At 37.2% G+C, this 57671-nt stretch carries 44 protein-coding genes and 1 other RNA gene (2 of these 45 running past the window's edge); 44 read left to right on the plus strand and 1 reads right to left on the minus strand.

Going from position 1 to position 57671, the window contains the following annotated elements:
- The 43 genes from rlmB to trmFO all read left to right on the plus strand — a co-directional run.
- Positions 1-203, plus strand: the 3' portion of a protein-coding gene (gene rlmB / locus ACLRYO_RS01895; protein ID WP_278618116.1) for a 23S rRNA (guanosine(2251)-2'-O)-methyltransferase RlmB. The gene continues 529 nt to the left of window position 1, outside the view; 203 of the gene's 732 nt are visible here — the last part of the coding sequence; its start codon lies beyond the left edge, outside the window; it ends in the stop codon at positions 201-203.
- 2 nt (positions 204-205) lie between these two features.
- A complete protein-coding gene (locus ACLRYO_RS01900; protein WP_004695995.1) occupies positions 206-739 on the plus strand; it encodes an NYN domain-containing protein in 534 nt (177 codons plus the stop codon).
- A 73-nt stretch (positions 740-812) separates the two neighbouring features.
- Positions 813-1487, plus strand: a complete 675-nt coding sequence (gene sigH / locus ACLRYO_RS01905; RefSeq protein WP_004695993.1) for an RNA polymerase sporulation sigma factor SigH — start codon at positions 813-815, stop codon at positions 1485-1487.
- Positions 1488-1492: 5 nt separating this feature from the next.
- The gene (gene secG / locus ACLRYO_RS01910) at positions 1493-1729 is read left to right on the plus strand and encodes a preprotein translocase subunit SecG (RefSeq protein ID WP_004695991.1); all 237 of its coding nucleotides are present in this window, start codon (positions 1493-1495) and stop codon (positions 1727-1729) included.
- Between the two features lie 58 nt (positions 1730-1787).
- Positions 1788-4151 (plus strand): ribonuclease R, encoded by a 2364-nt coding sequence (gene rnr, locus ACLRYO_RS01915; RefSeq protein WP_278618113.1) that lies wholly within the window; start codon positions 1788-1790, stop codon positions 4149-4151.
- An 8-nt stretch (positions 4152-4159) separates the two neighbouring features.
- Positions 4160-4630 carry an SsrA-binding protein SmpB gene (gene smpB, locus ACLRYO_RS01920; protein ID WP_004695987.1) on the plus strand — a complete coding sequence of 157 codons (471 nt, stop codon included), beginning with the start codon at positions 4160-4162 and terminating at the stop codon, positions 4628-4630.
- A gap of 154 nt (positions 4631-4784) precedes the next feature.
- Positions 4785-5285, plus strand: coding sequence for a hypothetical protein (locus ACLRYO_RS01925; RefSeq protein WP_004695986.1), 501 nt, complete (start codon positions 4785-4787; stop codon positions 5283-5285).
- Positions 5285-6013: a 6-carboxyhexanoate--CoA ligase gene (locus tag ACLRYO_RS01930; protein WP_004695984.1), complete on the plus strand. Its 729-nt coding sequence runs from the start codon at positions 5285-5287 to the stop codon at positions 6011-6013. The genes ACLRYO_RS01925 and ACLRYO_RS01930 overlap by 1 nt, the downstream gene beginning before the upstream one ends.
- Before the next feature lie 4 nt (positions 6014-6017).
- The gene (gene bioF / locus ACLRYO_RS01935; RefSeq protein WP_004695982.1) at positions 6018-7175 is read left to right on the plus strand and encodes an 8-amino-7-oxononanoate synthase; all 1158 of its coding nucleotides are present in this window, start codon (positions 6018-6020) and stop codon (positions 7173-7175) included.
- Between the two features lie 137 nt (positions 7176-7312).
- Positions 7313-7654, plus strand: a transfer-messenger RNA (tmRNA) gene (ssrA, locus tag ACLRYO_RS01940).
- 192 nt (positions 7655-7846) lie between these two features.
- The gene (locus ACLRYO_RS01945; protein ID WP_008714022.1) at positions 7847-8464 is read left to right on the plus strand and encodes a Type 1 glutamine amidotransferase-like domain-containing protein; all 618 of its coding nucleotides are present in this window, start codon (positions 7847-7849) and stop codon (positions 8462-8464) included.
- A gap of 245 nt (positions 8465-8709) precedes the next feature.
- The gene (locus tag ACLRYO_RS01950; RefSeq protein ID WP_227065293.1) at positions 8710-9837 is read left to right on the plus strand and encodes an efflux RND transporter periplasmic adaptor subunit; all 1128 of its coding nucleotides are present in this window, start codon (positions 8710-8712) and stop codon (positions 9835-9837) included.
- A 14-nt stretch (positions 9838-9851) separates the two neighbouring features.
- Positions 9852-13034 carry an efflux RND transporter permease subunit gene (locus tag ACLRYO_RS01955; protein WP_278618111.1) on the plus strand — a complete coding sequence of 1061 codons (3183 nt, stop codon included), beginning with the start codon at positions 9852-9854 and terminating at the stop codon, positions 13032-13034.
- A gap of 157 nt (positions 13035-13191) precedes the next feature.
- Positions 13192-14133: a manganese-dependent inorganic pyrophosphatase gene (locus ACLRYO_RS01960; protein ID WP_278618109.1), complete on the plus strand. Its 942-nt coding sequence runs from the start codon at positions 13192-13194 to the stop codon at positions 14131-14133.
- Between the two features lie 219 nt (positions 14134-14352).
- Positions 14353-16542, plus strand: a complete 2190-nt coding sequence (pcrA, locus tag ACLRYO_RS01965; RefSeq protein ID WP_004695971.1) for a DNA helicase PcrA — start codon at positions 14353-14355, stop codon at positions 16540-16542.
- Between the two features lie 91 nt (positions 16543-16633).
- Positions 16634-18637, plus strand: a complete 2004-nt coding sequence (ligA, locus tag ACLRYO_RS01970) for an NAD-dependent DNA ligase LigA (protein WP_278618108.1) — start codon at positions 16634-16636, stop codon at positions 18635-18637.
- A gap of 75 nt (positions 18638-18712) precedes the next feature.
- The gene (gene gatC / locus ACLRYO_RS01975; protein ID WP_004695967.1) at positions 18713-19003 is read left to right on the plus strand and encodes an Asp-tRNA(Asn)/Glu-tRNA(Gln) amidotransferase subunit GatC; all 291 of its coding nucleotides are present in this window, start codon (positions 18713-18715) and stop codon (positions 19001-19003) included.
- Positions 19004-19014: 11 nt separating this feature from the next.
- Positions 19015-20475 carry an Asp-tRNA(Asn)/Glu-tRNA(Gln) amidotransferase subunit GatA gene (gatA, locus tag ACLRYO_RS01980; RefSeq protein WP_278618107.1) on the plus strand — a complete coding sequence of 487 codons (1461 nt, stop codon included), beginning with the start codon at positions 19015-19017 and terminating at the stop codon, positions 20473-20475.
- On the plus strand, positions 20472-21920 hold the full coding sequence (gatB, locus tag ACLRYO_RS01985) for an Asp-tRNA(Asn)/Glu-tRNA(Gln) amidotransferase subunit GatB (protein WP_101928315.1): 1449 nt from the start codon (positions 20472-20474) through the stop codon (positions 21918-21920). Before gatA ends, gatB begins: the two co-directional genes overlap by 4 nt.
- Positions 21921-22086: 166 nt before the next feature.
- On the plus strand, positions 22087-22503 hold the full coding sequence (locus tag ACLRYO_RS01990; protein ID WP_012864422.1) for a hypothetical protein: 417 nt from the start codon (positions 22087-22089) through the stop codon (positions 22501-22503).
- A gap of 63 nt (positions 22504-22566) precedes the next feature.
- Entirely contained in the window at positions 22567-24405 is a 1839-nt protein-coding gene (locus ACLRYO_RS01995) for a B12-binding domain-containing radical SAM protein (protein WP_012864421.1), read from the plus strand.
- A 108-nt stretch (positions 24406-24513) separates the two neighbouring features.
- Complete coding sequence (locus ACLRYO_RS02000; protein WP_187002445.1) at positions 24514-25479, plus strand: TIGR01212 family radical SAM protein; 966 nt, start codon at positions 24514-24516, stop codon at positions 25477-25479.
- Positions 25480-25487: 8 nt separating this feature from the next.
- Entirely contained in the window at positions 25488-26501 is a 1014-nt protein-coding gene (locus tag ACLRYO_RS02005) for a PhoH family protein (protein WP_120054817.1), read from the plus strand.
- A gap of 2 nt (positions 26502-26503) precedes the next feature.
- Positions 26504-26980, plus strand: a complete 477-nt coding sequence (ybeY, locus tag ACLRYO_RS02010) for an rRNA maturation RNase YbeY (protein ID WP_008714003.1) — start codon at positions 26504-26506, stop codon at positions 26978-26980.
- Positions 26973-27872, plus strand: coding sequence for a GTPase Era (era, locus tag ACLRYO_RS02015; RefSeq protein ID WP_004695950.1), 900 nt, complete (start codon positions 26973-26975; stop codon positions 27870-27872). The genes ybeY and era overlap by 8 nt, the downstream gene beginning before the upstream one ends.
- A 54-nt stretch (positions 27873-27926) precedes the next feature.
- Positions 27927-29258 (plus strand): hemolysin family protein, encoded by a 1332-nt coding sequence (locus tag ACLRYO_RS02020; protein WP_004695947.1) that lies wholly within the window; start codon positions 27927-27929, stop codon positions 29256-29258.
- A complete protein-coding gene (gene recO / locus ACLRYO_RS02025) occupies positions 29245-29949 on the plus strand; it encodes a DNA repair protein RecO (protein WP_008713997.1) in 705 nt (234 codons plus the stop codon). Before ACLRYO_RS02020 ends, recO begins: the two co-directional genes overlap by 14 nt.
- Before the next feature lie 163 nt (positions 29950-30112).
- Positions 30113-30916 carry a DUF3100 domain-containing protein gene (locus tag ACLRYO_RS02030; protein WP_039964965.1) on the plus strand — a complete coding sequence of 268 codons (804 nt, stop codon included), beginning with the start codon at positions 30113-30115 and terminating at the stop codon, positions 30914-30916.
- Entirely contained in the window at positions 30909-31370 is a 462-nt protein-coding gene (locus ACLRYO_RS02035; protein WP_038125372.1) for a hypothetical protein, read from the plus strand. The genes ACLRYO_RS02030 and ACLRYO_RS02035 overlap by 8 nt, the downstream gene beginning before the upstream one ends.
- A 124-nt stretch (positions 31371-31494) precedes the next feature.
- A complete protein-coding gene (locus ACLRYO_RS02040) occupies positions 31495-32814 on the plus strand; it encodes an amidohydrolase (protein ID WP_120054816.1) in 1320 nt (439 codons plus the stop codon).
- A 133-nt stretch (positions 32815-32947) separates the two neighbouring features.
- Positions 32948-34813 (plus strand): ShlB/FhaC/HecB family hemolysin secretion/activation protein, encoded by a 1866-nt coding sequence (locus ACLRYO_RS02045; protein ID WP_187002446.1) that lies wholly within the window; start codon positions 32948-32950, stop codon positions 34811-34813.
- Between the two features lie 31 nt (positions 34814-34844).
- Entirely contained in the window at positions 34845-41483 is a 6639-nt protein-coding gene (locus ACLRYO_RS02050; protein WP_024062584.1) for a hemagglutinin repeat-containing protein, read from the plus strand.
- Positions 41484-42193: 710 nt separating this feature from the next.
- The gene (gene glyQ / locus ACLRYO_RS02055) at positions 42194-43069 is read left to right on the plus strand and encodes a glycine--tRNA ligase subunit alpha (RefSeq protein ID WP_021148183.1); all 876 of its coding nucleotides are present in this window, start codon (positions 42194-42196) and stop codon (positions 43067-43069) included.
- A 1-nt stretch (position 43070) separates the two neighbouring features.
- The gene (gene glyS, locus ACLRYO_RS02060) at positions 43071-45122 is read left to right on the plus strand and encodes a glycine--tRNA ligase subunit beta (protein WP_077708450.1); all 2052 of its coding nucleotides are present in this window, start codon (positions 43071-43073) and stop codon (positions 45120-45122) included.
- A 166-nt stretch (positions 45123-45288) separates the two neighbouring features.
- Positions 45289-45675: a MarR family winged helix-turn-helix transcriptional regulator gene (locus ACLRYO_RS02065; protein ID WP_077708654.1), complete on the plus strand. Its 387-nt coding sequence runs from the start codon at positions 45289-45291 to the stop codon at positions 45673-45675.
- 142 nt (positions 45676-45817) lie between these two features.
- Positions 45818-46159: a 50S ribosomal protein L19 gene (gene rplS, locus ACLRYO_RS02070; RefSeq protein WP_004695921.1), complete on the plus strand. Its 342-nt coding sequence runs from the start codon at positions 45818-45820 to the stop codon at positions 46157-46159.
- 184 nt (positions 46160-46343) lie between these two features.
- A complete protein-coding gene (ylqF, locus tag ACLRYO_RS02075) occupies positions 46344-47249 on the plus strand; it encodes a ribosome biogenesis GTPase YlqF (RefSeq protein ID WP_060919830.1) in 906 nt (301 codons plus the stop codon).
- On the plus strand, positions 47242-48039 hold the full coding sequence (locus ACLRYO_RS02080; protein WP_077708449.1) for a ribonuclease HII: 798 nt from the start codon (positions 47242-47244) through the stop codon (positions 48037-48039). Before ylqF ends, ACLRYO_RS02080 begins: the two co-directional genes overlap by 8 nt.
- Positions 48040-48332: 293 nt before the next feature.
- The gene (locus ACLRYO_RS02085) at positions 48333-48731 is read left to right on the plus strand and encodes a YraN family protein (RefSeq protein ID WP_004696986.1); all 399 of its coding nucleotides are present in this window, start codon (positions 48333-48335) and stop codon (positions 48729-48731) included.
- A 12-nt stretch (positions 48732-48743) separates the two neighbouring features.
- Positions 48744-50450: a YifB family Mg chelatase-like AAA ATPase gene (locus ACLRYO_RS02090; RefSeq protein WP_077708448.1), complete on the plus strand. Its 1707-nt coding sequence runs from the start codon at positions 48744-48746 to the stop codon at positions 50448-50450.
- Between the two features lie 106 nt (positions 50451-50556).
- Positions 50557-51783, plus strand: a complete 1227-nt coding sequence (dprA, locus tag ACLRYO_RS02095; protein WP_077708447.1) for a DNA-processing protein DprA — start codon at positions 50557-50559, stop codon at positions 51781-51783.
- On the plus strand, positions 51773-54145 hold the full coding sequence (gene topA, locus ACLRYO_RS02100; RefSeq protein ID WP_278451628.1) for a type I DNA topoisomerase: 2373 nt from the start codon (positions 51773-51775) through the stop codon (positions 54143-54145). The genes dprA and topA overlap by 11 nt, the downstream gene beginning before the upstream one ends.
- Positions 54138-55454, plus strand: a complete 1317-nt coding sequence (gene trmFO, locus ACLRYO_RS02105) for a methylenetetrahydrofolate--tRNA-(uracil(54)-C(5))-methyltransferase (FADH(2)-oxidizing) TrmFO (protein ID WP_413084649.1) — start codon at positions 54138-54140, stop codon at positions 55452-55454. Before topA ends, trmFO begins: the two co-directional genes overlap by 8 nt.
- A gap of 108 nt (positions 55455-55562) precedes the next feature.
- Here trmFO and lgt read toward each other — a convergent pair whose 3' ends face one another.
- Positions 55563-56387 (minus strand): prolipoprotein diacylglyceryl transferase, encoded by an 825-nt coding sequence (gene lgt / locus ACLRYO_RS02110; RefSeq protein ID WP_008713970.1) that lies wholly within the window; start codon positions 56385-56387, stop codon positions 55563-55565.
- Between the two features lie 157 nt (positions 56388-56544).
- On the opposite strand from lgt, the gene ACLRYO_RS02115 reads away from it, so the two are divergent.
- Positions 56545-57671: the 5' portion of a glycosyl hydrolase family 18 protein gene (locus ACLRYO_RS02115; protein ID WP_060919823.1), read on the plus strand. 556 nt of this gene lie beyond the right edge of the window; the window shows 1127 of its 1683 coding nt (coding positions 1-1127); its start codon is at positions 56545-56547; its stop codon lies off the right edge, out of view.

Consider the following 57671-nt stretch of genomic DNA (forward strand, 5'->3'; position numbering starts at 1 on the left):
ATCGTACCTTGTATGAAGCTGATATGAAAATCCCTACGGTTATAGTCATTGGTAATGAAGGTAAGGGGATTAGTCGCGTTGTAAAAGAAGCTTGTGATTTCCTTGTAACAATTCCTATGTATGGAAATTTGAATTCTTTGAATGCATCTGTTGCAGCTGCAGTTCTTATGTATGAGGCGGTACGTCAACGCCAGGCGAAATAATCATGCTAAAAGATATCTTAATTGTAGACGGCTATAATGTTATTTTTGCTTGGACTCATTTGAAAAAATTGGCTCATGAGTCTTTAGAACATGCGAGAATGGAGCTTCGAGATAGATTGTTGAACTATGGTAAATTTAAGGGTTACGAAGTAATCCTTGTATTTGATGGTAAGTATACAAAATCTGGAGGTTCCATTGAATCCATTACAAGTGGATTTATCGAAGTGTATACTGAGGATGGAGAAACGGCGGATTCCTTTATTGAACGAGAGGTATTTTTACGTAAAGGTAAATATACTAATGTATATGTTGTGACCTCCGATGGAGCAGAGCAAAATCAAATTCTAGGCTCTGGCGGGTTGCGTATTCCTGCTCGTGAGTTGCAAAATATGATTCGTATAGCTAAGGAAGAAGAACGACTTCAATATGCTCATGAACATAGACGTGATCAATTTTCAGTGCGTCGTAATGAAGTGGGAGGTTTATTATCTCCTGAAGTTGCTGAAAAGCTTGAGAAATTGCGTCGAGGTCATTGATAGTTGAAAATCATATACCGTTCCAGTATAATAAATATATTGGTTTTTCTCGCTCAATTGTAAGGAGGAGCTTATGAAAATGATTCATACACGCAAGTCCGATTACAATTTCAAGGAAATGACCGATGAGCAAGTTGTGGTCATAGCTCAGGAAGAGCAAAATGAGTTTGCAATCGATTATATTGTTAATAAATATAAGAACTTTGTAAGAGCTAAGGCTCGCTCCTATTTTTTGGTAGGTGCCGACCGAGAGGATATCATCCAAGAAGGGATGATTGGACTCTATAAGGCGACGCGAGATTTTAAACATGATAAATTAGCGTCTTTTAGAGCTTTTGCAGAACTTTGTATAACTAGACAAATTATTACAGCTATTAAATCGGCTACAAGACAAAAACATGCGCCTTTGAACTCCTATATATCCTTAAATAAACCGGTGTATACAGAGGACTCTGAGCGTACATTGATTGAAATGCTATCTTCAACAAAGATTACAAATCCTGAAGACCTCATTATCAGTCAAGAGGAACTAGATGATATTGAGCACAATATTGGTCATATTTTAAGTGATCTTGAATGGGAAGTCTTGGAAGGATACCTTGATGGACGTTCCTATCAAGAAATGGCTGAGGTCACAGATCGTAGTGTTAAATCTATTGATAATGCGCTACAAAGGGTAAAACGTAAATTAGAGAAGTATTTAGAACATCGTGTATTGGGCTCGCATCGAGCATCACAGGAAGGATGACAGTCGTGACAAATTTCTTAATGATTGTAGAAGTAATCGTATCTATTTTATTAATTGTAGTAGTTGTTGCACAAAATAGCAAAAATGCAGGCATGGGCGGTGCTGTTTCTGGTGCGGCAGACTCTTCTTTTGGTGGTAAGCAACGCGGTTTAGATGCTTTCTTATCTAAATGTACGATTATATTGGGGATTATCTTTGCTGTGTTGAGCTTAGTGTTAGGGGCAATGATTAATCAATTCTAATGATGAAAGCCTGCTTTGCAGGCTTTTTCTTTTTTCATCCTAATAAGGGGGTGCAGACTTGAAGAAGAAGGTATTGGACTTTTATAAATCTATACAACCACATGCATACCATATTGAGGATGCAGCAATGGATAATCGTATTCGAGGTGGCAAAGATCTTGAAATGTTTATTCGATCTGCGAAAATGCTCGCCCGTGAAGGCGTATTAACTTCATCTCGACCAGATGTATACCGATATGAAGATCAACAGCATGAAGAATATGAAGGTATCTACAAAGGATATCGTAAATCTTATGGATTTGTTATTATGCTGGATGATGAAGATATTTATGTAGCAGAACAAAATAAAGGAACTGCTATGCATAATGATAAGGTACGTGTTCGTATTGTACCATCAGATTATACAAAGCATAAACGTGAAGGCATCATCGTTGATGTTATTGAGCGTGCTAATGAAACCATAGTTGGTACTTACGACAGACAACAACACTTCGGCTTTGTTGTACCAGATGATGAACGTATTGGAACAGATATTTTTGTAGATTTAAAAGATACTTTAGATGCTCGGAGTGGAGCTAAGGTACTAGTAAAAATTACAAAATGGCCTGAAGGCAATAAAAAACCTGAAGGAATTATAACAGAAATTTTAGGTTATAAGGGGGATGTAGGCCTAGACATTAACTGTATTATGGCTAATCATAAGATTCCTTTTGCATTCCCTAAAGAGGTAATTGAGGCAAGTGAGAAGATAGATACTATTGTTCATGAAGATCCGAAGCGGTGGGATCTTAGAGACTTACAAATGGTAACTATCGATGGAGAAGATGCAAAAGATCTTGACGATGCTGTAAGTGGTCGTAAATTACCAAATGGTAATTATGAGCTAGGCGTACACATTGCGGATGTTAGTCATTATGTTACTTCAGGCCAGCCTATTGATAATGAAGCATACAAGCGGGGGACTTCAGTTTACTTAGTGGACCGCGTAGTACCAATGTTACCAGAGGTATTATCGAATGGTATTTGTAGTTTAAATGCCCATGAAGATCGCTATGCTATGACGTGTATGATGGAAATTGATGATTCAGGTACAGTTGTTAATTATCGTATTCGTCCGTCTATTATCCATGTAGGACGTCGTTGCAGCTATAAAGAAGTTTATAAAGCGTTAGAGGAAAACATTATTCCTGACGATTTAGTAGATTTTATTCCTATGCTTCGTGACTTAGCAGAAATTTCTAAGATTTTAAATCGTATGCGTCGTCGTAGAGGGGCATTAGACTTTGATTTTCCGGAATATAAGGTATTACTTGATCTCGATGGTACACCGTTGCGTATCGTAAAACGCGATCGAACTATGGCAGAGCGGCTTATCGAAGAATGTATGCTCATTGCTAATGAGACGGTAGCTACGCATTTAAAGGATACTCAACGTACATCGGTATATCGTATTCATGAACATCCTAGTGAAGAAAAATTGGATTTATTCCAAAAGGTATTACATTATTTAGGTCAAACTCTTGTCCTTAGTGCTGATGGTGTAACACCACGAGATTTCCAAAAAATCCTTGATGTAGTGAAGGGACAAGATATCGAGCAAGTGGCTCAAATTATGACCTTACGTTCTATGCAGCAAGCGAAATATAGCATTGAAAACGTCGGCCATTTTGGGTTAGCATCCACTTGCTATACGCATTTTACATCTCCCATTAGACGTTATCCGGATTTGATGGTACATCGACTTTTAAAAGCGGATATGCACTGGAAGGGTGGATACTCTAAACGAGATGTAGATGAAGCTTTCTTAGCTGGTGCTGTGGAACATTCTTCCATACAAGAACAAGTGGCAACCGAGGCAGAACGAGAAACTACTGATCTAAAGAAGACTCAATACATGGTTCCATTTGTAGGCGAAGTTTTTGAAGGCACTATTGCGAGCATAACCTCCTTTGGCATGTTCGTAGAGTTAGAGAATGGTATCGACGGTCTCGTGCATATTAGCATGATGAACGACGATTATTATTTCTTTGACGAAGAACATTTTGTTCTTGTTGGTAAGCGGACAGGTAAAACCTATCACTTAGGTGAAAAGGTTACTGTTACACTTGTAAAAGCCGATGTAGAAAAGAAACAAATCGATTTTGTTCTTGGTGAAGTAGATAATCTGATGGCTATCCAAGAACAATTGAGTAGTGGCTCTGACTATGCTACTAGTCGTGATGGTTTTGGAAATCTAAAGGGGCGAAAGTCATCCCGAAAAAACGGTAGAAAAACTTCTAAACGAGATGATTCAAAAGCTGGGCGTTCTAGATATGATGCTTTCAGTAAAAAATCTAAAAAAGGTAAATCGAGTCGCAAGAAGTCAAATAAAGCTACAAAACGTAGTCAATCTAAAAAATCTAAAAGTAAACGTAAACGATAGAGGAGAATATGGCAAAGAAATCTAGCCCATCGCTTATTGCTGACAATCGTAAGGCGCGTCATGATTTTCATATTCATGAAACCTATGAAGCTGGTATTGCTTTAACAGGAACTGAAATAAAGTCTATTCGTCAAGGTAAGCTTAATCTTAAGGACAGCTTTTGTCGTATAGATAAAGGGGAAATTTTATTGTATGGTGTACATATCAGTCCGTATGAACAAGGTAATCGTTTTAACCATGAACCGGAGCGGACACGCAAGTTATTGATGCATAAATCTGAAATCAATAAGTTACATGCTCAAGTTAAGGAAAAAGGATTTTCTTTAGTGCCGCTAAACTTTCATTTTAGTCACGGTTATGTAAAGGTTACTGTGGGTCTAGTAACTGGTAAGAAACTTTATGACAAGCGTCAAGATATGGCGGAACGTGATGCCAAGCGCGATATTGCTAAGCGAATTAAAGAGCAACAAAAATATTAAGAATTATAAGGAATCAAGTCGATATGGCTTGGTTCTTTTTGTATATTTGTTAACTATGTTATTTTTAGTGGTTGATAAAAATACAGTGAGAATTTATAATGTAAACAATAAGAGATGTTTGTAGTTGACATTTTCTAAGTAGAGGAGATACATTATGAATCAGAACATTCGGTACATTACAGAGGTTGCTATTTTAACTGCCATGATTACTGTATTAGGGGCTATTAAAATACCTAATGTCATTCCAGGTATAGAGTTTCAATTATCAGCCCCGTTGGCGGTAGCGATATGTGCCGTATTCGGATTTAAAAAGTATATTATAAGTGGTTGTTTATCTAGTCTAATAGGCTTAGCATTAGGTACTCAAACCATTTTAAATGTTATGATTGCTATGCAATTCCGGCTCATTGTGGGACTAATCCTTTGGATCTGCCATAATCACATGATAGGTATTATGGTTTCTGGTCCAATTGCATCTGCTTTAGCGCGATTATCTTTGTCTTTATACGTTGGTAAGGCTGCATTACCGATGATAGCTCTCGCAGTTCCAGGTATGATCTTTACAGTAATTATGGCACCAGTATTTGTGAAAGTATTCTATAAAATTCACAACCAAGTACCTCAAAGTAATGTAGTTAAAGGTAAGGTATCATAATGGACGAATTATATAGTGTGCGTATGCGCGCGGCTCAAGGTGGTCCCCATGAAAACGGGGGCCACCATATTTCTGGCGCAGAACGCATTGTGACCTTAAATCAAGTTGGATCTATTGCCCAGTCTTTAGCCGAACGAGCGCTGCATCATAGTAAGGGGACAGCTGATTTTATTAATATTACAGTGGACTTAATTCCTGCAGAAACAATTACATATATAGAATGTTTAAAGGTAAATGAACATTTGGCGAATACTGTTGCCGAGGCACATCAATTAGCTGTTGAACTTTTACAGGGCGCTGATATTAGTGAAACTGCTGTTAAACATGCTATTTTTCTATTAGAAGGTTTAGATTCATCTATGCGAGGTGCTATGTTGGTTGATGCAATTTCTGGTGAGCGCATAGATTCTGGTAACCGTGGTGTTCGCGTGAGTCATATGGACTCCTTTGACTCTGAAAAACTAGGGGAAAATGAACATATGAGAGAGGCCTTAGTATTGGCTTCTAAAGTGCAATCTGCAGAGGGGATTGTAGGTGAATTATGTTGGTCTGATGATCCTGATTACACAGTAGGCTATGTTGCTTGCAATGATATTTACCATCGAATTCCTAGCATGAAAGAATTTGGATCTAATCTAGGAGGGCGTGTATTTTTTGTTAAACCAAATACTGATGTGGACTGTGTAATCAAGTATTTGGAAAAAGCACCAGTACTTGTTCAGCGGTGATTGTATGTATAAATTCTTCCAAGAGCAATTAAATAATAAAATCAATAACCTAAATTTGCGTACATTAACGGAATATTGCCCTATAGACGCAGTACGTGTTAAAAGAAATGATAAAGAATATTTGATGATGGCGTCAAATAATTATTTAGGTCTTACTTTTGATGAACGTGTAATAGAGGGGGCCATTAAGGGAGCTCAACAATATGGTACTGGATCAGGTGGATCGCGTCTGGTATCCGGTACATTTCCCTTGTTTACAGATCTTGAAAGAGAACTAGCAAAATTTAAGAATACAGAAAAAGCTCTCGTCTTTAATACGGGTTACATGGCAAATGTAGGTACTATTTCTGCCATAGCAGATAAAAATATGACCATTTTTAGCGATGAATTAAACCATGCTAGTATTATTGATGGTTGTAGATTGAGTAAGGCTACTGTAAAAGCCTATAGTCACTGTGATGTAGAGGAGTTAAAGTTTTTACTTAAACAAGTAGATCGTAATGCACGTAAGCTCATTGTCACAGATGGGGTCTTTAGCATGGATGGCGATATAGCCCCATTAGATAAGCTTTACGAGGTTAGCCGTGAGTATAATGCTTTACTTATGGTAGACGATGCTCATGCGACGGGGACCATTGGTAGCGGTCATGGAACGGCTGCTTATTATGGTCTCGAGAAAGAAGTGGATATTCAGCTAGGTACATTGAGTAAATCGTTAGGTTCTGTTGGCGGCTATGTAGCTGCTAATAGCACCATCATTGATTATCTTGTGAATATGAGTCGTAGCTTTATATTCTCCACTGCATTATCTCCTGCTGACATAGGGGCAGCCCTGGCTGCGTTGCATATTCTTGAGTCTGATACATCTGTATTAGGACGTTTACAAGAGAACGTAAACTATATGGCTCTTCAATTGATTGCCATGGGAATTGAAGCGACCAATGAAACTCCAATTTTCCCAATATTAATCGGAAGTAATGAAGATACACTAGCAGTATCTGATTATCTATACAATGCTGGAATTATAGGTACAGCGATACGTCCGCCTACAGTTCCTGTTGGTGAAAGTAGAATTCGTTTAACCGTTACAGCTGCTCATAATAAAGAACAAATTGATTATGTGTGCCGGACATTGGATAAAGCTATCAAAGAATTGAATTAATTTTATGATTCTATATAATAGCTTCATTTGTAGTAGTGGATAAAGTAATCTAGAAGTTATAGATTTAACTGAATTATAAAGGCTCTATATAATTGACAGCTGTATTAAATGGGCTTATAATTATGAGACCGACGCACGGGGATGTAAAGGTTTCGACAGGGGTGCGTGTGGTATAGATAGCGAGTCGGCGTTCCATGAGGCCGTTAAACGGTGGGAAAACATTTAAACGCAGAAGAAAATTTTGCATTAGCTGCATAAGCTACGTCCCTCATACTTGTGCCTACCAAGTGTGAATGGACGTCAAACAGTAGGCTGGTCTAATTTAGTTGTTCATATGAATTAGGCGAGACAATATGAACTGGGGTTGTGTAGCTTGTCTGTGAGCGATAGCAACCCGAGATCTCAATCATAGACTGTGCTCGGAGAAGTCTATATGGCAACACTCTTGGACAGGGGTTCGACTCCCCTCATCTCCACCAAATAAGAAGCGTACATTTTAAGAAATAAGTTTGCGCTTACAGATAAATTTGTGATTATTCGGCTATAATAGATAAAGGAAAGCAGATTAAGTGGTTTTAAAACCATCTAGGTAGATTCTTAGGCGGTTTTTTGTATATTAATAATAAAATTTTCAAATTAATTTAAATAAAGAGTCTTTGAGGTGATAAAGCATGGAAATTTTACTTATGTCATATTTAGCAGGAACAAAAAATATAACAAAAAAGTATCTTTCAAAAATGATTTCGAATAAAATAGTTTTTATTCCTACTGCTGGAAATGTTGAACCATATACTGGATATATTGATGAAGGTGTTGAGATGTTAAAGTCTTTAGGATATGAATTGGAAATTATTGATATTTCTAAATATGATGAAGATTATTTAAAGAATAAACTTTCAAAGACTGAATGTATCTGTATATCTGGTGGTAACACATTTTATCTATTACAAGAGCTGAAAAAGAAAAATCTTATAGGCCTACTTTATGAAAGAATCAAAGAAGGCTTATTATATATTGGTGAATCTGCTGGCGCAATTATTATGTCTGAAAATATTGAATATAATCAGATAATGGATGATAAAAGTATAGCATCTGAATTAGATGATTATATGGGTGTAAATGTATTTAATCATTATGTTGTGCCTCATTTAGGAGAGTATCCATTTGAAGAGACTGCTCAGAAAACATTAGATACTTATCAAAATAAGATACCATTAGTGCCGATAAACAATAATGAAGTAATCTTAGTTGAGGATCATGGTTATACGGTATTAACTGAAAAAAAGTAAACTAGTAATATATAGTTTTATAATTCTAAAACTATTTAAGTTCATATTGAATATAAAATGTCAATAGTTTTTAACATTTTTGTTGTATACAATATATGTGGGTTTAATCAGATTTTATCTATGTTCTACAAAGGTAGAGGGGTATCGGAAAAATTGACTTTATCTATAGAATCCTGTAAAATATATAAAGATATTTATGAAATTATGTGACATGAATGATTCGTTTCTGAAAAGGAGTACAGATAATGAAGTATCGTTATTCCCGTATGTTAGCAGCTCTCGTAATGTCTGCTGTGATGATTGCAGGGTGTGGCAACAATCAACAGCAAGCTGGTGAGATTAATGTTAATACATATAAACTTACAGCAAGTGATACACAAGTTGATCAAACATTTGCTGGCACTGTAGTTGCGGAGAACTCTGTAGCTGTACATGCTCGTGTAAGTGGTTATATTGTTGAGAAGTTTGTAAAAGGTGGGGAACAAGTAGTAGCGGGACAACCATTATATCGAATTGATTCTCGTCAATATGAAGCGAGTCTTGCTAATGCAGAAGCACAAGCCGCTCAAGCTAATGCAAACTTGAAAAATGCTGAAGTAGATCTTCAACGTTATGAAACTTTGGCATCACAAGATGCGATTGCTCAACAACGTGTAGATACGCAACGTAGTGCTACAGAGCAAGCTAAGGCTACTTATGAAGCGTATGAAGCATCCGTGAAAATTGCTCAAGATAATATGGGGGATACCATGGTATATGCACCATATTCTGGTACATTACGCATGGATGACGTAGATACAGGCACTTATGTTCAGGCTGGCTCTACTACATTGGTTACAATCGATTCTATTGATCCAATCTTCGTTGAGTTTAGTATGACTGAGCAAGAATATCTTGATTTTATGAAGAATCCTACAACGGATGATTCTAATGGTCCAAATATTCAATTAAAACTTGCTGATGGCGAAACATATAATGAACTTGGTTCTATCGTGCAAGCGGCTAAGAGTTTAGATCAATCTACGGGTAAGCTTGTATTGAAAGCGTCCTTCCCAAATCCTAATCATTTATTATTACCTAATATGTATGCTACTGTTGTTTCTCCTGGTGAAAAGCTTAAAAATGCAATCCTTGTACCAAGTCGTGCAATTTTACAAATCATGGACAAAAACTTTGTTTATGTTGTAAATGCAGCTGGTGTAGTAGAACAAAAGACAGTAGAGATTGGTGGTACTAAAGGTAATGAAACGATCATTAAATCTGGTTTGGCTGCTGGTGATACAATCATCGTTGACGGCTTAACTAAGGTGAAAAATGGCGTAAAAGTAAATGGCAAACTACTAACTAAAGAACAGTTGAAAGCTACAAAATAAAAGGAGGATAGATCGTGTCGAAATTCTTTATTAATCGACCTATCTTTGCCATCGTAATAGCCATTGTTATCACGTTGGTAGGGCTTATCTCTATGATGAACCTTCCGGTAGCTCGATATCCACAAATTTCTCCACCTACAGTTCAAGTTAATACTGCTTATACTGGTGCAACTGCTCAAGTTGTTAATGATACAGTAGCCAGTGTTATTGAAACGCAGATTGTAGGCGTACAAGATATGGACTATATGACATCTAATAGTTCCAGTAACGGTAGCTATTCGTTGACTGTTCAGTTCAATCAAGGTACAGATGCTGATATGGATGCGGTTAATACGCAAAACCGTGTTCAAGCAGCACTTGCACAATTGCCTTCAGAGGTACAGGCTGTAGGTGTTACAACTACTAAATCTTCTGGTGATATGGCACTTATATTCTCTTTGAGTTCACCAAATGGCACATATGATGCAACATTCTTAAAGAACTATGGTACCAATTATATGATGGATACAATCAAATCCATTAAGGGTGTTGGTTCTGTACAGGAGTTCGGCTCTGATTATTCTATGCGCATTTGGTTGGATCCTGCGAAGATGCAAAAACTTGGTGTTACTATCTCTGAAGTTACGGCGGCTATAAAAGGTCAAAACTTACAAGCCGCAGCAGGTACAGTAGGGAAAAACCCTACAAATGGTGAACAAGCCTTTCAATATCCTATCAAAATTGATGGACGTCTCGTAACACCTGAACAATTTGGCAATATTGCTATTAAAAGCACTAATGGTAAGGTATTACATCTAAAAGATGTCTCCCGTATTCAAATTGGGGCTGAAGGGTATGACTTCATCGCAAAATCTGCTCATAAAGAGGTTGCCGGTTTTGCTATTTCCCTACAAAATGATGCTAATGCATTAGAAACAATTGCTAATGTTAAGAAGGTTCTAGATGAGCAATCTAAATCCTTCCCACCAGATATGCAATATAACGTAGTTGTAGATAATACTAAATTCGTAAGTGCATCTATTAATGAGGTTGAGCATACATTTGTAGAGGCATTGCTCCTTGTTTTAGTTGTAGTATATGTCTTCTTACAATCTTGGCGATCCACAATCATTCCTATGATTGCTGTGCCAGTATCTTTGCTTGGCACATTTGGTGCTTTTGTTTTATTAGATTTCTCTATTAACACTTTGACGCTTTTTGCCATGGTTTTGGCTATCGGCCTTGTTGTTGATGATGCTATCGTAGTGGTAGAGGCTGTTGAATATGAGTTAAAATATAATGGTTTACCTCCAAAAGAGGCGGCTATTAAAGCAATGGAAAATGTGCAAGGACCAGTAATTGGTATTGCCTTTGTATTGACTGCTGTATTTGTACCAGTTGCTTTCATGGGTGGTATGACAGGCATCCTTTACAAACAGTTCGCATTAACGATTGCTGTTTCCGTTGTAATTTCAGCTATTATTGCACTTGTGTTGACACCAGCATTATGTGCTACCATGTTGAAACCACATATATCTAAAAATCGTGAAGATTGGTTACATCGCCAATTAAATAAGTTTAATGTTGCTTTAGAACGATTCAGTAATTGGTATGGCATCCAATTAGCGCGTTTAAGCCATCGTTTAAGTTTAATTGTTATTACATTGCTAGTATTTGCAGGTGGTACAGCCTTAGTATTCCACTTCTTACCAACTTCTTTCGTACCAGCTGAAGATAGTGGTTACTACATGATTGCTATTAATGAGCCACCTGGTGCTACATCTGAACGGACTATGGCTACACTTGAAAAAATTGCATCTTTCTTGGAAGAAAAAAATGATCCTGAAAAACCTAAGGATGAACAATTATTCCAAGAAGTATTTACTGTCGCTGGTTTTGACCTTTTAGGTGGTGGTCAAAAGTCTAGTGCTGGTGTAATTTTTGCTACTATGTCTGACTGGAAATATCGTACTACTGCTGCAACTTCTATTAATGCAATGGTTGGTCAAACCTTTGGTTTTGCCGCTCAAGGTGTACCAGAAGCAACTGTAATTGCTATGAATCCACCATCCATTCCTGGTTTGGGTAAAACTGGTGGTTTTAGTATGTACATCATCAATAAAGCTGGCGATAGTCCACAAGTTATGGCTGATCGTACTAATGAATTTATTGCGGAAGCTCGTAAGAGCCCAGCAATTCAATCCATTTATACTACTTTTGATACATCTACGCCGACATTACAATTTGATGTAAATCGTGAAAAAGCGGCTCAAGATGGTGTAGCATTAGCTGATATCTTTACCACTTTGCAAGGGTTCTACGGTAGTATTCAAGTTAACGACTTTACTACTTATGGTAAAAACTATAAGGTTGTAGTCCAAGCGGAAGACGCATATCGTCAAAATGCAGATCAGCTTAATATGTTAGCTGTTAGAAATAGTAATGGCCAAATGGTACCTGTTTCTAACTATATTACAAAGGAACAAACGGGTACACCATCTAGCATTACTCGCTTTGATAATGCGATGGCCGTACAAATTGGTGGTTCTCAAGCTAGAGGATATTCCTCTGGTGATGCTATCAATGCATTAAAAGAGGCCGCCGCTAAAACATTACCTGCTGGTTATACATATGATTGGGCAGGGCAATCTCGTGAAGAGTTAAAAGCCGGTTCTCAAACTATGTTGATTCTAGGTTTAGGGCTTGTCTTTGTATTCTTAATCTTGGCTGCCTTATATGAGTCTTGGAAGGTTCCATTTGCCGTATTGTTCTCCGTACCATCTGGTATGATTGGTGCTTCTTTAGTACCATTCTTATTGAACTTTACAGGCAGATATTTCTTAGCAAATGATATTTATATGCAGATCGGTCTCTTAACCTTGGTTGGCTTGGCTGCGAAAAATGCGATTTTGATTATCGAGTATGCTAAGATTCGCGTTGACGAGCGTGGTATGAATGTTGTTGATGCTGCTATCGAAGCTGCAAAAATTCGTTTGCGTCCAATTTTGATGACATCCTTTGCATTTATCCTTGGTGTATTACCATTGGCAGTATCTAGTGGTGCTGGTTCTGGTGCACGTACTTCTATGGGTATTACTGTAGTAGCAGGGATGACAACAGCTACATTGTTTGGTATCTTTATCATCCCAATGTTGTTTATCATCATTGAAAAACTTGGTCCTGGTTTGTTGACAAATCGCAAGAAAAATCATGAATAACTTTCTGTATTAGTACTTAATATAGATAGATAAAAAACACGTTATTACTAAGTAGTGGCGTGTTTTTTTGTATGATTTATGATATAATAATATAGTTAAAAATCGAATTGACGTAAGTCAATATAAAGTATGAAACTAAACATTAAAGAGGTATATTATGAGTGATGTAAAAACATATGTAGCAGGTCATAAAAGCCCTGATACAGATTCTATTTGTTCTGCTATTTCCTTTGCTAATTTATTAACACAAATGGGCACACCAGCAACTCCAGTATGTGCAGGTGAAGCTAATAAAGAAACAACATATATCTTGAACCATTTTGGTTTTGAACACCCTCAAATCGTTAAGAACTGGGAGGAGTTTGCTCCAGAAGGTGGCAATTTGTATTTAACTGACCATAATGAATCTAAACAGATCATTGATGGTTACAAATCTATGAACATGTGTGGCGTTGTAGATCATCATCGTATCGGTGATTTTGAAACTGATGGTCCTGTATTCATGCGTTTAGAACCAGTAGGTTGCTCCAATACCATCATTACTAAATTATATATGGAAAATAACCAAGAGATTCCTAAAGCAATTGCAGGGTTGATGTTATCTGCCATTATTTCTGATACTGTATTATTTCGTTCTCCAACGTGCACAGAAACAGATAAAGCAATGGCTCATAAATTAGCCGAAATTGCTGGTGTAGATATTGAGTCTTATGGTCTTGATATGTTAAAAGCTGGTGCCGACATTTCTGATTTGACTAATGATGATATCGTTCGTACAGATATGAAAGAGTTCTCCGAAGCAGGTAAAACTATTTCCATTGGACAAATTTCCGTTATGGATACTACAGATGTGTTGGCTAAACAAGGCGAACTTGTACAAGCTTTAGAGGCTCTTCGCAGTGCCAATAACTACGATGCATCTTACATCATGATTACAAATATTCTCGATGAGAGTACAACATTGTTGTTTAGTGGCGATGTAGAAGCTGTAGTTACTAAAGCATTTGAAAAAGAAATAAAAGATAATGGTGTATTCTTACCTAATACTATGTCTCGTAAAAAACAAATTGTACCACCAATTCTTGGTGCTATGAAATAGTATACAAACTAAAAAAGAACGTTGCTCGCAACGTTCTTCTTCTCTATTTATAGGGCTTCAAGTATATTGCATGAATATGTTAATTGCTATTATAAATGTGTTTATTTGCATATAATAATTTAGCTTTTAACTATACATACTTATTTCACAGATTTATAAAGATCATTTATGTATATTTGGAGTTTGTATTGCATAAGTAAGGGCAATAGGTGTGTTTCGATGAATTCATTATTAACAGGTTTAAATAAAGAACAACAACAAGCAGTCCAGCATACGGAAGGCCCTTTATTGATTTTAGCTGGTGCTGGATCTGGTAAAACAAAGGTCTTAACAGTTCGTATTGCACATTTATTGGCACAAGGTGTTAATCCTTATGAAATCTTGGCCATTACTTTCACCAATAAAGCGGCGAAAGAAATGAAAAGCCGTGTAGAAGGTCTTGTAGGCGATGTGGCAAATCGTATTTGGCTCAGTACATTCCACAGCTTTTGTGCTAAGTTTTTACGTTTTGAAATAGATAGTTTCTTAGGGTATAACAGCAATTTTACTATCTATGACACATCTGACTCTCAAGCTGTTATTAAGGCCGCATTGAAAGCGTTAAATTTGGATGATAAATACTATCCTGTAGGGGCTATGATTGCTGCCATATCAGATGCTAAGAATAAATTACTTTTTGCTTCTGATTTTAGAAAACAAGCACGAGACTTTTACCAACAAAAGGTAGCTGATGTTTATGAGTATTATGAGCGGGAGTTGCGCAAGAATAATGCATTAGATTTTGATGATCTATTATTAGTAGCCGTTAAATTATTACAGTCTAATGCAACTGTTCTTGATAAATATAGTCATCGTTTCCGTTATGTCATGATTGACGAGTATCAAGATACAAACCATGCACAATATTTATTGGCGAAATTATTAGCTTCACATTGGAAGAATATCGCCGTCGTGGGTGATGCTGATCAAAGTATTTATGCTTGGCGTGGCGCTGATATTCAAAATATCTTAGATTTTGAAAAGGACTATCCTAATTGTACATCTATTAAATTAGAGCAAAACTATCGTTCTACTAAGATTATTCTCGATGCAGCCAATGCTGTTATCGATAATAATGAAGGTCGCCCAGAGAAAAATCTTTGGACCGATAAAATAGAAGGCGCAAAAATTCAGCATTTTACGGCTCAATCCGAACATGAGGAAGCAGCTTTTATCGGTGACACAATCGCTAAAAAACATGATATTCACGATGTTCCATATGGGGATATGGCCATTTTATATCGTACAAACGCCCAGTCTCGTGTCCTTGAAGAAGCACTTATTAAGCGGGCCTTACCCTATACGATGGTAGGGGGCACAAAGTTCTATGATCGTAAAGAAATCAAAGACGTTTTAGCTTATTTACGCGTATTATACAATCCCTTTGATGATTTGAGCTTATTGCGCATCATTAATGTGCCAAAACGGAGTATTGGGGCCACTACAGTTGCTAAACTACAAGACTATGCTCGTGAAAAAGGAACGTCTTTGTTTATGACGCTTACGCAGTTACACTTAATTGATTCTATCAAGGGAAAAACTAAAGAAAAGTTAGAAGAATTCGGTATTCTCATCTTTACTCTTGTTTCTGAAATGGAAGATAAAACTGTACTCGATATCTTAGAGTCTATTCTAGATAGAACAGGTTATTTGGCACAATTAGAAGAGAGTACAGACCCACAAGATCAAGCTCGTGCTGAGAATATTGGTGAGCTTTTATCTGTGGCAAAAGACTTCCAAGATACAAATCCATCTGGTACTGTAGAGGACTTTTTAGAGCAAGTAGCACTTGTTAACGATGTAGACTCCTTCGAACAAGAAGAGGCTAAAGTGACATTGATGACATTACATGCTGCAAAGGGTTTGGAATTTCCTATCGTATTCTTATGTGGGTTGGAAGAAGGTTTATTCCCTCATAGTCGTACCTTGATGAACCCTGAAGAAATTGAAGAGGAACGTCGTCTTGCTTATGTAGGTATTACGCGTGCTGAAAAGGAATTATATATTTCTAATGCCACTACTAGAACCGTATTTGGCCGTACTAGTAGTTATTTACCATCTCGATTTATCGATGAAATTCCCGAAGAATTAGTAGATGGCTTACGTGCTAAGCGTAAAGTGCCTGACGATATTAAACGTCATGTACCCCAACATATGAGTGTTACTAGCCGCCCTGTGACAAAGCCAATTGTTCGTAATGAAGTAATTGCCGACTGGAAGGTGGGCGATACGGCTATTCATAGTAAATGGGGTAATGGTAAAGTAATCAACGTAACTGGTGAAGGGGCGGGTATGAAATTGACTATCGAGTTCCCTACACAAGGTGTACGTGTCGTAATGGCAAAATTTGCGCCTGTTAAAAAGGGATGATTCGTCTAATTACGTTTATATTTAAATAGAAAACACATACAATCATATAACTAAATATATTTGTGTATAAAAGGGTATAAAAGGGTATAAAATGAATCCGAAAGATAGAATTAAAGAGTTGCAACAGGAGCTTACTCATGCGCAGTATTTATACTACGTAAAAGATGCTCCTACTATGAGCGACTTTGAATATGATAAAAAATATCGTGAGCTTGTGGATTTAGAAACTGCTCATCCTGAATATATTGTGCCATCTTCTCCAACACAACGGGTCGGTATGAAGGTGGAAGGCTCCTTTGAAAAGGTCGTTCATGGACGTCCTATGTTAAGCCTTAGCAATGTATTTAATGCTGATGAAGTACGAGCTTTTGGAAATCGTGTAGAAAAGGAACTTGGCCATAAGCCATCTTCGTATGTTGTAGAACTAAAAATCGATGGCTTAGCAGTTAATTTACACTATGAAAATGGTATGTTTGTCCGTGCTGTTACGCGTGGTGATGGTCGCATTGGTGAAGATGTAACAGCTAATGTACGTACCATTAAATCTATTCCATTATTTTTAGATAATGCGCCTGAGTTTATCGAAGTTCGTGGTGAAGCGTATATGCCTCATAGTGAATTTAAACGTATTAATGAAGAACGTGATGAAGAAGGTCTCCCGACCTTCGTAAATCCTCGCAATGCTGCAGCAGGTTCCTTACGACAACAAGACCCAGCTATTACTGCTAACCGGAATCTTGCATTTTTCGCATATGCTATAGGTTCTGAAGTGGGAGCCAATATTCATAGCCAAGAGGAATTGCTTAAGAGTTTAGAGAACTTTAAGTTTTCTGTAAATCCTCATTATCGTGTATGTAAAACAATTGATGAAGTAATTGAAGCCATTGATTATTGGGGTGATAAACGGCATGAACTTCCATATGATACAGATGGAATGGTTATTAAGGTAAATAGCTTTGATGATCAAGAGGTTCTTGGTAGCACTGCAAAGGATCCTAAATGGGCCACTGCGTACAAGTATCCACCTGAAGAAGTGGAAACAATCCTTAAAGATATTACCATTAATGTAGGTCGCACAGGGGTTCTAACTCCTACTGGTGAGCTGGAATCCGTATTTGTATCTGGTACGAATGTAAGCCGAGTTACATTACACAACCAAGATTTTATCGATGAAAAGGATATTCGTATTGGTGACCACGTTATTATTCACAAGGCGGCGGAAATCATTCCGGAGGTTATCCGTGTTGTTCCTGAAAAGCGAAATGGCTCCGAAATTCCTTTTACAATTCCTAATACATGTCCTGTATGCGAATCTCCTGTAGTTCGTCGTGAAGGAGAAGCGGCAGTTCGATGTACGAATAAACATTGTCCAGCTATTGAAAAGGAACAAATTATCCACTTTGCCTCTCGTGACGCTATGAATATCGATGGCCTTGGTCCTAGTATCGTAGAAAATTTGATCAACAACAAGTTAATTACAAATGTTGTTGATTTATATCATTTAACTGTAGACCAACTTGTTACGATGGACCGTATGGGTAAAAAATCTGCAGAAAATTTGGTGAAAGCTATTGATGACTCTAAATCACGTGGTTTAGACCGTGTATTATATGGATTGGGAATTCGTTTAATCGGCTCAAAGGCTGCAACTACAATTGCTAATGTGGTGCAATCTATAGATCGGTTCATGACTATTACGAAGGATGAACTAGTAGCAGTTGAAGAAATCGGGCCCACAATGGCAGATAGCATCGTTGAATATCGTCAAGATCCAGCACATAAGGAAATTATTGAAGGCTTAACTCAAGCTGGTCTTAAGATGACCGTAGATGTAGTAGAAGCTGCAGGCAATCAAATGGAAGGCGAAATCGTCGTTCTCACAGGTAAGCTTGAGGTTATGGGGCGCAGTGAAGCCGGTAAAATCCTTGAAGCTCATGGAGCCAAGGTTACTGGTTCTGTTTCAAAGAAGACAACACTCGTCGTAGCTGGAGAAGATAGTGGTAGTAAACTCACTAAAGCAAATGAATTGGGTATTCGTGTGATAAACGAAGAAGAGTTCGTAGAACTATTAAAAGAACTCGGTGAAATCCAATAAATATATAGTCTTACAATGTTTTGAAAATATATACTATTTGCTTTATAATAAGTAATTATGAAAGGATGTGTTCCGATGAAAATCAGCCAAGAGGAAATAAAAAAAATCGCCTTGCTTTCACGTTTGGAAGTTAAAGAAGAACATATGGCACATGTAGAAAAAGAGTTGTCCGACATCTTGACCTATGTTGCTGAACTAGATGCATTAGAACTAGATGGTGTTGAACCAATGGCTCATGCTGTACCTTTACACAATGTATTTAGAGAGGATGAAAAGAAACCATCCCTTGATCATGAGTTAGCTTTATCCAATGCTCCAGAAGCAGAAGATGGGTACTTTAAAGTGCCTCGTGTTGTACAAGAATAGGAGATTTTGCTGTGCCGACAATTCATGAATTACATAAAAAACTTGTGAATAAAGAAATCAGTGCCGTTGAATTGACGAATGCTGTTATTGCTCATAAAGCTAAAGTGGAACCGACTGTGCATGCGTACTTGTCAGATTCTCATGACCGTGCTTTAACTATAGCTAAGGTTGTAGACGAAGCAATTGCTAAAGGTGAAGCGATTTCTCCACTAGCTGGTATTCCTGGTGCAATTAAAGATAATATTTGTATCAAAGACGAACCCGCAACTTGTGCGTCTAAAATGTTAGAAAACTTTGTGCCTCCATATAATGCGTCTGTTATCGAGCGCTTACAAGACAATCATTATATTAGCCTTGGTAAACTTAATATGGATGAATTTGCTATGGGCGGTTCTACAGAGAATTCTGCATTAGCAAAAACGACTAATCCATGGAATATTGACTGTGTACCGGGTGGTTCTTCTGGTGGTAGTGCAGCTGCTGTTTCTAGTGGTTCTGCAATTTGGGCTCTCGGTTCTGATACAGGTGGCTCCATTCGTCAACCAGCCTCTTTCTGTGGCGTAGTAGGTTTAAAACCAACCTATGGTAATGTATCCCGTTACGGCCTTATTGCTTTTGCATCTTCTTTAGATCAAATCGGACCTGTTACACGGGATGTAACGGATGCTGCATTGGTATTGAATGCTATTTCTGGTTACGATGCAAAGGATTCTACATCGATTCCAGGTGCTCGTGTGGATTACACTACAGCTCTTGTAAATGATGTAAAAAATCTTAAAATTGGTGTGCCAAAAGAATTCTTTGGTGAAGGTCTCAATAGTGAAGTTCGCAAAGCTATGGAAGAGGCTATCGAAACATATAAAAAATTAGGTGCTGAAATCATTGAGATTTCCTTGCCTAACTCTAAATATGCGTTGTCTGCATACTATATCATCGCATTGGCAGAGGCAAGCTCCAATTTGGCTCGTTATGACGGCGTAAGCTATGGTATGCGCGTACCTGCAGATAATCTAGTAGACATGTCTACTAAAACTCGTACAGAAGGTTTTGGCCCTGAGGTACAACGCCGTATCTTGTTAGGTACTTATGTATTGAGTGCTGGTTACTATGATGCTTACTATTTGAAAGCATTAAAAGTCCGCCGCCTCATTAAAAATGAATTTGATGAAGCATTCTCCAAAGTGGATTTGATTTTAACACCAACGGCACCTAATACGTCTTATAAATTTGGTGAAAAAGCAAATGACCCATTGGCAATGTATTTAGAAGATATCTGTACGGTACCAGCAAACCTTGCAGGTATTCCAGGCATTAGCATTCCAGCAGGTATGAGTAACAGTAATTTGCCAATCGGCTTACAATTGCTTGGACCTGCTATGGGTGAAGAAACATTGTTACGTGCCGCTTTCACATTTGAACAAGCACGTCCAGACTGTCAATTAGTAGCACCAACTGGGGAGGTTTCTCTATGAGTAGTAAATACGAAACAGTCGTTGGTTTAGAGGTTCATACAGAGCTTAAGACTAAGTCTAAAATCTTCTGTGGTTGTACCACTGAATTTGGCGGTGATCAAAATACACATGTATGCCCAGTGTGCCTTGGCTTACCTGGTGCAATGCCTGTGTTAAATAAACAAGTAGTAGAATTTGCTATTAAAGTAGGTTTAGCATTGAATTGTGAAATCCTTAACTTTAACAAATTTGACCGTAAAAACTACTATTATCCTGATTTGCCTAAAAACTATCAAACATCTCAATATGATTTGCCAATTTGCTTAAATGGTCATTTAGATATTGAGGTTAATGGTGAAACTAAACGCATCGGTATTACCCGTATTCATATGGAAGAGGATGCAGGTAAACTCGTCCATAGTGGCAACACTATTTCCGACTCTAAATCTTCTAATGTTGACTACAATCGTACGGGTGTACCTCTTCTTGAAATCGTATCTGAACCAGATATTCGTTCCGGTGCAGAAGCGAGAGCATACGTTGAAAAATTACGTTCTATTTTGCAATATTTAGAAGTATCTGACGGTCGTATGGAAGAGGGTTCTTTGCGTGGTGACTGTAACGTATCCGTACGTTTACGTGGCACTACAGAATTTGGTACACGTACAGAAACTAAAAATGTTAATTCTTTAACTGCAATCCAAAAAGTTGTTGAATATGAAGCATTGCGCCAAGCTAAGTTAATCGAAGCTGGCGGTACTGTAGATCAAGAAACACGTACTTGGGATGATGCACAAGGTATCACTCTTGGTATGCGTAAAAAAGACGAAGAAAACGATTACCGTTACTTCCCAGAACCAGATTTGGTACCAATCGTAATTACAGATGAAAAAATCGAAGAAGTACGTCGTGCACTGCCAGAATTACAAGATGCTAAGATTGAACGTTTTGTATCTGAATATGGCTTGTCTCGTGAAGATGCAACTATTCTTACTGTATCCCGTAAAACAGCGGACTTCTTAGATGCTACTGTAAAAGCAGGTGCAGATCCTAAGACTGTTGCTAACTGGATGCTTGGTGACTTGTCCAAGATGATTAATGAAAGCGGTTTAACATTTGCTGAATCCAAGGTAAGTCCTGAAAACTTGGCTGGTATGATTGCCCTAATCGACAAAGGTACAATTTCGGGTAAAATTGCGAAAAAAGTTATCGTATCCATGTGGGAATCCGGCAAGGATGCTGATACTATTGTAAAAGAGGAAGGTCTAGTTCAAATCACAGATACTGGTGCTATTGAAGAAATTGTTAAGCAAGTTATTGCTAATAATCCACAACCAGTAGCAGACTTCAAGAGTGGTAATGGTAAGGCTATAGGCTTCTTAGTTGGTCAAGTTATGAAGGAATCCAAAGGCCGAGCTAATCCTGGAATGGTAAATGAATTACTTAAAAAATTCTTAAATGACTGATATGAGTGTTAATATATATTAGCATTAATCAATATTAAAAAATACAATCCCTTCAGATATATGAGTTTATATCTGAAGGGATTTCTATTTGCCATTATGATGGTAAAATATGGTATAATAAATTGTATAAAATTTATTATTATTTGTTCATATAAAGGAAATACATATGAATGATCAACACAATATAAACAATAATCAATATACATATAGAAATGGTCAATCAGATGATACTTATAGTCGCAGTACTTATTCTGGTGAACCTAATACACGCGTATTATCCGATGATGAGAGACGAGAATTTGATGGTGTAACTATTGAAGAGGTAGGCGATTCCGTCCATGTAGATTCAACGCCAACCAATATCAATGACGAGCAACAATATTACGATGAAAACAATCAATATGAACCGAAAGTTAAGGTGTATAGCTTTACTAGTACAAGCTGGCTTAGTCGAATTGTCTTGTTTATTGTTTTAGCGATTATTTTGGCAGCTGTCGTATTCTTTGGTAGTGTCATTCTTACGGTAGTAACTGTTGTTATTTTAGTGGGTGCTATTATTTCTATTATCTTTAGTCTCTTTTAATGGTATAATACATATATTATGACTAGACGGTGGCTGAGCCATTCGATGATTTAAAGGGGACCTATGAACGTAGTTTTATCCACATTAAATTCAAAATTTATACATTCTTCTCTGGCTTTGCGTTATCTCAAAGCTTATGGGCAGGCTCACGGACAGGCATACGATATAGTAGAATATACTATTAATATGCCTGTTTTACATATTCTTAGTGATATTACAGAGCGCAATATTGATGTATTGGGCTTTGCTTGCTATATCTGGAATATCGAGATGACTTTACATGTAGTAGACATGGTGAAAGCTGTGCGACCAGATATTAAAATTATTTTAGGTGGGCCGGAGGTGTCTTTCACAGCCGATGAAATCTTAAATCGTTGTGCTGCGGTGGACTATGTCGTACAAGGTGAGGGGGAAGAAGCTTTTTATCAACTTATTAGTGCACTAATCGCTGGCAAGGATGGCTTAGAAGAGCAGATTCCTGGCGTACGTGGTCGCCACATTTCTGGCCGACTCCTGGGCTCTACTGATACGGTGGAGGTAAAAGATCTTAGTACCATACCATTCCCTTACGTAGAAGAGGATATGATAGATTTAGAACATAAAATCATCTACTATGAATCCTCTCGAGGGTGCCCATTCTCTTGTCAGTACTGTTTATCTGGCAATAAAAATACAGTTCGCTTTTTCCCGCAGGAAAGAACTTTTAAAGAACTACAGTGGTTTATCGATCATAAGGTAAAACAAGTTAAATTTGTTGATAGAACTTTTAACTGTGCGCCACATCATCATCGACCTATGATGGAATTCATGCGTGATGCTGATACGGAGACGAATTTCCATCTAGAAATGGAACCAGAGCTAATGACGAAATGGGAGACAAATATTCTCTGTGAAACACCACCAGGCCGTATTCAAATTGAGGTAGGGGTTCAAAGTACACATAAGAAAACCTTGGATGCTATTAATCGATATAATGATTGGCCGTATATTCAAAAGGCTATTCGTCCTATTATTGAAGCAGGCCGAACTCATGTGCACATGGATTTAATTGTAGGCCTGCCTTACGAGAATAAACAACGATTTGGATTATCCTTTAATGATCTTTTTAGTTTACAGCCACATGCGTTACAAATTGGTTTTTTAAAACTGTTAAAGGGTTCTGGTGTACGCCGTATGGAAGAGTATCAATACATTAGTGATCCCTTAGCGCCATATGAGGTATTAAGTACTCACGTGCTTCCTTATAGAGATATACGCTTCTTAAAACACTTTGAAGATGTCTTTGAACGCTTTTATAATAGTGAACGATTTAGAACTGTGTTTGGCTATATTGGTAGTAAGCTTATAAAAGAACATACTGATACATCTATAACTGGGGAAAATACAGAAACTAATCATGTACCACCTATGAAAAAGTACGATCCATCTAAAGTGGAGATAAAAAAAGATGCCTTTTCCTATTTCTGTGATATGACACAGGCTTGGCTCGATGCGGGTAATCATAAGATTAATTTAAAAGATATTGACCAAATTGAGTTCTTGTATAATTTCTTCTTAGCTAAAGGCGATACAGTGGCTGCCGAATTATTACAATATGATACACTCGTTAGCTATCGCGGTAAGGTTCGCAGTGAAGCTGTTGGTTTACCGAAGCAGACAAAGGAACTTTTACAAGAAGGGGAAGCATTCTGGCGCAATGAAGAAATTGCATCTCAATATATTCCAAACTATACATTTAAAGAGTGGCGCAAAATTCGCCAACAATATGTAGAAATGCCTATGTCTAAGGACACGGCTAAAGTGTTAGGTATAGAGAATGTACCAAATGTACCTTTTACAGTTGTAATCGACGTAAATAAAGAGGTAAAACCTTTTATACGTCCTGAAATAGAGGCTTGTTAGTAATATAAAAATAGTTTATCTAATTTTATATAATCAAAAGATTAGAGAATTTATGATAGTTGAAATATTACATAATAAGCGATGATTGGTTAGTTTAATAGGAGTGTTATGACCGATACAACGAGACCAAAACGATACCGCATGGTATCTAAATATTATAAAGAAACATATGGGGAAAAGGTTTATAAATTACCTGTAGCACTACCCTTGACCTGTCCTAACCGTGATGGTTCGGCAGGCGTAGGGGGATGTACATTCTGCGGTGAAATTGGTGCAGGCTATGAAAATCGTCCAGCGTGGATGACGGTACGCATGCAATTAGAGGAAAATATTGCTCACATAGGCCCTAAATATAAAGCAAAGAAGTTCATCCCTTATTACCAAAACTTTAGTAATACCTACTTGAATCTTGATGATTTTAAAAGCTATATTGAACAAGGTTGTATCGATGAAGCCGTGGGCATTGCTATTGCAACAAGACCCGATTGTATTGCTGATGAATATCTTGAAATATTAGCTGATATTGGGGATCGCTTTCATAAGGATATCTATATTGAGCTAGGTCTTCAAACGGTTAACTATGATACATTAGAGAAAATTAATCGTGGTCATGATTTAGCCCAGTTTATTGATGCCGTATTACGGATTAAGCGATATGGATTTAACATAACTACTCATATGATAGTTAATTTACCATGGGATACCATGAAGGATACTATTGAAGGGGCTCGCATTTTGTCAGCCCTTGGTGTAGATCAAGTTAAATTACATGCGTTATATATTGTTAAAAATACATTGATGGCCAAGTGGTATCAAGAGGGGCAGTTTACCCTAATTAGTGCGGAAGAATATGCTGATCGGGTTGTTAATTTTGTACGTCATTTACACCCTGACATTGTTTTACAGCGTCTTGTAGGTAGAGCGCCTGAAGATAATACGCTTTTTACAAACTGGTCCATGGGTTGGTGGCGCGTACAAGATTTAATTGATGATAAACTAGACGAACTAGATGCTCATCAAGGTGATCTCTGTGATTACCTAAATGGTAAAGCAGTTCGTAAATTTATAGATTAGGAGGTTGTATGAGCGAACAAGTATTTACATTTCCTACATATGACCTAGCACAATCCATACTAGGTCAACATAATCGATATCTGCATATGATGCTTGAGGTCATTTCTGCAGATGTAGTGGCACGTGGTGATACGGTAGTTATTAAGGGTGATGAGGACCAAGTAGAAGCTCTCTATCGTACCCTTGAAGAATTAGTATTCCTTTACCGTGAAGGTAGTACCATAACTGAGTCTCAAGTGCGTATTGCGGCTAAACTCGTGGCTAATGGTAAAGCTGATGCCGTACATACTATGTTTGAGGATACTTTATCCGTTAATATGCGCGGTAAAAATATTACGCCTAAAACGGAAGGTCAAAAATACTATGTAGATAGTATTCGAAAAAATACCATTACTTTTGGTATTGGTCCTGCTGGTACAGGTAAAACATTCCTAGCAGTAGCTTTAGCTGCATTCTATTTAAAAAACCGAAATGTAGATAAAATTATTTTGACACGCCCTGCTGTAGAGGCAGGTGAACGGTTAGGCTTCCTACCTGGTGAATTACAAGACAAGGTTGATCCTTATTTAAGACCTCTTTATGATGCATTACATGAAATGTTTGGTATCGAGCAAGTACAACGCTTTATGGAACGTGGTACTATCGAGGTAGCACCACTAGCGTATATGCGTGGCCGCACATTGGAAAATGCCTTCGTCATTCTCGATGAGGCTCAAAATACGACGGCAGAGCAGATGAAAATGTTCCTAACTCGTCTAGGTAACAACTCTAAAATGGTAGTCAACGGTGATAAGACACAAATTGACTTACCTCCACGTGTTGTGTCTGGCCTCGGCGAGGCTGAAAAGGTATTGCGTCATGTGCATGGTATTAATATGGTTTACTTTAGCGATCAAGACGTTGTTCGTCACGATTTAGTAGGTCGCATTGTAAAAGCTTACGATGCATATCACGAACGTAAGTTAGCTGGTGAGACTACAGAATCTAACGCAGTATCCAAAGAGAATGTAGCGAAAGGATAAGCATGTATATACACATTAGCTATGATGAAGGAATTCAAGAGGATTCCAATATTGAGGCTGTTATACGCAAGGTCTGCGATGAAGTGAGTCGCGTATATGGCCTCGATGAAGATGAAATGAGTATTTTACTCTGCAATAATGCTAAAATTCATGAGCTTAATAAGGAATATCGAGGCATCGATAGACCAACGGATGTATTGTCCTTTGCCCTCAATGAAGGGGATGATTACGAAGGTAGTGAAGAGGAACATCACTTACTTGGTGATATGATTATTTCCTTAGAGCGTACTCGTGAACAAGCTATTGAATATGGACATAGTTTTGAACGGGAATTAGCATATTTAACGACTCACAGTTGCTTACATATTTTAGGTTATGACCATATGAACGACGAAGATAAAAAAGAGATGCGCACAGAGGAAGAATTTATCCTAGGTAATTTGGGTTATGTGCGGGAGGATGCACCATATAATGAATAAGAACGAACATTTTAAATCAGGCTTTGTTGCCGTTGTAGGCCGCCCTAATGTGGGTAAATCTACCTTAATCAACGCTCTTATTGGCGATAAGATTGCTATCGTATCCGATAAGGCTCAAACAACGCGTAACCGTATCATTTGTGTATATACGGATGAATCCAAACAAATCGTATTTATGGATACACCTGGTGTGCATAAACCTAAGCACAAGTTAGGCGAATTCATGGTAGATGCTGCTATTGAGTCCTTAAAAGAAACGGAAGCCGTTTTATTTGTCGTAGCAGGCAATGAAAAACGTGGTCCTGGGGATAATTTTATTATTGAACAATTGAAACGTGTAAAGGTTCCTGTATTTTTGGTAGTCAACAAAATTGATACACTCAAAAAAGAAGAACTTTTAGAAGCAATCGTTTCTTATCAAGATGCATATCCTTTTGCAGGTGTAATTCCTATTTCTGCAAAAGATAAAGAAAACTTATCTGAAATTCTTAAGGTTCTAGAAGAAACATTGCCGGAAGGTCCGCAATATTTCCCAGAAGATATGATTACGGATCAACCGGAACGCCTTATTATTTCCGATATCGTTCGTGAAAAAATCTTGTTAGCTACACGAGATGAGATTCCTCATGCTATCGCTGTAGACGTAGATGAAATGAAAACACGTGATGATGGTACTACCTATATCCGCGCTACAATCTACTGTGAAAGAGACTCGCAAAAGGGTATTATCATCGGTAAAAAAGGTGCTTTGTTAAAACAACTTGGCGCTGAAGCGCGCGCAGACATTCAAAAGCTATTAGCTACAAAGGTGTACTTGGACCTTTGGGTTAAAGTAAAAAAAGATTGGCGAAATAAATCTGGTATGTTATCTGAACTTGGTTATAGAAAATAATTTGATATAATAAAAAGAAATAAGTGTTTCCATATTCATATGAAAGGAATAAAGATGGATAGTGTAGATGGCCTGTTACCCATAGGGTTTGGTCTGTTATGTATTTTTTTAATTAACTTTTTTGTGGTTGCAAAGTTCTCTTTTGCACGCCTTCGTAAAGAACATGTAGAGGATATGGACATCCTCTTGGAGAAGGATAGAGAATTTTTATTAAAGCTTTATCAAAATCCTGAGTATTTTTTAAATACTACACAGTTTTTGATTCTATTCTTTATTTTGGCCCTTGCAGGCACAGGTACTTTTGTATTCGATAATATTGTTGATCGTATAGTGGCGGTTCTTAACATTCATAGTACTTGGATGCATTTAGTGTTAGATATTATTCTATTACTATTAATTAGCTTAATTGTCCTAATTTTCGGTGAAATTGTACCTAAAGCATTGGGCTTATCCTTCCCTACAAAATATGTAAATACCTATAGCCGTATCGTAGTGGCTGCAGGTAAATTGGTGTATCCATTTATTTGGATTGCTAGTAAAATCTCCAATGTTATTTTAGGCTTTTACAAAACAAAATATTTAACAGAGCTTGACCTTGTGTACTCAGAGGAAGAAATTCGCATGATGATTTCTCGAAGCCACGAGGAAGGGCAATTGGACCAAGTAGAGTCTGAGTTAATCGATAATGTCTTTAACTTTGTAGATCGCATGGCGAAAGAGGTTATGGTGCCTCGTCAAGACGTAGACTGCGTATTCGTAGAAGATGGTTACGATGAAGCTATGAAGGTTATCCGCTCTAAAGTACATACACGTTATCCACTCTGTGTAGAGGATAAGGATCACATTATTGGCCTCGTTCATATTAAAGATTTAATGGAACGCCCTAATCAAGCCCGTAAGGATTTGCGCAATATTAAACGAGATATTCTTACTGTTCCAGAGGTAATGAAATTATCTACCTTGTTGCAATATATGAGAACGCGCCGTATTTATCTAGCTGTAGTAGTAGATGAATATGGTGGCATGGTAGGTCTTGTAGGCTTAGAAGATATTATAGAAGAGTTGGTTGGAGATATCCAAGACGAGCATGAGCCGCATTTACCAGCTACGATGTCCTATGCAGATGGTTCCTTCGAGTTTGATGGCAAGGTCCTTGTAGACGAAGTAGAAGAGATTATGAATATTGAAATTGATAATTCTGATTCTGATACAATTGGTGGCTATGTCTTTGGTTTATTAGAACGTACACCAATCGTAGGTGATACGGTGGATGCTCATGGTTATACCTTTGAAGTTACGCAAATGCAAGGATATCGTATCTCTCGCATTAAAGTAACACCTATACCAGTAGAGGAACCAACGGAAGAAGAAAATGAAGAAGCTTAATGGTGGTTTTAATACGCCAGCCATCGTTATTAGTCGAAAAAAGTATAAGTTGTATTCCGTATTTACATTTATTACGCCTAGCTTGGGACTTATTAAAGCATCGATTCCACATAAGCGTATGATGACCATGCGTAACAGTTCCTATTTACGTCCATTCAGTGCTATGTATATTACAGTCGTGCCTGATGGGGAGTATGTAAATGTGACGCAAATTGATGGATCCTATGTGGTGGAATCCTTAGATGTAAACCTCGATAATATTGCTTATGCAGCGGTAGCGAGTGAGCTCATTCAAGAGTTATTTGCCATGTATGACGTAGACCGTAAGGTCTTTGATACGGTAGTAAATTACTCAAAGCAAATTCGTCGTCGCAATGTACAATTGGGAACGATTATGCTTGGATGGCAATTATTATCCCTCGCAGGAATTGTGCCAAGTGCTAATGCTTTTACACAGCAAGATGGAATCGATCCATTTTGGTTGCAGGTACGAGAAACGACGAATCTTAGTATTTCTCGTTCTGTGAAAGCCGCATTACCTCAGATTCTCGCTTACCAGTGGGGTGAAGATACGCCTTTAGAACTTCCGAAAACAATATGGAAGGAATTTGAGAAGCTTTTATTCTCTTATTGTGAGCAAGAAATAGGTAAGCCATTACAAAGCGTTAAGTTTTTAAACTCTATAATTTAATGTGAAAAGCATCAATCATAGTATTGGTGCTTTTTCTATATTTATGGTTACATATGAAAAAATATAATACTAATAGACATATGTACATCTGTAGTTGACACTTTTAATAACAATTATTTATAATATAACAATGTTATATTATATGTTTTTATAGGAGGTCATTATGCAGCTTTTGGGAAATCTCAAAATACATTTTCTAGCGCTCGTACTAACTGTAGTCGCTGAATTTATAGGCATAAAAAAACTAGGTCCTGTTGTATTGTTGCCATTATTGTACACATTGATTCTAGGTTTATTAATTTCTATTCCTAAGTTTAAAATTCTTACGATTAAACAGATGGAAAAATCTGCCGATTATATCGGTATTGCCGTTATGATCTTAATGGTAAAAGTAGGACTTGGTATTGGTCCAAATCTTGGTATTCTTACAAGTGCTGGCTGGGCATTGTTATTACAAGAGTTTGGTCATTTCTTTGGTACGATTGTATTCGGTTTACCTATAGCTTTGTTAGTAGGTATGCGTCGAGAAGCAGTAGGTGCTTGTTACTCTGTAGACCGTGAGCCGAACGTAGCAATTATTATCGACAAATTTGGCTTTAGCTCTCCTGAGGGTCGTGGCGTTATGGGCATGTACATCTGTGGCGTTCTTATCGGTGCTATGTGGTCCTCCGTATTGGCTGGCATGTTGGCACAATCTGGTTGGTTTCATCCATTGGCATTAGCTATGGGCGCTGGCGTAGGTAGTGCTAGTATGATGGCGGCAGCTACAGCTCCAATCATTGCAGTATATCCAGATTATGAACAACAAATTATGGCTCTTGCTGGGGCTGCAAACTTGTTGACTACCGTTCTAGGCGTATACTTTGGCCTATTTGTTTCGTTACCAGTTATGGAGAAAACATACAACTTCTTTACAGGCCGTACCCGTGAACAAGACTTAGCAGAGGAGGCAGCAAATCATGAGTAAAAGTGAAAAATTAACACAATTTGTCATCGTTATTTGTATCGCTGCTATCATCACTGCAGTAGGTAACGTAATGGATGGTAAACATCTATTTAGCGATAGTTTAGTTGGCGTAGCTATCTTGGCAGTTCTTGCTACAATTGGTGCTTTAATCTCTAACTTGCCATATACTAATAAATTACCTATGGTATTCTGGGTATCTTTAGTTGGTGTTATTGCATCATTACCAGGTATGCCTGGCCAAGAATGGATTATAGCTAAAACTAGCCAAGTTACATTCCTTGCTACAACAACACCAGTACTTGCGTATGCAGGTTTATCCTTGGGTAAAGACCTAGGCGCTTTCCGTCGATTGTCTTGGCGCATTATTCCTGTTGCATTAGCTGTAACAGCAGGTACTTTCATCTGTGCAACAGCATTAGCCCAATTAGTACTTCATTTAGAAGGTTTAATTTAATACTAAATCATAATGTTAGATGTCTAAACTATGTTAAGATATACATATAGATTTATATTTTAGAAGATATCTATATATCATGATCGACCGTATTTTATACGGTCGATTTTATAAAGGAGATATTATGAGCCGTATGACAAAGGAAGAAGTAAAACAACGCGTATGTGAAGCTATTGTTAATGCACAACCATGTTTACGAGAATTGGCTGAATCTATTATGGCTGAACCTGAGTTGGGTTTTAAAGAGGTAAAAACCTCTAAAAAGGTTCAAGATATGTTTGATGAACTTGGCATTTCTTATACTACTGGTCATGCACTGACAGGTGTAAAAGGTAGAATGAAAGGCCGTGATAGCAAATATACGGTTGCAATGGTGGGGGAATTAGATGCCATTCTCTGTCCTCGCCATCCTCGTGCCGATGATTTAACAGGCGCCGCTCATTGCTGTGGTCATAATGTACAAATTACAAATATGTTTGCTGTCGCTATGGGCCTACAAGCTGTGATGGATCAACTCGCTGGGGATGTCGTATTATTTGCTGTCCCAGCAGAGGAAATGATTGAAATTGATTACCGCAATAAATTGCGTGAGCAAGGTAAGCTTAAGTATATGGGTGGTAAGCAACAGCTCATCTATGAAGGAGCTTTCGACGATATTGATATGGCTATGCAAATGCATGTGGAGACAGCCAAAACACCAGCTGGTGAAATGGGGCTTGGTAGTACCTCTAATGGTTTTGTATCTAAACTGATTGAATATCACGGTAAGGTAGCTCATGCGGCTCAAGCACCCCATGAAGGCATCAATGCTCTTAATGCTGCTTTGATGGGGGTTATGGGGGTTAACTCCATTCGTGAAACTTTCAAAGAAAGCGATTATTTCAGATTCCACCCAATCATTAATCAAGGTGGCACATTGGTAAATTGTGTGCCTGATTATGTCCAAGTTGAAAGTTACGTACGTGCCTCTAATATTGAAGCTATTGTAGATGGTAACCATCGTGTGAACAGAGCATTAAAAGCCGGTGGCGATGCAGTAGGGGCCACATGTGTTATCAAGGACTTACCTGGTTATTTGCCGATGCGTAATGATGAACGTATGAATGCTCTATTGCGAGAAAATTCAAATCCTATCTTTGGTGAAGCCAATGTTTACCAAGGCCCACATATTACAGCTAGTACAGACATGGGGGACGTATCTCACTTGATGCCGGTCATCCATCCATGGGTTGGTTGTATAAGTGGTGTACTACACAGTGCGGAATATGAAATCTCTGTACCTGATGTAGCATACATCAAAACAGCACAAGCATTGGCTATGACAATCGTAGACTTACTGTACGATGATGCTGTAGGTGCTAAAGACGTATTAGATAACTTTACACCAGCATTAAACAAACAAAGCTATATTGAACTCTTAGATCGTATTGCTAAGGGTGAATAAAATAAACCACCTATCAAAGATGAATTGATTATCTTTGGTAGGTGGTTTTACAGTTTAAACTCTCTATTGACTATCAAAATAAAAACATAATAAAATATAAAGCAGGTTTACATTTTATTACAAAAGGAGAAATATGAAAAAGAGAGAATTATTATTCTGTCTAAGTTTAGTGTGTATGGTACCAATACATATTTTGGGTGCTAAACCTATTGATACTCAAGAACAACTAGATAGAGCGAGAGAACAACAACTAGCGAGAGAGGCGCGGCTTGGAGAGGGACGAATTACAGTACAAACAGGTGGAATAGATTTTTCATCTGGTTCTTTAACATCACAAGATGGTTATACAGTACCGGCACAACAGCCAGCACATGTAGAGCCATCTTTTTTGGTATCTCATATCCGTGTTGTTGAAGAACCTATTAGTCAGTCTGCAGAATTAACATATAGTAATATGATAAATACTACTATGGATCAGACAACATTTGTGGATAATAGTTCTGCAGCAAGTGTACGATTAATTAAAGGTCCATTATATTATGAAGCACAAAAAAAGAAGATACAATTAAATGTGCCTAACGAGTTTACGTTTCTACGTAAAACAATTAAACCATTTGTAAATCGTAAACTTACAGTTGAAGATGTAAATAGATTATCTACTAACTTAAATACTGCACTTATAGAACATGGATACGTCACGTCTCGGATTGGTATTCCATCCCAATCATTAGCTTCAGGTAATCTACAATTCAATTTACAACTCGGTCGCGTAGAGTCTGTCTTATATAAAACGTATGCACAACCATTGCCATGGCAAAATGCATTTCCTATTCGTGAAGGGGATATCCTTAATATTCGAAATATAGAACAGGGTATAGAGCAAATGAAGCGAATTGGCTCTCAAAATGTGTCTGTTGAGCTTGAGCCAGGAACAAAACCGTTAGCTACGAATATTGTACTTGAAACTACTAAAAAACCAGCAATTCATGGAATGATATCCATAGATGATTCTGGACTAAAAGATACTGGTAAACTACAGTGGACGGCTGCAATTGGAGTTGATAGGGTATTTAATGCTAATGATTCATTAAATTTAAGTATTAATCGAGATGCTGCTCAAGATGGTGAACGAAAAGGTAGTCGAAACCATACTATTTCTTATTCAATACCTAGAGGAAAGGATACCTTTAGTATTTCCTATAGTGATATGAAATATCATCAAACGATTAATTCTATGGCTACTCCATTTATTAGTTCTAGTCATGCCAAGACTGTAAGAGGTTCGTGGAATCATGTATTTCATCGAGATCGAACGACTAAACGTAGTTGGGATATTATTATCAGTAAGCGTAATGCTAAAAATTATATTAATGATGTAGAAGTTGCTGTACAACGTGCTAATACAGCTTCTTTAGAAGTAGGTATATCAGAACGAAGATATATTAAGCAAAACACGTTATATTCTAGAGTGGCTATTAAACAAGGGGTTGGTTGGTTTGGTTCACAACCTGAATATGGTAATGGAGCACCTAGCACTCGATTTACACAACTTTTAGTAGATGTGGATTATCAAATTCCACGTATATGGGGACATAGACCAGCAAGTATTACGTCATCTTTCCATGGACAATGGACATTAGGGGATAAACGTTTATTCTCTAGAGATATGATTAGCCTTGGTAATCGATATACAGTACAAGGGTTTGATGGTGAAAATACACTAATGGCTGAAAGTGGCTGGTATATGCGTAATGAGGTTGCTAGTTACATCCCTAAATGGAAATCAAGTGTTTATGCTAATATTGACTTTGGCGCCGTATATGGTCCAAGTACGGAGGTATTAACAGGAAAATTTATTGCTGGCACTAGTCTTGGGATGAGAGGACAATTTAAATCTGGATTATTCTATGATGTATTTGTTGGGGCTCCTTTATATAAACCAAGTGGTTACAAAACTGATTCTGTAACAGCAGGTTTCCAAGCAGGTGTGCGGTTCTAATATAGTATACGTATTAATTGAGAGAGTAAATATGAAACAAAAACGATTACAATATAAAATAGCAGTATGGCTTACTATGGGTTTAATGATCGTTGATCCTTTAGTCGTACCGTTTGTATATGCAGAAAATCCTATAGAGGTAGATCGAAATGCGCCACATGAAAGACAAGCCATGATCGGACAAGCTGCTAACGGTGTCACATTAGTAAATGTCGTTGGCCCTAGTGCTGGTGGAGTATCTAGAAATGATTATACTAACTTTAACGTACCACAAAATGGTGTAATTCTTAATAACTCTTACCAAATGTCTAATACCAAGCTTGGTGGATATGTTCCTGGTAATACTAATATGATGCGTGGTTCTGCCAATGTCATTGTTAATGAGATTACTTCACACAATCCAACCAATATGAACGGGTTTATTGAGGTAGCAGGTCATAAAGCTTCAGTAGTTATAGCAAATCCTAATGGTATTACTGTAGATGGTGGCGGATTTATCAATACAGATCGAGCAGTATTAACTACAGGTAAACCTGAATATGATTTATCAGGAAATCTAAACTCATATCGGGTGGAGCGAGGAATTGTTGCTATTAATAGAAACGGTCTTAATGCCAAAGAGGCTAACTCGTTACAAATTTTAACAGAAGCAGCGAGTGTAAATGCTGGAATCTGGGCAAATTCGATCGAAGCTCGCACGGGTAAGAACAAAATAGATGCTAATACATTAGACACGCAAAAAATTGGTAATTCTAACAATATTGGCTTAGATGTATCCGCAATTGGGGGTATGTATGCAAATTCTATTACTCTGAAAGGGACCAATACTGGTCTTGGGGTAAATGTTAAAGGTGTAGTAAGTTCTTCACAAGCCTCTAGTATTACTAGTGATGGTCAAATTGTAGTTGATGGTGGCGTTACAAGTAATGGCAATACTATTTTAGATGGACAAAGTATAGCAATTCATTCAAATGGTGTGGTTCAAGGTGATTCCTCTACAACTGTACATAGTCAAGAAAAGGTAAACAATAATGGTCTTATCAACTCTGGAAATACTACAACTATAAATGCTAAATCTATAGATAATCATGAAGGTGGACGTATTTATGGTGATACAGTAGATATTAAAGCTAATATAGTTACAAATCATACTAATAGTGAAATAGAAGAACGCTATCATAAAGCTGGTAAAGAGCTAGAAAAGGCAAAAAATGAACTTGATGCTGAATGGAATGCTGATATATCTAAATATAAGACCAAGCCTGAGTTAGACGCACATCGTCAACGGATTAATGATTTAACAAAAGCGTATGATGATGTACAAGAGAAAGTTACTGCTCTTAAGGCAGAACTAGATTCTCATAAGTCTGGTGTAATTGCGGGTCGTAATCACGTTAATATAACTTCAAATACAATAGATAATACTGGTAAAGGTCTCATTTATAGTGGTGGAACTATGGACTTTATTGCTAAAGATGGTATACATAATAAAGGGGCGACTATTAAAGCTACAAAGTCTATTAAACTTGATACTCCTACAGTAGAAAATAATAATGTTGCGTTAGGAACCAAGCGTGTTTCAGATGGGATTACTAAAAATCCAGATAAAATAAAAGTTACTCATCCAAATCATAAATTAGAAGGTCAGGTATTTGATAAGTCTGAGTTCCCATATGCTGATGATTCAAGTGGTTATGGTACACCGCATGTAAAACCAGTTAAAACGCCTGAAGATGAAGCTTATAATAAGGAAATGAATAAGAATGAGAACCGAATAAATCAGTTTACAATCATTAGAAGTGAAGCCGAACAAACTCACAAAAAGATTACCAATGATGATCCAGGTATCATTAGTAGTGGTGGTGATTTAGTAACTACTGGTATACTTTATAATGATAATAGCAGCGTGATTTCAGGAGGAACTTTTAAAACAAAGGGCTCTATACAAAACATATCAGATATGATTAGTGATAAAACCTTTATTACTGGAACTACTCAAGAGAGTAGAACCGAAAAGAAAAGGAAACGTCATGGTTATAGAAGTAAACGTATACGTGTTTGGGGCCCTGAAGTCTTTATGACACCGTCGATTACTGAAGAAAATGTAAAACCAATTGGTACTCTAAAAGAGCACGCTGAAGATAAAGTATCCAAAGCTACTATTGCAAAGGTCAATGATAGTTTAGATCCATATGGTCTGGGTGGGGGCAAAGGTAAAGCAAGTCAAACCATAGATGGTTTATCGTTACCAACAGAGGCACTATATGATATTCATCCTGCTATTACGGCTAATGCTTTGATAGAGACTGACCCTGCTTTTACTAATCGAAAGAATTTTTTATCCTCTCAATTTATGATTGATGCGTTGACAAATAATCCTGAAAGAAGATTCAAACGTTTAGGTGATGGATTCTATGAACAGCAACTTATTAATGAGCAAATAGTATCAGCTACAGGTAAACAGTATTTAGAAGGTTATACAGATAATGAAGCTGAATATAAAGCATTATTAGAGGCTGGTGTAGCTTTTGGTAAAGCTTTTAAATTAACACCTGGAATTGCCTTATCTAAAGAACAAATGAAAGCTATAACGACTGATATGGTGTGGTTAGAAACTAAAACAGTTGTAGTAGATGGAAAAGCTCAACAAGTTCTATATCCTAAAGTATATTTAGCGAAACAACCTGCAAAATCTGTTGATGCAATGGGTGGAATCATAAGTGGTAAAGCTATTGTTAGCAACACTAATGCAGATATTCTAAATCAAGGCATTATGACTGCAGATACAATTGTATTAGGGGCTAATGATGTAGAAAATACAGGTCGTATAGATGGACGTAAAGTGACTATTAAGGCATCTCAAGACGTAATAAATACTGGTAATATTCATGGTGAGAAACAGGTTAATATTAATGTTGGTCGTGATATTAATGTAGGTGCTCATGTAAATAGATTACAACATCACGATATTGTTGGTCGCCAAGGAACTATAGGTGTAGGAGAAAAAGGCGATTTAGTTTTATCTGCTAAACGAGATGTTAACCTTAAAGGTGCTATTGTTTATACTGGAGATAATTCTAAAGCAACGATTGAGGCTGGTCAGAATATTAATTTAACAACAGAGGCATTATCCGCTAAAAAGGATATGACTGTTAATAGTGAGAATTATAATCGCACAGATCGTCGTACTGAATTAGGTACAGCTATTTTAAGTGATAGTAATGTTAATTTACATGCAGGAAATGATGTAAATATCCGCAATGGTATTGTTAATAGTGAACATGGTGTCACATCTGTTGAAGCTGGAAATGATGTTACTATTACAAATGGGCAAAGTTATAGTCGTGATGAATATGGTCTAAAATACAAAGAAAAGAGTTTACTATCTCGTACAACTAATATCATACGTACAGATCATGAACGCACAGGTGTTTTATCTTCAACAATTGGTGGAGATACGATTAATGTGAAAGCTAATCGCAATGTTTCGGTAACAGGTTCTAATATTTTGGGAACAAAAGATGTATCCGTATCTGCAGGTAATGACGTGCGTACAGATTCAGGTGAAGAAACACAACGTGATGATGTATATCAATATAGTAAAAAATCTGGCTTAATGGGCGCTGGTATAGGCTTTACTATTGGTAGTAAAAAAGTGACTGATACAACAGATGGCAGATATAAAAATCAAGTTGCTACCAATATTTCTTCCTCTAAGGACGAGATAAATGTTAGTGCTGGTAATTCAATTCACAGTACAACAACAAACTATTTTAGTAATAAACCGATAGACTTATCTGCTCAAAATGTAACGGTTGATGGAAAACATAATACTGCACATGTAGTGCAAAGTCACGAGGAGAAGCGTTCCGGTCTTACTGTAAGTGTTGGTGGTCAAATTGTTAATGAATTGAATGCTGTTCAGCAACTTGGTAAGCGTGCTAACTCTAGAAAAAATAGCAACTTATCAACATTAGAGTATCTTGAGGCTGCAAATACTTTAAAACATGCTTATAATGATGGGACTTCTTATAAAAATGCTAAGATAGAAAAACTTGTAGAAAAAGAAAAAGATATACTTGCTAAGGCTGATGAACTTAATAAAGCATATCAGGCAGAACATCCTGAAGAGAGCAATGCTATGCATCCAGATGTAAGAACAGCGATTAATAATGTAAATAATAGAATTAAAAAAGATCGTTTACTCAATATACAAGTAGGTATTGGTTCAAGTAAATTTAAACAGCATAGCGAACTTAATCAAGAAAATTATATAGGTAGTTCTATAGGGAGCAAAAATAATGTAAGTATTACTGCAGATAGTGATAATAGTGACAAAGGAAATATTCATATTAAAGGTAGTATTGTAGAGGCTCCAAAGGTTAATCTAAATGCATCAAATAACTTAAGTATAGATGCAGGAACGAACTCTTTAGTACAACGCGATACATATACAAGCTCAGGATGGTCTGTTGGTGCCACAGTTAGTCCTCACGGTAATGGTGTTATTGGTTTAGATGCTAATGTGTATAAAGGTAAAGAAAATGCATTAGAGACAACTAAGACGCATACTGGAACTGTTATTCGTGGTAAACAAGTCAATACTGTCTCTGGAAATGATACAGAAATTATTGGTTCTAAGGTCATCGGTGAAAGTGTGACCACAAAAGTTGGACATAATTTGAATATTGAAAGTTTACAAGATACGAATGACTACCATAAAATAAGTAAAAATAAAGGTATATCTGTATCTTATGGAATGAGTGGACCTGTAAGAGTTGGATTTGATAATTCGAGAGGCACTACAGACAGTCACTATGCAAGTGTTACAGATCAGGCTGGTATATACGCAGGTGATGGTGGATATAATGTACAGGTAAATAATGCAACTACACTTACAGGTGGTATAATTAAAGGGAGTCCTGATAAATCCAAGAATAAATTATCCTCTAATTCTTTAAAAATGAATGATATTCAAAATAAAGCATCCTATTCAGCAAAAACTTCTGGATATAGTTTATCTACAACTAAACGCTCTAAAAATAATCCGATAGGTATTACTGGCAGCCCTAAAATGGGGATTCCTGTGAAAGGTAATTCTAAATCAACTACTCATTCTGCCATCAGTGAAGGTATCATTGAAATTGCTGAGAAAGAATCTTTAGAAAAGATTAATCATGATACGGAACAAGCATTAAATAAACTAGCACCGATTTTTGATAAGAAAACAGTAGAAGAAAAACAAATTCTTTTATCTAAAATTTCTGATCATGGATATAAATTAATTGGTGATATTGCTGTTAGCGAACAAAAAAAATATGTAATATTAGCTGAATCTGCTGAAAATGCTAATAATGAAAAATTAGCAAAAGAATACTTGGACAAGGCTAAAAAATGGGATGATGGTGGAATTTATAAAGTTGCTTTACATGGTGCGCTTGGTGCAACTATATCGAAGCTTTCTGGATATGATTCTTTTAATGGATTTAAAATTAGTGCAATAAATGAAGTTACACAACCACTTCTAAGAAAAATCGATAATCCTGACATGCAAAAGTTAGTTAGTATAATTTTAGGGAAAAGTATTAGTGATCAATCAATAGCAGTGCCTTTGATAAATTCAGCCGTTGATAATAATTGGTTGACCCATGACGATCAGCTAAACTTGTTACGTGATTATAGAAGTTTTAAGTATGGAGAAATTAGTTTAGACGAATGGGTTAGAAAACTTGCTTATTATGATACCCTTATGTGGTATGAATACAATCATAATTCAATCTATAAAACTAATAATGAAACATCCATACTTTTAAATGGTGAATTGGAAAGTAGTATACCAGAAGTAATTGGATCGGGTTCATTCCAAGATATTATGAACAATTTAGTATATAAATATGTTACATCAAATGGCCTAGAAGATTCATTTAGTATGTACAAACAAGAGGCTAGTTCTAGAATTGTTTCTTCTAATAAAGCATATGAAGACTCCTTGCTAAATGACTATATTGATAAATATGGTGTAGAAAAAGGGCGTGCATTATATGGATATGAAAAACAGAAACGTGATAGAATCAATAATAATTCTATTAATAATTTAACTTTAAGTGTTGATAAAGATATTTTATATAATAACCACACTAGTACAACCAAAATATTTGACTATAATTTAAATTCTAATAATCCTAATGATACTATAGAAGTTAGTAAACCTACTAATAGTATAAGTACTAGAGATTTAGAAAAGTCGGTTTTAACTAATACTACATCTGAGTTGACCAATCAACCTTTAAAGGGGTATTTATATTATACTGAGAATGCTAAACCTGCTTTTAGAGTAGTTAATAGATTGGGGGGGGTTTTTAGTATAGGAAGCATGACAAATGATTTTGTGCAAGACTATTATACCTATAGTGGAACCAATTTAGTTAAAGCTTGGGGGACAAATTTAATTCCTCCAATAGGCTCTGCAATAGGAGGTGCTTATGGTACTGCAGAAGGATTCAAACTAGGATATCCTTATGGACCAATTGCGACAGCAGTTTCATCTTATTCTTTAGGAACTTTAGGAAGTATTTCCGGTGGAATAGCAGGAGATATAAAAAAAATGGAGCTACGACAAGATATTCCGACAGATGAAGAGATTAGAAAACGAGGTGAAAATAATAAATGAAATTAGTATATTATTTTGCTACTATATCCTTGTTTTTAGCATTTGCCTATAGTGTAATTCAATATATTCGAAGATCTAATGAGGACATAAATGAAAAATATAGATTAATTAGTTTAGGAATATTTTTAGTTGTATTTTTTGTGGATTTTAAGTTCTTAGATGATATAAATAAACAATTTAAATATCTAGTTGAGTTTTTACTATTATCATTCAGTACCTACTTGTTTTCGCTAATATTTAAAAATAGTAACCATAAATGGATTTACTATTTATTTACTTTCTTTACTATATTGCTATTTTTAATGGCTATCTTATTTTCTATATAATTTTATTCAAGTTATATATTTAGCTAGATATAGGTATTAATTTATTTTTCAACATATATTTGGGGTAAAAGTTTTAGATAATAGTTTGACATTCATCCCTCTCTATTGCTACAATATTGTGTATAATATATGCGATGAAGCAGAGTAGTAAACCTCTCTAGCGAGTGAGGATGGTGTAAGCTCACATTTGGTTGAAGGCGCTGTAGAGCATTGGCAGGAACGCAGGTATCTGTTAGTAAAGGCCAACATAGAAAAAAGAGGGCGCAAGCCAAATAGGGTGGAACCGCGGGTATACTCGTCCCTGTAACGTTTTTCGTTACAGGGACTTTTTTGTTTGTAACGAAATGGTTGATTTTATGTCGGTTGTGTAAAGTGGAGGCAGCAATGACATTTCAAGAGATTATTTTAAATTTACAAAAATTCTGGAGCGATCAAGGTTGTATCGTTCAAAATCCATATGACATAGAAAAAGGTGCAGGTACAATGAATCCTGCTACATTCTTACATGCTATTGGTCCTGAACCATGGGCTGTATGTTATGTAGAGCCTTCTCGTCGTCCAGCAGACGGTCGTTATGGCGATAACCCTAACCGTTTGTTCCAACATCATCAATTCCAAGTTATCGTGAAACCATCTCCAGATAACATCCAAGAATTGTACTTACAATCTTTGGCTGCATTGGGTATTCATGCTGAAGATCACGATATCCGTTTCGTTGAGGATAACTGGGAATCTCCAACATTGGGTGCTTGGGGTCTTGGTTGGGAAGTATGGCTCGACGGTATGGAAGTAACTCAGTTCACATATTTCCAACAAGTTGGTTCCATTGATTGTAAACCAGTTTCCGTAGAAATTACATACGGTTTAGAACGTTTGGCTATGTACATTCAAGGCGTAGAAAACGTATATGACCTTAAATGGAATGAAAATGTTACATACGGTGATGTTTGGCATGCTAACGAAGTTGAACAATCCGTATACAACTTTGAATTAGCTGATACAGATATGCTTTTCAAATTGTTTGATATGTACGAAGCAGAAGCAAAACGCGTTTGTGCAGCTGGTTATGTATTACCAGCTTACGACTATGTATTGAAATGTTCCCACACATTCAACTTACTTGATTCCCGTGGCGCTATTTCCATCAGCGAACGTACTGCTTTCATCGGCCGCGTACGTGCATTGGCTCGTATTTGTGCACAACAATACCTCGCTAAACGCGAAGAGTTAGGTTTCCCACTTTTGAAAGGAGATAAATAAGATGGCAAAAGATTTATTATTTGAAATCGGTGCAGAAGAAATTCCTGCCGGCTTTATGCCAAATATCTTAGGTCAATTGAAACAATTGGCTGAAACAAAATTAAATGATGCCCATCTTTCTTTTGAAAGCATCGCAACATACGGCACACCACGTCGTTTGGCTCTTATCGTGAAAGGTCTTGCTGACACATCTGCTGAAATCAGTGAACGTCATAAAGGTCCTTCTGCGTCTATCGCATATGATGCTGACGGTAATGCCACAAAAGCAGCTATCGGCTTTGCTCGTGGTAAAGGTCTTGATGTAGCTGATCTCGTTGTAGAAGACGGCTATATTTACGCTGAAACCAAAACTGCAGGGGTTCCTGCAAAAGATATCGTCACAGATATGTTACCTCAATTGATTACAGGTCTTAACTTCCCTAAATCCATGCATTGGGGTAATTTAGATGCTAAGTTCGTACGTCCTGTACGTTGGCTTGTAGCTTTACTTGATGAAGAAGTAATTCCTGTAGAATTTGCTACTGTAAAATCTGGTAATGTAACACGTGGTCATCGTTTTTTAGGGGCTGATGAAATCACTATTAAAAATGCAGCATCCTATGTAGATACATTAAAAGAAAACTTTGTTATGGTTGATCAAGACGCACGTCGTGAATTGATCTCCAAACAATTACATGATATGGCAGCTTCTAAAAATGCATCCATCGTTTGGGATGATGATTTGTTAGAAGAAATCAACTATCTTGTTGAATGGCCTACAGCATTGTGTGGTGGCTTTGAAGAGTCTTACTTGACACTTCCAGATGCAGCCATCATCACACCAATGAAAGACCATCAACGTTATTTCCCATTAGTTGATCAAGACGGCAAATTGTTGCCAATGTTCTTAACCGTTCGCAATGGCTCCGATCATTCTATTGAAGTAGTTCAAGCTGGTAATGAACGTGTATTGCGCGCCCGTCTTGATGATGCTAAATTCTTCTTCAACGAAGACCGCAAGAAACCTCTTATCGACCGTCAAGATGGTTTGACTAAAATTGTATTCCAAGAAGGTCTTGGTAATTTAGCGGATAAAACTGAACGTTTACTTAAATTGGGCCGTGTATTTGGTGAAGAATGTGGCTTGCACGAAGATACAGCTGTTGTGTTAGAACGCGCTACAGAGCTCGCTAAAACCGACCTTACAACCGGTATGGTTACAGAATTCACTGAATTACAAGGTGTCATGGGTAAGGAATACGCTTTACTCGATGGTGAATCCCCTGAAGTGGCAGAAGCTATTTTTGAACAATACTTACCACGTTTTGCAGGTGATGTATTGCCTCAAACTGAGGCCGGTAAAGTATTGTCCATCATCGATAAAGTAGATAACATCGTCGCTACTTTCAGCCGTGGTTTAATCCCTACAGGCTCTCAAGATCCATATGCATTGCGTCGTCAAACAATTGGTATCTTGAATATCTTGCTTGGTAGCGAATGGAATATCAGCTTACGTCCAATCTTCAAAGCATCTATGGAATTACTTAATGTACTAGCTGAAAAACAAGACGAATTGCTTGACCAAGTAGAAGAGTTCTTCACACTTCGTTTGAAAAATATCTTCCTTGATCGCGAAGTTCCTCATCATGTAATTGACTTATTGTTATCTAACAACGAATTGTCTGTTGCTGATGCTGAAGGTCTTGTAAATGCATTGTTAGCTAACCGCATCGATGAAAACGTTGAACTTGTTCAAGCTTATACTCGTATGTACAATCTTGTAAAAGATGTGGAATATACTGGTGTTAATAGCGATTTATTGAAAGAAGATGCTGAAAAAGAATTGTTCGAAGCTGCTTCTAAAGCATCTGAAGCAAGTAGTGCTGCTTGGGAAGCTGGCGATTATGATGCAGTCGTGGCAGTTCCAGCTACTTTAGTTCCAGCCATTAACAAATTCTTTGAAGATGTAATGGTTATGGATAAAGATGAAGCTATTAAAGCTAACCGTTTACAACTCGTTCGTTTAGCATACAGTGTAATGGCTATTATTGGCGATATTAGCGCATTAAAATAACATATTCTAGTAAAAGTTAAAATTTTTATAATGATATACAGGAGAAGAGGTACCGTGCGTACCTCTTTTTTGCTTTTACGAAGAATATGCAAATTTTATGCAGGATTTTTAGAGACTATGACGAATACTTTATAATATACAAAGTTGTATGAGGAGATAGATGATTATGAATCATGATGAATTATATAAAGCCTTGTGTAAGGTGCCAAGCGGCAAAGAAAAGTCTCGTGATAGAATTATTATTGAATTATATATGCGTTCCCAAGGAGCATCACAGAAGCAGTTAGTAGATGCTCTAAATATGCGTCCCGCTACTGTGTCGGAGCAGACAGATATTCTCATTGAATTGGGATATGTTACAAAACATATTGATTATATGGATAAACGTATATCTGTAGTTACTTTAACAGATGAGGGGAAACGGTTAGGCAAAACTCTTTTACATACATTTAACGAATTTCTTAATGTAATGTTCTCTGATTTATCGGATGAAGAACAGGAGAATTTATACCGCTTATTAGGTAAGTTAAAACGACCAATTATACGTAAATAATACGTAATTATTTGGATTATTAAAATAATATAGAAAATACTTGCTAACAGTACGTGATTTATGATACTATATTGCTGTTAATTTGAGACAGTCCGCTGCCTATAAGGTGTAGGTATTGAATGTCTGCAAACAGGAGGAAACAATGAACATTATTAACGTACTTGAACAAGAACAACTTCGTACAGACATCCCTACTTTCCGCGCTGGTGACACAGTTCGCGTACACGTAAAAGTAGTGGAAGGTACTCGTGAACGTATCCAAGTGTTCGAAGGTTTGGTAATTAAACGTCAAAACGGTGGCGTACGTGAAACTTTTACAGTTCGTCGTATTGCATCCGGTGTAGGTGTAGAACGTACATTCCCACTTCACAGCCCACGTTTAGCTAAAATCGAAGTTATGCGCCGTGGTGTTGTTCGTCGTGCTAAATTGTACTACTTACGTAACCTTACTGGTAAAGCTGCTCGTATTCGCGAAAAACGCTAATGTTCATAAAAGGCTGCCGTTGGCAGCCTTTTATTTTTGCTAAAATTAGATATAAATAGTTCTATTTTATTATTCTATGAATTAAAGAATTATAATAGAGGAATATAGAGCTGTAAAAAGATAAATATAAAATATACTAAGTATCTCTATGAGATGTATATAAAGTATGTAGAAAGGATATAAAATGGCAGATTCACCTATCGTACATTGGTTCCCTGGGCATATGGCGAAAGCTACTCGTATGATTACAGAGTACATCAAGAAGGTAGATGTTGTTATCGAGTTATTAGATGCGCGTATTCCTCGCTCTAGTGCGAATCCTGTAATCCTTGAACTCGTTGGTCAAAAACCACATATTGTACTGTTAAATAAAGTTGACTTAGCTGATCCTAAAGCCACAAAGGAATGGACTGAATTTTTTACTAAACAAGGCATTACAGTATTGGCTATCGATTCTAAATCTGGCAAAGGCAATAAAAAATTACTATCTACCGTAGAACGTCTAAGTAAACCTATCATTGATCGTTGGGTAGCGAAAGGTATTCGCAGTCGTTCTGTTAGGACTATCATCTTAGGCATTCCTAATGTTGGTAAATCTACATTGATTAACTCTTTGGCTGGTTCTGCTGCAACGCGTACAGCTAATAAGGCAGGTCATACACGTGGTCAACAGTGGGTTAAAATCGGTAAAAATCTTGAATTGCTTGATACACCAGGTGTATTATGGCCAAAATTAGAGGACCAACGTGCAGCGGCTCGCCTCGCTATGACAGGTGCCATTTCCGATGATGTTTATGATTTAGAGCATGTTATAAAACAACTATTAAATTACTTATTGACGAACACGCCAAATATTTTGGTAGAGCGTTATAAATTAAAAGAAGAAGAGATGACCGATGTTGATACGATTCTTGAAAGCATTGGACGTCGTCGAGGTTGTCTTGTAAGCGGTGGCATTGTAGATTTTGACAAGGCTCGCCGTATTATCTTGCAAGACTATCGCAATACTAAGTTAGGTACAATTACTCTCGATCAAGTTGATGAAGAACCGTACTACCCTGCAGATGGTGAGGAGAGTCATAATGGATAAGGATGTATTTTCTAAGTTAAAAGTAGCAGATATTAAAGCTCTCTTTGAAACTGAACAAGCCTTAGAGATTTTGTCTTTTGCTCAAGAGGATACTCGTAGTTCTGTACAGAAATTGGCTGCTTCTTATATTAAGCGTCAAGAAAAAGAGTTAAAAGAACAGCAACGCCTCATGGGTATGTATGACTATGAAGGCATGTTCTATGATCAAGGTATTTATCATGTGGCTGGTGTCGATGAAGTGGGGCGTGGTCCTATTGCGGGGCCTGTTACGGTAGCTGCTGTTATCTTGCCACCTATGACATTAATTCCAGGCCTTAATGACTCTAAAAAACTAACAGAGGAAAAACGAGAAACACTCTATGATATCATCATGGACGAAGCCGTTGCTGTTAGCTGTATTTCTTACGGTCCAGAAAAGATTGATGAGCTAAATATCTATGAAGCAACGCGACAAGCGATGTATGAGGCTATTCGTACGCTTAGCGTACCAGCTGAAGCAGTAGTAGCCGATGCTATGAAATTGCCTGATTTGAGGATTCCCGTTGAATCCATCATTAAAGGTGATAGCAAAAGCGCTAATATTGCTGCTGCATCCATCATTGCAAAGGTTACGCGAGATCGATATATGAAGAGCCTTGATGATGAGTTCCCTGGCTATGGCTTTGGTATTCATAAAGGTTACTATACGGAATTACATAAAGAAGCTATCGAGCAACAAGGGGTAACACCGCTTCATCGTAAGAGCTTTGAGCCTATTAAATCTATTGTGCGTTGGGTTAAACCTGACTAAATTTTAGTTATTTATATATGGATAATAAATTTATTTTATGATTAGACTATTAAGTTAAGTCCTATAGTCGTATTAGTTTTATTCGTTATATCATTATAAATTGCATATAGTTTATATCCGTAAAGAGGTTCCTATTGGTCACCTATGTGACTATTAGGAACCTCTTTTGTATTTACTTTTGTTACCTCCATAATTTACGCTACAAGTAAGTATTACCTGTTGAAAGATTAATATAGTATAGATATTAAATTCTATGAGTTGTTGTTGCAGATACACCTTATTAGGAGGTATATATGAAAACGATTAGTACTGGTAAAGCATTTAATGAACTCGATTCAAAAGAACTGGGCAAATGGGGGGAACGAGTAGCTACCAATTATATTGAAAAAATGGGACTTACGGTAGTAGATACAAATTATCGAACCCGTTTAGGCGAAATAGACATCATTGCTAAACGTGATTTAGTCTATCATTTTATAGAGATTAAAGCTCGCCGAGGTATGCAACATGGACTAGCACGTGAGGCAGTTACCAAGAAAAAACAAAAGCATATTAAACGAGCTGCTATGTTGTTTCTATATGATTTAAATCAAAAAAAGCGCCGTTGGAAGGAAATATCCTTTGATGTAATAGAGGTGTATTTGCACGAGGACTTTCAAAGTTCTATTCATTATTTACCACAGTGCTTTTAGTGAGGTCAGTTTATGTACGCAAAATTAAATGGAGCCACCTTACACGGCATTGATGGATGTATCATTACTGTAGAGGTTGATATATCACAAGGTTTGCCGGTCTTTGATATCGTTGGACTACCTAATCAATCTGTTAAAGAGGCTCGTGAACGAGTGCGAGCGGCCATTAAAAATAGTGGATACGAATTTCCAATGAGACGCATCGTAGTCAATTTAGCCCCGGCTACAATTCGTAAAAGTAGCGCTGGGCTCGATTTAGCAATCGCTTTAGGGGTTCTGCTTGCATCAGGACAGATAAATGGGCGTAAAGCTAAAATTTCGGCTTTATTTGATAAGAGTTTGTTTATGGGAGAGTTAGCGTTAGATGGTTCGTTATTACCGACCTTTGGGACTCTAGCTATGTCGCTAGCAGGATTAGATGCTAATTATTCAAAAATTTATACAAGTATTGAAAATAGTAAAGTGCTACAGTCTATTCCTAATTTAACTATATATGGTGGATCATCACTACAAGAAATTATTACTATTTTAGAGGAACAAATTAAGCCAAAGGTAGTTGATAAAAATAAACAAATAAGTATCAAAAAAGGAAAAGTAGATAAACACAATGCCAATAAATCAATTCTAGGGCCTTTAGAGTCTATGCCATTAACCGGAAGCAATGAAAATCTAGATACAATCAGTAAACCACAAGTAACTATGATTAGTAATAATTGTGTTGATACGTCTGTTACGGATGAAAGTATAACTATAAAGACTAATCAACCATATACAGTTGATTTTGGCGATGTACAAGGTCAAGAGTTAGGCAAACGAGCCATGCTCATCAGTGCTGCAGGTCATCATCATTGTATTATGATAGGGCCTCCAGGTGGGGGTAAAACGATGATGGCCGAACGATTGCCGACCATATTGCCTCCTATGACTTGGAATGAAATTGTTGAAGTGAGTCGTATACAAGATGTAATAGGTTTACTAGGTGATAATGGGCTAGTGAAATCTAGACCTTTTAGACATCCTCATCATACGGCAACTTTGGCTAGTATGGTCGGTGGAGGGATACAGGGACGTCCTGGAGAGGTAACATTAGCTCATGGAGGCGTATTATTTATGGATGAAGCGCCTGAGTTTCAACGCCAAGTAATCGATGCATTACGACAGCCTTTAGAGTCTAGAACGATTACTATAAATCGGTCTCAAGGAAATTATATATATCCAGCTAATTTTATTTGTATTCTTGCGGCCAATCCTTGTCCTTGTGGGTATTACCATGATCCTTATAAGGAATGTGTCTGTACAGAAACGATGGTTAAAAACTATCAGCAACGGTTATCAGGGCCGATTATGGATCGTATTGATTTGCATATTCCCGTTGAGAGACCGACCCTTGAACAGCTGTTAGATACATCATCTTCAAATATGACGAGTGAAAGTATGAGACAACAAGTTATCATGGCCACTGCTATGCAACAGAAACGATATGAAGGTTTTGACTTTAATTCGAATGGAGCAGTTCCCCATAAGGCAATTAGTGAACTATGCAATATTACAGATAAGGCTTGGAGTGTTTTAGGCAATATATTTGACCATTTTCATTTAAGTGGGCGAGCTTTTGATCGCATATTAAAGGTGGCTCGTACAATTGCTGATTTAGAAGAAAATCCAAAAGTAGAACCACATCATATTTCTGAAGCAATGTTATTTAGAACTGGCAAATAAAGTAATTATCTCATAAATTTAGTAGTTGTTTATTTGCCAAAAGTAGTTGTTTGATTCTATATAAAATTAATGATTATATACTTAGAAAGAATTACTAGGTGTTTATATGATTAGATACGATGACAATATTTATATTGCAGGATTACAAAGCTTATACAATGTTGGAGCCACATATGTAAGGCGTTTTATAGAGGATTTTGGATCCCCTTATGATGCGTGGCAAGCTATTAAGAATGTAGAAAACTTAAAATCTTATACATATATTTCTGCATCTGATAAACGTGCCATTTCAGCATCGGCTAAAGATGAAAAATTAGAGTATATTATCCATAAAGTAGACGAATACCAGATGGATTTTACTACCTTTTTAGACAAAGACTTTCCGTCTATTTTAAATCATATATATAATCCGCCAGCCATTTTATTTATGAGAGGTAATCGGGCACTCTTAGATGGACGCTTAAATCGTATTGCTATTGTTGGAGCAAGGAGTTGCTCCTTATATGGTCGGAATGTGGCGAGAATGCTCGGCAAGGAATTAGGTAAATATAGTACCATTATTGTTAGTGGTGGGGCGCGTGGTATAGACTCACATGGTCATGAAGGCCTTCTGGCTAGTCAGGGGTATGGAATCATTGTTATGGGATGTGGTTTAGATATTACCTATCCTCGAGAAAATGCAAAATTATTTGATCGTATATTACAAAATAATGGGTTACTTCTCTCCGAATACCCGCCAGGTACACCGCCGTCCGCAAAACATTTCCCAGCACGGAATCGTATCATTAGTGGATTATGCAGAGGTGTTATCGTAGTGGAGGCCAAGTCTAGTAGTGGTTCTTTGATTACGGCAGATATGGCGGTTAGTGAAGGTCGAGATGTATTTGTGGTACCATGTAATCTATTAGACCATACAGCAGATGGAAATAAATTCTTAATGAAAAATGGTGCATATGTACTTACTGGTTATGAGGATATAGTTGAACAATACCATTTAACAATGCGGGAATATTTTTCTAGTGAACATAAACTTTTACCAACAAATAATAAAGGTAATAAAGGCGTAAAAGCTAGCGTTCAAATAGGGAATCATAGTCAAAGTGTTGATAGAAAAGGGTGCTCTATGTTAAGCTTTAATGTGGATAGGAGTGTAATATTGAATGAAATACCTCATGATCGATGTATTACGGTTAGTGATATTTTGAAAGCGACTCGTATTCCATTACAACAACTACAGCCCTTATTACTAACATTAGAAATGGAAGGGGCTATAGAGAATCATCCGCCGAGAGGCTATATTAATATGACTAGGAGTGATATACTTGTCCATTAAACGATCTATCGTTATTGGCGAGCCGAAAGCAGCTAGTACTAGTAAAGATACAGAAAAGAAAAATACTAAGAAAGAGAGTACTACTATAAAGCGTAAGGTTACTAAAGAAGCCCTTACTCCAATGGGGATTGTACGGGATAAATCTGTACTACAAACTTCTGTGCCACCGGAGCAACGGGAACCTCGCGTATATAATCCGAACGGCAAAGTCTTGGTTATTGTAGAATCTCCTGCTAAATCTAAAACAATTGAAAAATTCTTAGGTCCTAACTATGTGGTAAAAGCAAGTATGGGCCATCTACGAGACTTGCCTAAATCTCAAATGGGCATCGATATAGAGCATGGCTTTACACCGCGCTACAGCAATCTTGTAACTCGTAAAAAGGTTATAGATGAACTCGTTTCCTATGCTGATGAAAGCAGTGCCGTATTGCTTGCAACTGACCCTGACCGCGAAGGGGAAGCCATTTCTTGGCACTTAGCGTACATTCTCAATGTAGATCCTAAGTCTACATGTCGTATTACGTTTAATGAAATCACTAAAAATGCCGTAGCAGAGGCTTTGGAGGCTCCACGTACCATCGATATGAATATGGTAGATGCTCAACAAGCGCGCCGTGTATTAGATCGTATCGTAGGCTATAAATTGAGTCCATTACTTTGGAAAAAAGTATGTAAGGGTCTCAGCGCTGGTCGTGTACAATCTGTAGCAGTTCGACTCATCTGTGAACGAGAGCGCGAAATCCAAGCCTTCGAACCACAAGAATATTGGACCATTAAAGGTAATTTTGAAACACCTAAAAAAGAATCTTTCACAGCGGAGTTGACACATATTAAAGGCGAGAAAATCGATATTACTACTGAAAGCGATGCACAAGCGGTGGTTGATGCTATTGGCGGTGAAGATGCAGTAGTGACAAATATTGAAAAGCGCAAACGTTCTCGTAAAGCGGCACCTCCGTTTACAACATCTACGTTGCAACAAGATGGTGTGCGTAAATTGAACTTTGGTGCTAAGCGTACGATGATGATTGCCCAACATTTATATGAAGGTTTAGAAATTGGCTCCTATGGCCACGTAGGTTTGATTACGTACATGCGTACAGACTCTACGCGTATTTCTAAAGAGATGCAAGTTATGGCTAAGGACTTTATTCTTCGTAACTATGGGGAGGAATATTATCCATCTAAACCAAATGTGTACGGTTCTAAAGGTTCTGCACAAGATGCGCATGAGGCGATTCGTCCTACATCTCTCGAGTTAACACCTAAAATGGTGGAACCATTCTTGAGTCGCGATGAACTTAAGCTATATACGTTGATTTGGAATCGTTTTATGGCGAGCCAAATGGCGCCTCAACAAAATGAATCCACAACGATTGAGTTGAATGTTAAAGATGACTATACCTTTAAAGCAACTGGCTCTCGTGTTATCTTCCCAGGTTTCAGTGCCGTTTATGAAGATGTGAAAAAAGAGGATGCACCTCAATTGCCAGCTCTGAAAAAGAATGATGCTGCCCATACGGTAGAGGTATTGCCTGAACAACATTTTACACAACCACCTCCACGTTACTCCGAGGCGAGTCTTATCAAGACATTAGAAGAACTTGGCATTGGTCGCCCTAGTACATACGCACCAATTCTAGATACTATCGTAAGCCGTAACTATGTGGAAAATACGAATAAACAATTCGTGCCTACTGAGCTAGGCTTTGTAGTGGTAGACTTCTTGATTACATATTTTGAAAAAATCATCAATACTGGCTTTACCCGTGATTTAGAAGAAGAACTTGATGCTATCGCATCTGGTAAGGATACGTATGTAAAAGTATTATCTGATTTCTACGAGGTCTTTGCGCAAGAACTAGAAGATGCAAGTGATGTAGACCGCATTGAAATTGCATCTATGGAAAGCGATGAGATATGTGAACTTTGTCATAGTCCAATGGTATATAAATTTGGTCGCTATGGTAAGTTCTTAGCATGCTCTAATTTTCCAGAATGTAAAAACACAAAACCTATTACAGTGGGAACTGGGGTAACGTGTCCTAAATGTAAAGAAGGGGAAATCGTAGAACGTAAGTCTCGTCGTGGACGCATTTTCTATGGCTGTAATCGATACCCACAATGTGACTTTACACTATGGGATAAACCAACCCATGATTTCTGTGAAACATGTGGTTCTATAATGGTTGAAAAGACATATAAAAATGGTACAGTTAAAAAGTTCTGTTCCAATGAAACTTGTCCGACTCGACCACCAAAGAAAACAAGAAAGAAAAAGAGCGAAGCTAGTGAAGAACCTGTAAAAGAATCTAAAAAGTCTAGTAAAGCTAAAAAAGAGGAAATTACAATTGAATAATAAAAATGTTATTGTTATTGGTGCAGGCCTTGCAGGCTCCGAAGCGGCTTGGCAACTTGCTAACCGTGGTATTCATGTAGACTTATATGAAATGCGCCCTGTGAAGAGTTCTCCGGCGCACCAAACAGATCAATTTGCAGAGCTCGTATGTAGTAACTCGTTGCGCGCTGGTAATATTGAAAATGCGGTAGGCCTTTTGAAAGAAGAAATGCGTCGTTTAGGTTCTATCATTATGGAATGTGCCGATGCAACTGCTGTACCTGCCGGTGGTGCATTAGCTGTTGATCGTCATTTATTTAGTGAAATGGTGACTAAGAAGGTAAAGAGCCATCCTAATATTACAGTTCATCACGAAGAGGTAACTGAGATTCCTACAGAGGGAACTGTTATCTTTGCTTCTGGTCCACTTACGTCTGAAGCATTAGGAGATAAGATTAAAGCCTTAACTGGTGAAACAGGCTTTTACTTCTACGATGCTGCTGCACCTATCGTAACGGCTGAATCTTTAAACTACGATAAAGTTTTTGCTGCTTCTCGTTATGACAAAGGCGATGCGGATTATCTTAACTGTCCTATGACAGAAGAGGAATATAAAGCGTTCTGGCATGAGCTTACAACAGCTGAAGCCGTACAGCCAAAGGATTTTGAAAAAGAAATCTACTTTGAAGGCTGTATGCCCGTAGAAATCATGGCGAGCCGTGGTGAAGATACATTACGTTATGGACCATTAAAGCCTGTAGGCTTAGTGGATAAACGTACCAATGAGGAATCTTACGCAGTGGTACAATTGCGTAAGGAAAATAAGGAAGGCACCATGTTTAACTTGGTAGGCTTTCAAACTCATTTAAAATGGGGCGAGCAAAAGCGTGTATTCGGTATGATTCCAGGCCTTGAAAATGCCGATTTCATTCGTTATGGTGTTATGCATCGCAATACATATATCAATTCTCCTGAGTTATTGAATCATGCATTCCAGCTTAAAAAGGAACCGCGTTTATTCTTTGCTGGTCAAATGACTGGAGTTGAAGGTTATTTAGAATCTGCTGCTAGTGGTCTAATGGTAGGCCTACAAGTAGACCGTTACTTAGAGGAACAACCATTTATTGAATTTCCTAAGACGACGGCTATCGGTTCCCTTAGTCACTATATTTCTAACTACGAAGGTTCAAATTTCCAACCAATGAACGTCAACTTTGGTATCATGGATCCATGGCCTCAAAAAGTACGCAAGAAAAAAGAAAAAAATGCACTGATTGCAAATCGTGCTTTAGAAGAACTGGATGCTCTAAAAGCTAAAGAAAATTTATAAGAAATAGCCTTTTAAGAAATAGTTTTATTTCAAAAAATAGTAAAAGTCCTACATTCATAGGTAAAACCCATGAGTGTAGGACTTTTTTGTTAAGTATTTTTGTATTTATTATTTACGTTTTTTAGTTTTTGTTGTTGATTCTGTAGCTACTATAACAGCTTGATTTTTCTTTTCAAGATAGCCTAGATAAATGAATACACAGATACCTACAATGATGGCTATTAAACTCGTCATTTGAGCAGATTTTAAACCTAGCGTTAAGTTTACGTAATCGCCACGTAAGAACTCTAAGAAGAAGCGAGCCGTAGAATAGAGAATGGCATATAGTACGAACACTTGGCCCTTAGCATGTTTGAAAGATCCAAATAATAGAAGGGCTACAAAGATGAGAATATCAATTTGACCTTCCCATACTTCGGCAGGCCAAAGCGGCTGATTACCGTAGGTGCGATAGGCAAGGGTACTTTCAGGATAGATAATACCATAATTACCACCCGTAGGATGACCGAAAGCATCACCGTTTAAAAGGTTTGCCATACGGCCTACCGATTGAGCTAAAATCAATGCAGGGGCAAATAAATCGGCAAAAGCCCAAAAGTCAATTTTGTTTTTACGAAGATACCAATAGCCAGCAATTGTGCCTAGTACCACGCCACCTTGAATGGCCATACCTCCTTGCCAAACAAAGGGAATTTCTAATAAATGATTACCGTAATAATCCCAATCAAAGAAGAATACGTCCCATAGACGAGCACCGATGAGACCAGCTACGGCTACAGTAATGGAAAAGTCGATGATGTGTTCATGCCAACCGCGGCCATCCTTTTTCAAAAGTACATAGGCAACAGAGGCACCACAAATGATAGCCAAAGCTAACATGGTACCATAGGCTCTAATAGGGAAGTCCCCTATGAAAAATAAATATTGATGCATACAAAACTCCTTATGTGATAATTTTTTATTAGTACATAAATTAAATTATAAATTACATATATCCTTCATGCAAGAAAAGAGATGAACTATATATAATATGGTATAATATAGAGATTGGTATTGTATCCCAGTATGGGACCTAGAATTAGGAGAGTACATGATTCGTAAATCTACTATTATAAAATCATTAACAGCTTTAGTAATGTCTGCATTATCTAGTACAATCGTACAAGCAGAGGTATTGGTACCATTAGATCAATTTTTAGCCACTACTACACGTCATTACGAAGCAAATCAATATAAAACAGCATATACAGTATATATTCCACAAAGTGAATTACAAGGTGATACGGTTATTTTAAATCCTGCAGCCGTAGGTGAACCTGTTAAATTGCCCATTACCAAAAAAGATGGTATATCCTATGTAGATATTGAGTCTGAGCCAGCTATGCTGGGTGTTAGTTATACAAAAAATAATGGTCAACTTATTTTAGGACCTGCACCAGAAGCATCTACGGTGAAAGCACCTTATACATTGCAAACACCATTGGCTTGGGCTTTTGATCCATGGACAACAGAGGGAATTCCGTATCAGGCAAAACTCAATACGAGTGGTGATAATATTATTTCTCCAAGTTGGTTTAAATTGCATAGCTTAGGTTTAGAAGCAAGTTCAAATGTAAATATTGATTATGTGAAAGCGTATAAGGATAAAGGCTATCATATTTGGCCGTTAATTACTAATCGGTTTGACTCTAATTTTACAAGTGGTATTTTGTCGGATCAATCGGTATGGAAGAAATTTGCTCATAACCTTGTTCAATATGCCTATATATATGGGTTTGATGGTTATAACTTTGACTTTGAAAACATTAATTATGCTGATCGTGATCGTTTAACAACATTTGTAGCATATTTGTCTAATCATTTACATCAGTATAATATTAAAACTTCTATCGATGTGACTGGCTATTCTGATAGTCCAGAATGGTCATTAGTGTATAACCGTAAAGCTTTGGCAGATACAGTAGATTATGTAGTTCTTATGGCGTATGACGAAACTTGGGCTAAGAGTACTACTGCAGGTCCTGTTGCAAGTTATCCTTGGGTCCGTAGCCATACAGAAAGAATGCTATCTGAAGTTCCTTCTCAAAAGTTAATATTAGGCGTACCATTCTATATGCGCTTATGGCATGAAACGAATGGTTATGCAAAAAGCGAGACATTGGCTATGAAGAATACAAGTAATTACTTTGCTAATTACAGAGATAAAATGACTTGGGA

This window comes from Veillonella parvula, assembly GCF_047241225.1.
GTDB lineage: Bacteria > Bacillota > Negativicutes > Veillonellales > Veillonellaceae > Veillonella > Veillonella parvula_O.

What these genes read in the sequence shown, in the direction of transcription:
- ACLRYO_RS01900 (WP_004695995.1), top strand. Translation starts at nt 206, where the DNA reads ATGCTAAAAGATATCTTAATTGTAGACGGCTATAATGTTATTTTTGCT.
- sigH (WP_004695993.1), top strand. Translation starts at nt 813, where the DNA reads ATGAAAATGATTCATACACGCAAGTCCGATTACAATTTCAAGGAAATG.
- smpB (WP_004695987.1), top strand. Translation starts at nt 4,160, where the DNA reads ATGGCAAAGAAATCTAGCCCATCGCTTATTGCTGACAATCGTAAGGCG.
- ACLRYO_RS01925 (WP_004695986.1), top strand. Translation starts at nt 4,785, where the DNA reads ATGAATCAGAACATTCGGTACATTACAGAGGTTGCTATTTTAACTGCC.
- ACLRYO_RS01930 (WP_004695984.1), top strand. Translation starts at nt 5,285, where the DNA reads ATGGACGAATTATATAGTGTGCGTATGCGCGCGGCTCAAGGTGGTCCC.
- bioF (WP_004695982.1), top strand. Translation starts at nt 6,018, where the DNA reads ATGTATAAATTCTTCCAAGAGCAATTAAATAATAAAATCAATAACCTA.
- ACLRYO_RS01945 (WP_008714022.1), top strand. Translation starts at nt 7,847, where the DNA reads ATGGAAATTTTACTTATGTCATATTTAGCAGGAACAAAAAATATAACA.
- ACLRYO_RS01950 (WP_227065293.1), top strand. Translation starts at nt 8,710, where the DNA reads ATGAAGTATCGTTATTCCCGTATGTTAGCAGCTCTCGTAATGTCTGCT.
- ACLRYO_RS01960 (WP_278618109.1), top strand. Translation starts at nt 13,192, where the DNA reads ATGAGTGATGTAAAAACATATGTAGCAGGTCATAAAAGCCCTGATACA.
- pcrA (WP_004695971.1), top strand. Translation starts at nt 14,353, where the DNA reads ATGAATTCATTATTAACAGGTTTAAATAAAGAACAACAACAAGCAGTC.
- ligA (WP_278618108.1), top strand. Translation starts at nt 16,634, where the DNA reads ATGAATCCGAAAGATAGAATTAAAGAGTTGCAACAGGAGCTTACTCAT.
- gatC (WP_004695967.1), top strand. Translation starts at nt 18,713, where the DNA reads ATGAAAATCAGCCAAGAGGAAATAAAAAAAATCGCCTTGCTTTCACGT.
- gatB (WP_101928315.1), top strand. Translation starts at nt 20,472, where the DNA reads ATGAGTAGTAAATACGAAACAGTCGTTGGTTTAGAGGTTCATACAGAG.
- ACLRYO_RS01990 (WP_012864422.1), top strand. Translation starts at nt 22,087, where the DNA reads ATGAATGATCAACACAATATAAACAATAATCAATATACATATAGAAAT.
- ACLRYO_RS01995 (WP_012864421.1), top strand. Translation starts at nt 22,567, where the DNA reads ATGAACGTAGTTTTATCCACATTAAATTCAAAATTTATACATTCTTCT.
- ACLRYO_RS02000 (WP_187002445.1), top strand. Translation starts at nt 24,514, where the DNA reads ATGACCGATACAACGAGACCAAAACGATACCGCATGGTATCTAAATAT.
- ACLRYO_RS02005 (WP_120054817.1), top strand. Translation starts at nt 25,488, where the DNA reads ATGAGCGAACAAGTATTTACATTTCCTACATATGACCTAGCACAATCC.
- ybeY (WP_008714003.1), top strand. Translation starts at nt 26,504, where the DNA reads ATGTATATACACATTAGCTATGATGAAGGAATTCAAGAGGATTCCAAT.
- era (WP_004695950.1), top strand. Translation starts at nt 26,973, where the DNA reads ATGAATAAGAACGAACATTTTAAATCAGGCTTTGTTGCCGTTGTAGGC.
- ACLRYO_RS02020 (WP_004695947.1), top strand. Translation starts at nt 27,927, where the DNA reads ATGGATAGTGTAGATGGCCTGTTACCCATAGGGTTTGGTCTGTTATGT.
- recO (WP_008713997.1), top strand. Translation starts at nt 29,245, where the DNA reads ATGAAGAAGCTTAATGGTGGTTTTAATACGCCAGCCATCGTTATTAGT.
- ACLRYO_RS02030 (WP_039964965.1), top strand. Translation starts at nt 30,113, where the DNA reads ATGCAGCTTTTGGGAAATCTCAAAATACATTTTCTAGCGCTCGTACTA.
- ACLRYO_RS02035 (WP_038125372.1), top strand. Translation starts at nt 30,909, where the DNA reads ATGAGTAAAAGTGAAAAATTAACACAATTTGTCATCGTTATTTGTATC.
- ACLRYO_RS02040 (WP_120054816.1), top strand. Translation starts at nt 31,495, where the DNA reads ATGAGCCGTATGACAAAGGAAGAAGTAAAACAACGCGTATGTGAAGCT.
- ACLRYO_RS02045 (WP_187002446.1), top strand. Translation starts at nt 32,948, where the DNA reads ATGAAAAAGAGAGAATTATTATTCTGTCTAAGTTTAGTGTGTATGGTA.
- ACLRYO_RS02050 (WP_024062584.1), top strand. Translation starts at nt 34,845, where the DNA reads ATGAAACAAAAACGATTACAATATAAAATAGCAGTATGGCTTACTATG.
- glyQ (WP_021148183.1), top strand. Translation starts at nt 42,194, where the DNA reads ATGACATTTCAAGAGATTATTTTAAATTTACAAAAATTCTGGAGCGAT.
- glyS (WP_077708450.1), top strand. Translation starts at nt 43,071, where the DNA reads ATGGCAAAAGATTTATTATTTGAAATCGGTGCAGAAGAAATTCCTGCC.
- ACLRYO_RS02065 (WP_077708654.1), top strand. Translation starts at nt 45,289, where the DNA reads ATGAATCATGATGAATTATATAAAGCCTTGTGTAAGGTGCCAAGCGGC.
- rplS (WP_004695921.1), top strand. Translation starts at nt 45,818, where the DNA reads ATGAACATTATTAACGTACTTGAACAAGAACAACTTCGTACAGACATC.
- ylqF (WP_060919830.1), top strand. Translation starts at nt 46,344, where the DNA reads ATGGCAGATTCACCTATCGTACATTGGTTCCCTGGGCATATGGCGAAA.
- ACLRYO_RS02080 (WP_077708449.1), top strand. Translation starts at nt 47,242, where the DNA reads ATGGATAAGGATGTATTTTCTAAGTTAAAAGTAGCAGATATTAAAGCT.
- ACLRYO_RS02085 (WP_004696986.1), top strand. Translation starts at nt 48,333, where the DNA reads ATGAAAACGATTAGTACTGGTAAAGCATTTAATGAACTCGATTCAAAA.
- ACLRYO_RS02090 (WP_077708448.1), top strand. Translation starts at nt 48,744, where the DNA reads ATGTACGCAAAATTAAATGGAGCCACCTTACACGGCATTGATGGATGT.
- dprA (WP_077708447.1), top strand. Translation starts at nt 50,557, where the DNA reads ATGATTAGATACGATGACAATATTTATATTGCAGGATTACAAAGCTTA.
- lgt (WP_008713970.1), bottom strand. Translation starts at nt 56,387, where the DNA reads ATGCATCAATATTTATTTTTCATAGGGGACTTCCCTATTAGAGCCTAT.